50 protein-coding genes and 3 pseudogenes (1 of these 53 running past the window's edge) are annotated in these 57,449 nt (G+C 64.0%); 25 read left to right on the forward strand and 28 right to left on the reverse strand.

Going from position 1 to position 57,449, the window contains the following annotated elements:
- Positions 1–155 precede the first annotated feature (155 nt).
- Both OWC48_RS36635 and mutY read right to left on the reverse strand, forming a co-directional pair.
- Positions 156–578: a PaaI family thioesterase gene (locus OWC48_RS36635; RefSeq protein WP_282524348.1), complete on the reverse strand. Its 423-nt coding sequence runs from the start codon at positions 576–578 to the stop codon at positions 156–158.
- A gap of 52 nt (positions 579–630) precedes the next feature.
- Positions 631–1,770 carry an A/G-specific adenine glycosylase gene (mutY, locus tag OWC48_RS36640; RefSeq protein ID WP_282524349.1) on the reverse strand — a complete coding sequence of 380 codons (1,140 nt, stop codon included), beginning with the start codon at positions 1,768–1,770 and terminating at the stop codon, positions 631–633.
- A 128-nt stretch (positions 1,771–1,898) separates the two neighbouring features.
- On the opposite strand from mutY, the gene OWC48_RS36645 reads away from it, so the two are divergent.
- The 9 genes from OWC48_RS36645 (at position 1,899) to OWC48_RS36685 (ending at position 12,043) form a co-directional block, all read left to right on the forward strand.
- The gene (locus OWC48_RS36645) at positions 1,899–2,390 is read left to right on the forward strand and encodes a DUF721 domain-containing protein (RefSeq protein ID WP_282524350.1); all 492 of its coding nucleotides are present in this window, start codon (positions 1,899–1,901) and stop codon (positions 2,388–2,390) included.
- Positions 2,391–2,529: 139 nt separating this feature from the next.
- Positions 2,530–3,186, forward strand: a complete 657-nt coding sequence (locus OWC48_RS36650; protein WP_282524351.1) for a DsbA family protein — start codon at positions 2,530–2,532, stop codon at positions 3,184–3,186.
- 218 nt (positions 3,187–3,404) lie between these two features.
- Positions 3,405–6,869, forward strand: a complete 3,465-nt coding sequence (gene smc / locus OWC48_RS36655) for a chromosome segregation protein SMC (protein WP_282524352.1) — start codon at positions 3,405–3,407, stop codon at positions 6,867–6,869.
- Between the two features lie 133 nt (positions 6,870–7,002).
- A complete protein-coding gene (locus OWC48_RS36660; RefSeq protein ID WP_282524353.1) occupies positions 7,003–7,980 on the forward strand; it encodes a small ribosomal subunit Rsm22 family protein in 978 nt (325 codons plus the stop codon).
- Positions 7,981–8,116: 136 nt separating this feature from the next.
- A complete protein-coding gene (locus OWC48_RS36665; protein ID WP_282524354.1) occupies positions 8,117–8,677 on the forward strand; it encodes a LemA family protein in 561 nt (186 codons plus the stop codon).
- 32 nt (positions 8,678–8,709) lie between these two features.
- The gene (locus OWC48_RS36670; RefSeq protein WP_282524355.1) at positions 8,710–9,912 is read left to right on the forward strand and encodes a M48 family metalloprotease; all 1,203 of its coding nucleotides are present in this window, start codon (positions 8,710–8,712) and stop codon (positions 9,910–9,912) included.
- A 222-nt stretch (positions 9,913–10,134) separates the two neighbouring features.
- Positions 10,135–10,887, forward strand: a complete 753-nt coding sequence (locus tag OWC48_RS36675; RefSeq protein WP_071916170.1) for a hypothetical protein — start codon at positions 10,135–10,137, stop codon at positions 10,885–10,887.
- A gap of 60 nt (positions 10,888–10,947) precedes the next feature.
- Entirely contained in the window at positions 10,948–11,616 is a 669-nt protein-coding gene (locus OWC48_RS36680) for a hypothetical protein (protein WP_282524356.1), read from the forward strand.
- 94 nt (positions 11,617–11,710) lie between these two features.
- Positions 11,711–12,043 (forward strand): GIY-YIG nuclease family protein, encoded by a 333-nt coding sequence (locus OWC48_RS36685; RefSeq protein ID WP_282524357.1) that lies wholly within the window; start codon positions 11,711–11,713, stop codon positions 12,041–12,043.
- Positions 12,044–12,264: 221 nt separating this feature from the next.
- Here the strand turns inward: OWC48_RS36685 and OWC48_RS36690 are convergent, their stop codons facing one another.
- From OWC48_RS36690 to petA, 7 genes are all read right to left on the reverse strand, one after another.
- The gene (locus OWC48_RS36690; RefSeq protein ID WP_282524358.1) at positions 12,265–12,771 is read right to left on the reverse strand and encodes a GNAT family N-acetyltransferase; all 507 of its coding nucleotides are present in this window, start codon (positions 12,769–12,771) and stop codon (positions 12,265–12,267) included.
- 39 nt (positions 12,772–12,810) lie between these two features.
- On the reverse strand, positions 12,811–13,461 hold the full coding sequence (locus OWC48_RS36695) for a glutathione S-transferase family protein (RefSeq protein WP_282524359.1): 651 nt from the start codon (positions 13,459–13,461) through the stop codon (positions 12,811–12,813).
- 150 nt (positions 13,462–13,611) lie between these two features.
- On the reverse strand, positions 13,612–14,151 hold the full coding sequence (locus tag OWC48_RS36700) for an adenine phosphoribosyltransferase (RefSeq protein WP_014497384.1): 540 nt from the start codon (positions 14,149–14,151) through the stop codon (positions 13,612–13,614).
- Between the two features lie 9 nt (positions 14,152–14,160).
- Positions 14,161–16,326, reverse strand: coding sequence for an anthranilate synthase component I (locus OWC48_RS36705; RefSeq protein WP_282524360.1), 2,166 nt, complete (start codon positions 16,324–16,326; stop codon positions 14,161–14,163).
- Between the two features lie 306 nt (positions 16,327–16,632).
- On the reverse strand, positions 16,633–17,322 hold the full coding sequence (locus tag OWC48_RS36710) for a dienelactone hydrolase family protein (protein ID WP_282524361.1): 690 nt from the start codon (positions 17,320–17,322) through the stop codon (positions 16,633–16,635).
- 144 nt (positions 17,323–17,466) lie between these two features.
- Entirely contained in the window at positions 17,467–19,530 is a 2,064-nt protein-coding gene (gene fbcH, locus OWC48_RS36715) for a cytochrome b/c1 (RefSeq protein WP_282524362.1), read from the reverse strand.
- A gap of 62 nt (positions 19,531–19,592) precedes the next feature.
- Positions 19,593–20,123 (reverse strand): ubiquinol-cytochrome c reductase iron-sulfur subunit, encoded by a 531-nt coding sequence (gene petA / locus OWC48_RS36720; protein ID WP_282524363.1) that lies wholly within the window; start codon positions 20,121–20,123, stop codon positions 19,593–19,595.
- A 278-nt stretch (positions 20,124–20,401) separates the two neighbouring features.
- Here petA and OWC48_RS36725 point away from each other — a divergent pair.
- The 6 genes and pseudogenes from OWC48_RS36725 to OWC48_RS36750 all read left to right on the forward strand — a co-directional run bounded on the left by OWC48_RS36725 (position 20,402) and on the right by OWC48_RS36750 (position 24,180).
- Positions 20,402–20,860: pseudogene (locus OWC48_RS36725) on the forward strand (tRNA (cytidine(34)-2'-O)-methyltransferase).
- Positions 20,861–20,878: 18 nt separating this feature from the next.
- The gene (queE, locus tag OWC48_RS36730; protein ID WP_282524364.1) at positions 20,879–21,514 is read left to right on the forward strand and encodes a 7-carboxy-7-deazaguanine synthase; all 636 of its coding nucleotides are present in this window, start codon (positions 20,879–20,881) and stop codon (positions 21,512–21,514) included.
- A gap of 17 nt (positions 21,515–21,531) precedes the next feature.
- A complete protein-coding gene (locus OWC48_RS36735; RefSeq protein WP_028153666.1) occupies positions 21,532–21,897 on the forward strand; it encodes a 6-carboxytetrahydropterin synthase in 366 nt (121 codons plus the stop codon).
- Between the two features lie 116 nt (positions 21,898–22,013).
- Positions 22,014–22,901: an oxygen-dependent coproporphyrinogen oxidase gene (gene hemF, locus OWC48_RS36740; protein ID WP_282524365.1), complete on the forward strand. Its 888-nt coding sequence runs from the start codon at positions 22,014–22,016 to the stop codon at positions 22,899–22,901.
- On the forward strand, positions 22,892–23,641 hold the full coding sequence (locus tag OWC48_RS36745; protein WP_282524366.1) for an HAD family hydrolase: 750 nt from the start codon (positions 22,892–22,894) through the stop codon (positions 23,639–23,641). The genes hemF and OWC48_RS36745 overlap by 10 nt, the downstream gene beginning before the upstream one ends.
- Positions 23,642–23,973: 332 nt before the next feature.
- Positions 23,974–24,180, forward strand: coding sequence for a YodC family protein (locus OWC48_RS36750; RefSeq protein WP_028153663.1), 207 nt, complete (start codon positions 23,974–23,976; stop codon positions 24,178–24,180).
- 76 nt (positions 24,181–24,256) lie between these two features.
- Here OWC48_RS36750 and OWC48_RS36755 read toward each other — a convergent pair whose 3' ends face one another.
- A complete protein-coding gene (locus tag OWC48_RS36755; RefSeq protein WP_282524367.1) occupies positions 24,257–25,084 on the reverse strand; it encodes an outer membrane protein in 828 nt (275 codons plus the stop codon).
- 407 nt (positions 25,085–25,491) lie between these two features.
- Between OWC48_RS36755 and OWC48_RS36760 the strand changes: the two genes are divergently transcribed.
- Both OWC48_RS36760 and OWC48_RS36765 read left to right on the forward strand, forming a co-directional pair.
- On the forward strand, positions 25,492–25,995 hold the full coding sequence (locus tag OWC48_RS36760) for a hypothetical protein (protein ID WP_282524368.1): 504 nt from the start codon (positions 25,492–25,494) through the stop codon (positions 25,993–25,995).
- A gap of 62 nt (positions 25,996–26,057) precedes the next feature.
- A complete protein-coding gene (locus tag OWC48_RS36765) occupies positions 26,058–26,369 on the forward strand; it encodes a 1-deoxy-D-xylulose-5-phosphate synthase (RefSeq protein ID WP_282524369.1) in 312 nt (103 codons plus the stop codon).
- A 124-nt stretch (positions 26,370–26,493) separates the two neighbouring features.
- Here the strand turns inward: OWC48_RS36765 and OWC48_RS36770 are convergent, their stop codons facing one another.
- From OWC48_RS36770 to OWC48_RS36780, 3 genes are all read right to left on the reverse strand, one after another.
- Positions 26,494–27,075, reverse strand: coding sequence for a TetR/AcrR family transcriptional regulator (locus OWC48_RS36770; RefSeq protein ID WP_282524370.1), 582 nt, complete (start codon positions 27,073–27,075; stop codon positions 26,494–26,496).
- A gap of 146 nt (positions 27,076–27,221) precedes the next feature.
- The gene (locus OWC48_RS36775; protein WP_282524371.1) at positions 27,222–28,688 is read right to left on the reverse strand and encodes an amidase family protein; all 1,467 of its coding nucleotides are present in this window, start codon (positions 28,686–28,688) and stop codon (positions 27,222–27,224) included.
- A 299-nt stretch (positions 28,689–28,987) separates the two neighbouring features.
- Positions 28,988–29,923 (reverse strand): LysR family transcriptional regulator, encoded by a 936-nt coding sequence (locus OWC48_RS36780; RefSeq protein WP_282524463.1) that lies wholly within the window; start codon positions 29,921–29,923, stop codon positions 28,988–28,990.
- A 98-nt stretch (positions 29,924–30,021) separates the two neighbouring features.
- On the opposite strand from OWC48_RS36780, the gene OWC48_RS36785 reads away from it, so the two are divergent.
- A complete protein-coding gene (locus tag OWC48_RS36785) occupies positions 30,022–30,348 on the forward strand; it encodes a hypothetical protein (protein ID WP_028158248.1) in 327 nt (108 codons plus the stop codon).
- A gap of 140 nt (positions 30,349–30,488) precedes the next feature.
- On the opposite strand, the gene OWC48_RS36790 is transcribed toward OWC48_RS36785, so the two are convergent.
- The 3 genes from OWC48_RS36790 to OWC48_RS36800 all read right to left on the reverse strand — a co-directional run bounded on the left by OWC48_RS36790 (position 30,489) and on the right by OWC48_RS36800 (position 32,598).
- On the reverse strand, positions 30,489–31,187 hold the full coding sequence (locus tag OWC48_RS36790) for a YafY family protein (protein WP_085402513.1): 699 nt from the start codon (positions 31,185–31,187) through the stop codon (positions 30,489–30,491).
- Between the two features lie 87 nt (positions 31,188–31,274).
- On the reverse strand, positions 31,275–32,204 hold the full coding sequence (locus tag OWC48_RS36795; RefSeq protein ID WP_282524372.1) for an NAD(P)-dependent alcohol dehydrogenase: 930 nt from the start codon (positions 32,202–32,204) through the stop codon (positions 31,275–31,277).
- A gap of 13 nt (positions 32,205–32,217) precedes the next feature.
- Positions 32,218–32,598, reverse strand: a complete 381-nt coding sequence (locus OWC48_RS36800) for a nuclear transport factor 2 family protein (RefSeq protein WP_282524373.1) — start codon at positions 32,596–32,598, stop codon at positions 32,218–32,220.
- Positions 32,599–32,825: 227 nt separating this feature from the next.
- Between OWC48_RS36800 and OWC48_RS36805 the strand changes: the two genes are divergently transcribed.
- Positions 32,826–33,833, forward strand: a complete 1,008-nt coding sequence (locus tag OWC48_RS36805; RefSeq protein WP_282524374.1) for a bifunctional 2-polyprenyl-6-hydroxyphenol methylase/3-demethylubiquinol 3-O-methyltransferase UbiG — start codon at positions 32,826–32,828, stop codon at positions 33,831–33,833.
- Positions 33,834–33,885: 52 nt separating this feature from the next.
- Here OWC48_RS36805 and OWC48_RS46980 read toward each other — a convergent pair.
- The 10 genes and pseudogenes from OWC48_RS46980 to OWC48_RS36860 all read right to left on the reverse strand — a co-directional run bounded on the left by OWC48_RS46980 (position 33,886) and on the right by OWC48_RS36860 (position 46,043).
- Positions 33,886–36,017 (reverse strand): annotated as a pseudogene (locus OWC48_RS46980) (PQQ-dependent dehydrogenase, methanol/ethanol family).
- A 211-nt stretch (positions 36,018–36,228) separates the two neighbouring features.
- A pseudogene (locus OWC48_RS36820) lies at positions 36,229–36,447 on the reverse strand (sulfite exporter TauE/SafE family protein); the annotation flags it as partial.
- Positions 36,448–36,456: 9 nt separating this feature from the next.
- Complete coding sequence (locus tag OWC48_RS36825) at positions 36,457–39,852, reverse strand: adenylate/guanylate cyclase domain-containing protein (RefSeq protein WP_282524377.1); 3,396 nt, start codon at positions 39,850–39,852, stop codon at positions 36,457–36,459.
- 392 nt (positions 39,853–40,244) lie between these two features.
- Positions 40,245–41,150: a hypothetical protein gene (locus OWC48_RS36830; RefSeq protein WP_282524378.1), complete on the reverse strand. Its 906-nt coding sequence runs from the start codon at positions 41,148–41,150 to the stop codon at positions 40,245–40,247.
- Between the two features lie 109 nt (positions 41,151–41,259).
- Positions 41,260–41,787, reverse strand: coding sequence for a hypothetical protein (locus OWC48_RS36835; RefSeq protein WP_282524379.1), 528 nt, complete (start codon positions 41,785–41,787; stop codon positions 41,260–41,262).
- Between the two features lie 682 nt (positions 41,788–42,469).
- The gene (locus tag OWC48_RS36840; protein ID WP_282524380.1) at positions 42,470–43,240 is read right to left on the reverse strand and encodes a sulfite exporter TauE/SafE family protein; all 771 of its coding nucleotides are present in this window, start codon (positions 43,238–43,240) and stop codon (positions 42,470–42,472) included.
- Complete coding sequence (locus OWC48_RS36845) at positions 43,237–44,493, reverse strand: CCA tRNA nucleotidyltransferase (protein WP_282524381.1); 1,257 nt, start codon at positions 44,491–44,493, stop codon at positions 43,237–43,239. The genes OWC48_RS36840 and OWC48_RS36845 overlap by 4 nt, the downstream gene beginning before the upstream one ends.
- 10 nt (positions 44,494–44,503) lie before the next feature.
- Positions 44,504–44,767, reverse strand: a complete 264-nt coding sequence (locus OWC48_RS36850) for a DUF6111 family protein (RefSeq protein WP_282524382.1) — start codon at positions 44,765–44,767, stop codon at positions 44,504–44,506.
- Entirely contained in the window at positions 44,764–45,435 is a 672-nt protein-coding gene (locus OWC48_RS36855; RefSeq protein ID WP_282524383.1) for a CoA pyrophosphatase, read from the reverse strand. The genes OWC48_RS36850 and OWC48_RS36855 overlap by 4 nt, the downstream gene beginning before the upstream one ends.
- A complete protein-coding gene (locus OWC48_RS36860; protein ID WP_282524384.1) occupies positions 45,432–46,043 on the reverse strand; it encodes a DUF1285 domain-containing protein in 612 nt (203 codons plus the stop codon). The genes OWC48_RS36855 and OWC48_RS36860 overlap by 4 nt, the downstream gene beginning before the upstream one ends.
- A gap of 258 nt (positions 46,044–46,301) precedes the next feature.
- On the opposite strand from OWC48_RS36860, the gene OWC48_RS36865 reads away from it, so the two are divergent.
- The 6 genes from OWC48_RS36865 to OWC48_RS36890 all read left to right on the forward strand — a co-directional run bounded on the left by OWC48_RS36865 (position 46,302) and on the right by OWC48_RS36890 (position 56,468).
- Positions 46,302–47,300 carry a MoxR family ATPase gene (locus tag OWC48_RS36865; RefSeq protein ID WP_038935379.1) on the forward strand — a complete coding sequence of 333 codons (999 nt, stop codon included), beginning with the start codon at positions 46,302–46,304 and terminating at the stop codon, positions 47,298–47,300.
- Entirely contained in the window at positions 47,300–48,244 is a 945-nt protein-coding gene (locus OWC48_RS36870; RefSeq protein ID WP_282524385.1) for a DUF58 domain-containing protein, read from the forward strand. The genes OWC48_RS36865 and OWC48_RS36870 overlap by 1 nt, the downstream gene beginning before the upstream one ends.
- Positions 48,241–51,054 carry a DUF4159 domain-containing protein gene (locus OWC48_RS36875; protein WP_282524386.1) on the forward strand — a complete coding sequence of 938 codons (2,814 nt, stop codon included), beginning with the start codon at positions 48,241–48,243 and terminating at the stop codon, positions 51,052–51,054. The genes OWC48_RS36870 and OWC48_RS36875 overlap by 4 nt, the downstream gene beginning before the upstream one ends.
- Before the next feature lie 7 nt (positions 51,055–51,061).
- Positions 51,062–53,125 (forward strand): hypothetical protein, encoded by a 2,064-nt coding sequence (locus tag OWC48_RS36880; RefSeq protein WP_282524387.1) that lies wholly within the window; start codon positions 51,062–51,064, stop codon positions 53,123–53,125.
- A 403-nt stretch (positions 53,126–53,528) separates the two neighbouring features.
- Positions 53,529–53,933, forward strand: a complete 405-nt coding sequence (locus OWC48_RS36885) for a DUF2946 domain-containing protein (RefSeq protein WP_282524388.1) — start codon at positions 53,529–53,531, stop codon at positions 53,931–53,933.
- A 147-nt stretch (positions 53,934–54,080) separates the two neighbouring features.
- Positions 54,081–56,468, forward strand: coding sequence for a TonB-dependent receptor (locus tag OWC48_RS36890; protein ID WP_282524389.1), 2,388 nt, complete (start codon positions 54,081–54,083; stop codon positions 56,466–56,468).
- 135 nt (positions 56,469–56,603) lie between these two features.
- On the opposite strand, the gene OWC48_RS36895 is transcribed toward OWC48_RS36890, so the two are convergent.
- Together OWC48_RS36895 and OWC48_RS36900 are read right to left on the reverse strand one after the other, a co-directional pair.
- Positions 56,604–57,086: a GNAT family N-acetyltransferase gene (locus OWC48_RS36895; protein WP_282524390.1), complete on the reverse strand. Its 483-nt coding sequence runs from the start codon at positions 57,084–57,086 to the stop codon at positions 56,604–56,606.
- Positions 57,087–57,153: 67 nt separating this feature from the next.
- A protein-coding gene (locus OWC48_RS36900) for a GNAT family N-acetyltransferase (RefSeq protein ID WP_282524391.1) crosses the window boundary here: on the reverse strand, positions 57,154–57,449 show its 3' portion. It continues 223 nt past the right edge of the window; only the last 296 of its 519 coding nucleotides appear in the window; the start codon falls outside the window, past its right edge — the gene reads right to left on this strand; it ends in the stop codon at positions 57,154–57,156.

Consider the following 57,449-nt stretch of genomic DNA (forward strand, 5'->3'; position numbering starts at 1 on the left):
TGGGCCACGATCGCCGCGTGAGCCGCCCGCCGAGGGCGACAACTACAGATCTTGGCAGGAAATTACCGGGACCAAGGCCTTCTCTCCTGACGTCTTCAGCCTCAAGAGCCGATAACGCAACAGGCCCACAAGGGGAGAAGGAAGAAAGAGCGAGTCTATTTCCCCACCACCCTCGCCGCCTCCAGCAGCCGCTCGCTGGCGCTGGCCGTCGCCAGCACCGTGCCGTCTTCGGCCATCAGCTTCGCCTCGACGAACGCAATCGTCTTGCCGAGCTGCGTCACCTTGGCCTCGCCGATGATCGGTCCGGGCCTTGCGGGGCTGAGGAAATTCACGGTCATGCTGATCGTGGTGGTGTAGAGCCGGCCCTCGCTCATCACCAGCACGGCCGGTCCCATGGTGTCGTCGAGCATGGCAGAGAGCATGCCGCCCTGGATGAAGCCCGCCGGATTGCAGAACTCGGGCTTGCCCTCGAAGGCGAGCCTGATCCAGCCCTCCTCCGGACGGGCATCGACCAGGCGCCATCCGAGCAGCTCGGCGCAGGGCGGCCTTGGAAAATTGTCGAGTGCGGTCTTGACCATTGGCAGCCTCCGTATCGGGCGCTGATAGCGTAGCGCTGCTGCCAGCGCACTGTCAGGAGCGCGCGGCCGTTGAAAGATCCAGCGCGTGCGCGATCACCTTGCGCATGACGTTGGGCAGCGCCTCACCGGCGAGGGTCGCGATCGGCACCCAGCGCATGCCTTCGGGCGCGCGCGTGCGCGCTTCGGCCTCCGCCGTGTAGACCACCAGCTCCAGCGGAAAATGCGTGAAGACGTGGGTGACGACGCCCAGCTTGCGCTGCCAGCGCGACAGCCCCTTCAGGTCCGGCGCCTGCTGCTTTGCCGTCGCGTCTTCCTGGCCGGCCAGCCAGTCCGAACCCGGCACCTCGGTCATGCCGCCAAGAAGGCCTTTTTCGGGCCTCGAGCGGACCAGCAGCTCGCCGCCGCGCGTCACGACGAAGGCAGCACCGCGCCGCAGCGTTCCGCTCTTCTTCGGCGCCTTGCGCGGAAACGTTTCCTGCGTCGCTAGCGCACGCGCGGTGCAATCCTCATTGAGCGGACAGAGCGAGCAGGCCGGCTTCTTCGGCGTGCAGATCGAGGCGCCGAGATCCATCAGCGCCTGCGCGCTGTCGCCAGCGCGAGACGTCTCGTCGCCGGCGCGAGAGTCTGCGAGCAGCGTCGCCGCCAGTTGCTGGATCAGCGGCTTGGCCTGCGGCAGTTCCTCCTCGACGGCGAACAGGCGCGACACCACGCGCTCGATGTTGCCGTCAACAGGCATGGTGCGGCGGTCGAACGCGATCGCGGCAATCGCCGCCGCCGTATACGGCCCGATCCCCGGCAGCGCGCGCAGCCCCTCTTCCGTGTCCGGAAACACGCCGCCGTGCTCGCGCGTCACGGCCACCGCGCAGGCATGGAGATTGCGCGCGCGGGAGTAATAGCCGAGGCCAGCCCACATCCGCAGCACGTCATCCTGCGACGCTCGCCCCAGCGCCGTGACATCCGGCCAGCGCGCGACGAACTTTTCGAAATAAGGGCCGACGGCTTTCACGGTGGTCTGCTGGAGCATGATCTCCGACAGCCAGACGCGGTATGGGTCCGAGGTCTCGCCGGGTGCAGCCCGCCAGGGCAGGCGGCGACGGTGGCGATCGTACCATTGGAGGAGCGCGAGCGGGCGCGATGAGGTCCCCGCCTGACCAGGTTCCAATTTCGCCTTTAGTGCCGATTTGGGGCTCATGCTCTCAGTGTAGCGGCAACGCGCCGGCCTCTCCACGTCATGCCCACCCTCATCGCGGGCATCCACGTCTTTCTTCGCGGACCGCTTCCCAATGGTGAGGCCTACCCTCCGAAGTGCTATAAGGGTCCATGTCCAAATTCCCTCCCAAACCCGGTCCCATCAGCGCCAAGCCGCTTTCGCTGCTGCTCAACGACGTCTTTGCCGAGGCCTATGCCAAGCAGGGGTTTGCCGCGCGCGAGCTGGTGACGCGATGGGCGCAGATTGCCGGGCCGGAGATTGCGGCCCATGCCGAGCCTTTGAAGATGCAATGGCCGCGGCCGGTCGAGGGCCAGCCGCAGGAGCCGGCGACCCTGGTGCTGCGGGTCGAGGGGCCGATGGCGCTGGAGATCCAGCACTCCGCCGACGTGATCCTGGAGCGGGTCAATCGCTTCTTCGGCTGGAGCGCGGTCGGCAAGCTCGCCTTCCGCCAGGCCCCCCTGTCGCGCGCCCGGCCGCCGGTCCGGCCCGGTCCGCCGGATCCCAAATCGGTGGCCAAGGTGGCGGAGAGCCTGGGGGACATCGAAGATGAAGAATTGAAGACAGCGCTGGCGCGGCTCGGGGCGGCCATCAAGCGAAATTGAGCCTCATTCCGCCGGTAATCTGGACCCGTCCCTGTCGCTCGCCATTGCCTCAAACTACGTTTCAAGCTAGCGACAGGCCGCCTGAACGGGAACTCAATAGGACCCTTGGGGCGAGACCACATCAATTCGGGAGCCGACCTTGATCATCACCCGCCGCGCCTTCAACACGATGCTGTCGCTGACCGGTCTTGCCGCGTTCGCCGGGCTGTCGCCGCTGCGGTTCATCAACGAGGCCATGGCGCAGTCGGCCGCCGATGTGGCCAAGCCCGTGTCGCTCCCCGACATGGCACTCGGCCCCAAGGACGCCCCCGTCACCATCACCGAATATGCCTCGATGACCTGCCCGCATTGTGCGGCGTTCAACGAGCAGGTGTTCCCCAAGATCAAGTCGGAATACATCGACACCGGCAAGGTGCGTTACATCTTCCGCGAGTTCCCGCTCGACATCAAAGCCGCCGCCGGCTCGATGCTGTCGCGCTGCATCGCCAAGGACGACGCGCCGAAATATTTCGCGGTCACCGACATGCTGTTCCGCCAGCAGAACGACTGGGTGTTGAAGAACACCACGGAGACGCTGACGCGGATCGGCAAGCAGGCCGGCCTCACCCAGCAGCAGGTCGAGGCCTGCCTGAAGGACCAGGCGCTGCTCGACAAGATCGCCGCCGACCAGAAATACGCCAGCGACGTTCTGAAGGTGGATTCGACGCCGACCTTCTTCATCAACGGCGAGAAGATCAAGGGCGAAGCCTCGTTCGATGAATTCGCCAAGAAGATCAATCCGCTGCTGAAGAGCTGATTTTCCCCGCTCAACGCCTGATTCGCATCTCAAAAGCCGTATCTTTCCCGGCATAAATCCCTTGGGAAAAGCGGCTTTCGCCGGTTGCCCTCGCGGCGCACCGCGGCCATTGTCCGACCGCATGAGGCGCCTCGCGCGACTCACCCAGAGAGTGACATTGCCTTCCATGGTATTGTCCCGGCAGGGGGATTCGCGCCTGCCAACAGAGATGCGTGCTTATGAAAATCACCCGCCTGCGCCTTCACGGCTTCAAGTCCTTCGTTGAGGCCACGGACTTCGTCATCGAGCCCGGCCTGACCGGCGTGGTCGGCCCCAACGGCTGCGGCAAGTCGAATCTCGTCGAGGCGCTGCGCTGGGCGATGGGCGAAACCTCGTACAAGTCGCTGCGCGCGGCCGACATGGACGCGGTGATCTTCGCCGGCTCCGGCAACCGTCCTGCGCGCAACCACGCCGAAGTGACGATGACGATCGACAACACCGATCGCACCGCGCCGGCGGCGATGAACGACAGCCAGCTGCTCGAAATCTCCCGCCGCATCGAGCGCGAGGCGGGCTCGGTCTATCGCATCAACGGCCGCGACGTGCGTGCGCGCGACGTGCAGATCCTGTTCGCCGACGCTGCCACCGGAGCGCGTTCGCCCGCCCTCGTCCACCAGGGCAAGATCGGCGAGATCATCCAGGCCAAGCCCGAGCAGCGCCGCCGCGTGCTGGAAGATGCTGCCGGCGTCGCCGGCCTGCACGCCCGCCGCCACGAGGCCGAGTTGCGGCTGAAGGCCGCCGAAACCAACCTCACCCGCGTCGAGGACGTGATCGGCCAGCTCGCCGGCCAGATGGAAGGCCTGAAGAAGCAGGCCCGTCAGGCCGTGCGCTATCGCGAGGTCGCGGCCAAGGTCCGCAAGGCGGAAGCGACGCTGTTCCACCTGCGCTGGATCGGCGCGCATGCCGACGTCAACGAATCCGGCCAGACCCATGATCTCGCGGTTCGCGAGATGGCCGAGCGCACCCAGCATCAGGCCGAAGCCGCCCGCATCCAGGCGATCCGCGCCGCCGAAATGCCGGCGCTGCGCGATGCCGAAGCGCGCGCCGCGGCCGGGCTGCAGCGCCTGACCAATGCGCGCGAGCTGCTCGACCGCGAGGAAGAGCGCGCCAAGGAGCGCGTCGCCGAGCTCGAGCGGCGCCTCGCCCAGTTCGAGGGCGACATCTCGCGCGCCCAGCAGCAGACCATGGACGCCGACGTCGCGCTCCAGCGGCTCGACACCGAAGATTCCGAGCTGAAGGAAGAGATCAAGTCGCGGGTCGAGAAGCGCTCCGGCGTCGACGAGCGCGTCGGCGAAGCCGAGGCGGTGCTGACTGAAACCGAGCACCAGTTCGCCGAGCTCACCACGGCGCTCGCCGACCTCACCGCCAAGCGCAACCAACTCGAAGCCAATGTCCGCACCCATCGCGACAAGCTCGCCCGCCTCGACCAGGAGATTTCGAATGTCGCGGCCGAGGAGCAGAAGCTTGCCGACGAGACCGGCGGCTTCGGCGATCTCGACGAGCTGACCGCAACGGTCGAGAACGCGGAGCAGACCCTTGCTGCTTCGGAAGCCGCGGCCCAGGCGAGCGAAGCCGCGCATGTTGCCGCGCGCCAGACGCTGGAATCCTCGCGCTCGCCGCTCGTCGAAGCCGACAAGCGCGTGCAGCGGCTCGATACCGAAGCGCGCACGATCTCCAAGATCGTCAACGGCGAGACCAAGAATCTGTGGCCGCCGATCATCGACGGCATCACCGTCGACAAGGGCTTTGAGAAGGCGATCGGCGCAGCGCTCGGCGACGATCTCGATGCGCCGGTCGATCCGTCCGCGCCGATGCGCTGGACCAATGCCGGCGTCACCGACGGCGATCCGGAGCTGCCCGAGGGCGTCGTACCGCTCGCGAGCCACGTTCAGGCGCCCGCCGAGCTGGCGCGCCGCCTGGCGCAGATCGGCGTGGTGCCGCGCGAGCGCGGCGCCGAGCTGGTCTCGCAGCTCAAGACCGGCCAGCGGCTGGTCTCGCCCGAAGGCGACGTCTGGCGCTGGGACGGCTTTGTCGCCGCGGCCCACGCCCCGACCGGCGCGGCGCGGCGCCTCGCCGAGCGCGCCCGCCTCGTCGACATCGAGAACGAGCTGGAGCAGGCCCGCATCGACGCGCAGATCAAGCGTCAGGCGCTAGAGAATGCCGAGTCCGAGCTGCAGATGGCCGCCAGCACCGAGGGTGCGAGCCGCGAGGCCTGGCGCGCCGCCCAGCGCGAGGTGAACGTCGCGCGTGAGCGCCATGCCACCGCCGAGCGCGAGATCAGCCGCCGCGCCGCGCGCAAGGCGACGCTGTCGGAAGCCCATAGCCGTATCGCCGCCGACCGCGCCGAGGCCGAGGCCGCGTACGAATATGCCGAAGCCGGCATCACCGAGCTGCCGTCGAGCGAGGACACCGAGACCCGTCTCGCCGCCGTCCGCAGCGACATCGAGGGCCATCGCCGCATGGCCGCCCAGGTCCGCGCCGAGGCGCAGGCGCTGGCGCGCGAGGCGGAACTCGCCGACCGCCGTGTGCAGGCGATCTTGGCCGAGCGCACCGAGTGGCAGAACCGCAAGGAGAGCGCGGCCTCTCACATCGACACCATCCAGACCCGCATCACCGAGGTCTCGATCGAGCGCAGCGATCTCGAAAACGCGCCCGCCGTGTTCGCCGAGAAGCGCAGCGCGCTGATCACGGAGATCGAATACGCGGAAAACGACCGCCGCATGGCCGCCGACGCGCTCGCCTCGGCCGAGACCGCGATGGCCGAAACCGATCGCGTCGCGAAATTGACCCTCGAGGCGCTCTCCAGCTCCCGCGAGGCCACCGCGCGCGCCGAGGAACGCATGGAAGGCGCACGGCGCCGGCTCGAGGACATCGAGCGCGAGATCCGCGACATGCTGGAGGTCGAGCCGCAGGCCGTTGCCGGCCTCGCCGAGATTGAGCCCGGCGCCGAGTTGCCGCCGCTGCACGACATCGAGGAAGACCTCGAAAAGATGCGCCGCGACCGCGAGCGCCTGGGTGCGGTGAACCTGCGCGCCGAGGAAGAGCTGCGCGAGGTCGAGACCCAGCACACCGGCCTCGTCACCGAGCGCGATGACCTCGTCGAAGCCATCAAGCGGCTGCGCCAGGGCATCCAGAGCCTCAACAAGGAAGCGCGCGAGCGGCTCCTGACCTCGTTCGAGGTCGTCAACAACCACTTCAAGCGCCTGTTCGTCGAGCTGTTCGGCGGCGGCGAGGCCGCGCTGCATCTGATCGAGAGCGACGACCCGCTCGAAGCCGGTCTCGAGATCATCGCAAAGCCGCCAGGCAAGAAGCCGCAGACGCTGTCGCTGCTCTCGGGCGGCGAGCAGGCGCTGACCGCGATGGCGCTGATCTTCGCGGTGTTCCTCACCAACCCCTCGCCGATCTGCGTGCTGGACGAAGTCGACGCACCGCTCGACGACCACAACGTCGAGCGCTACTGCAACCTGCTGCACGAGATGACCGGCTCGACCGACACCCGCTTCATCATCATCACGCACAATCCGATCACGATGGCGCGGATGAACCGGCTGTTCGGCGTCACCATGGCCGAACGCGGCGTCTCGCAACTGGTGTCGGTGAGCCTGTCAGAGGCGGTGGACATCCTCGACCAGAACGTGGCGTGATATCTCTGGCGTCATTCCGGGGCTCGCGAAGCGAGAACCCGGAATCTCGCGCCACAATCTCGAACTTCTCTGATGCGCAATTGCGCATCAGAGTTCACGACTTCGTCGCGCCCCGGAATGACGGTGGGCAAAGATGATCTCACCCACCCTCCCCGCCGAACTGAAAGCCGCCCTCGACGGCAAGCTTCAGGGCTTCTCCCGCACCGACGCCGCACAGCGCTCGCAAAAAATCTCGACCACCTATCGCGCTGGGGGCACCTCCGGCACCATCAAGTCCGACGCCGATGCACTCGCCTACGCGCTGGCACGGATGCCGGCGACCTATGCGGCCGTGGCCGCCAGCCTGAATGCGCTGACCGAGATGGCGCCGGACCTCGCCCCGGAAACCCTGCTAGACGTTGGCGCGGGCCCGGGCACCGCGAGCTGGGCCGCTGCTGAGGCCTTTCCGTCGCTGCAGGATTTTACCCTGCTCGACGCCAACGCCACGCTCAGCCGTCTCGCGCTCGAGCTGGCGCGCGACAGCACGCGTCTCGCTGATTGCCGCTATCTGCCGGGCGATGCCGGCACCAACCTCGTCGAGGCCTCGCAAGCCGATCTCGTCGTCGCGAGCTACGTCATCGGCGAGCTCAGCGAGACCGATCAGCGCAAGCTGGCGGAAACGATGTGGGCGAAAGCGCGCCACGCGCTGGTCGTGATCGAGCCCGGCACACCGGCCGGCTACGCGCGCATCCTCGCGCTGCGCCAGCAGCTGATCGCGCTCGGCGCCTATGTCGCCGCGCCCTGCCCGCACGAGAAGCCCTGCCCGCTCGTCGCGCCCGACTGGTGCCATTTCAGTCAGCGCCTCCCGCGCTCGCAAGCGCACCGCCAGATCAAGGGCGCCGACGTGCCGTTCGAGGACGAGCGCTTCATCTACATCGCCCTGACCCGGACGGCGCCCACAACACGTGCCGCGCGCCTGCTGGCGCCGCCGGATGTCGGCAAGGCCGAGATCACCGCAAAGCTCTGCACGGAGGGCGGCCTCGCCATCACCAAGGTCCCGCGGCGCGACAAGGCCGCCTATGCAAGCGCCCGGCGCTGGCGCTGGGGCGACGCGGTCATTGCCGAAAGTTAACTTCGTCGGACGCTTTTGCCTTGAACTCGGATGGTTCCCCATTCGACCAAGTCTTACCTTCCTCTGCGCCGGGCTCTCGTCCTGCGCCAATTTGGTCTAGGCTGCGCCCGCCTTCTTCCCCCTTCAGGAGTTCTCCATGTCGACCGGCTGGATCGTTCTCGGCGTCATCGTCGTCCTCGTGTTCCTGGCGTTCAGCGCCTACAACCGGCTGGTGGCGCTGAGCCAGCGCGTCGGCCAGGCCTTTGCCGACATCGACGTGCAGCTCAAGCAGCGCCACGACCTGATCCCGAACCTGGTCGAGACGGTGAAGGGCTATGCCTCGCATGAGCGCGGCACGCTCGACGACGTCATCAAGGCGCGCAACTCGGCGATGTCGGCGCAGGGGCCGGCGCAGGTATCCGCCGCCGAGAACCAGCTCTCCGGCGCGCTCGGCCGGCTGATCGCCCTGTCGGAGGCCTATCCGGACCTCAAGGCCAACGCCAACTTCCAGCAGCTCGCCAGTGAGCTCTCCGACCTCGAGAACAAGATCGCGGCGAGCCGCCGCTTCTTCAACAACGCGGTCCAGGAGTACAACACCGGCATCCAGCAGATGCCCGCCGCCCTGTTCGCCGGCATGTTCGGCTTCACCAAGAAGGACTTCTTCGATCTCGGCGCCAGCCGCACCGAGGTCGAGGCCGCTCCGCAGGTGAAGTTCTGAGTTGAGCCGATAGGCCGGCAGGGCATCGCGTCATGGCCGCGTATGGTCTCTACACGCACATCGCCTCGAACAAGTTTCGTTCGATGCTGCTGCTCGCCGGCCTGTTCATGCTGGTCTACGTGCTGGTCTATTCCGGCGCGCTGGTCGCCGAAGTCGTCATCAACAGCAATGGCACTGTCGCCTACTATCTGAACCGCGCTTTCCACGACCTCATCGTCGCCGCGCCGTTCGCGACGATCGCGGCGGCGGTCTGGATCGTCATCGCCTATTTCTTCCACCAGTCGATGATCGATGCCGTGACCGGCGGCCACGACGTCACCCGGCAGGAAGAGCCGCGGCTCTACAATCTGCTCGAAAACCTCTGCATCTCGCGCGGCATCACGATGCCGAAGCTGAAGATCATGGAGAGCCCGGCGCTGAACGCGTTCGCGACCGGCCTCAATCCGCGGCAATATTCGATCACCGTGACCACGGGTCTCCTCAATGCGCTTGATGACAAGGAGATCGAGGCGGTGCTGGGCCACGAGCTGACCCACATCAAGAACGGCGACGTGCAGCTGATGGTGGTCGCCGTCATCATCGCCGGCGTGGTCGGCTTCTTCGGCGAATTGTTCTTCCGCCTGTTCACGAGCTTCAACTGGAGCTCCGGCTCCGGCGGCTCGTGGTCGTCGGGCTCGTCCTCATCGTCGCGATCGTCCTCGTCATCGAGCGACAGCAAGAGCTCCGGCGGCGGCGCGGTGATCGTGATCATCATCGCGGTCGTGCTGATCGTGGTGGCGTGGCTGTTGTCGCAGGTGGTGAAGCTCGCGCTGTCGCGTTCGCGCGAATATCTCGCCGACGCAGGCTCGGTCGAGCTGACGAAGAATCCGGACGCCATGATCTCGGCGCTGCGCAAGATCGAGAACCGCGGCGAGCTGCTGGGCGCGACCTCGGCGGTGATGGAGCTCTGCGTCGACAATCCGCGCGAGGGCTTTGCCGATTTGTTCGCGACCCATCCCTCGGTGCAGTCCCGGGTCGACGCGCTGGTCAAGTTCGCCGGCGGCCATGATCCCGGCCCGCTGCCGCCGCCCGACGAGGCGGACGAGCCTGAGGCACAGGTGGAGCGGCAGGACGGCCCGCCGCCGTTGCGCCAGGGGCCTTGGGACGATGCAGGCGGCTCGTCCGGTCCGCCGCCCGTACCCGCACCCTCCGGAACTGCAGCCGGCAATCCGATGGGTCCTTGGGGCCATCGTTAAACGGCGGGATTTTAAAAGGGCGGGATTTTAAGCGACTTGCGAAGAGCTGCGTTGCGATTGGGAAAAACCTCGGAAATTGCCACAACCATAGGCCGAGGATTTGAATTCTCCCTTGTTTCTGCCATGTTCGCGCCCAACAGCAGACTTGGGACATCCTTGGGACATCGATTTGGGGCCCGACCGATTGCAAGGCGCAATCGGAGGGCGCGTTAGGGGACAGAAATGGCAAAGCCGGCAGTGGTTGTGGTGGGCGCGGACAAGGGCGGGGTGGGCAAGACCACGGTGTCGCGCACCCTGCTCGATTATTTTTCCGCCAACAACGTACCGACGCGCGCTTTCGACACGGAGTCGCCGCGCGGAACCCTGAAGCGCTTCCACCCCGAGATCACCGAGATCGTCGACATGATGACGACCTCGGACCAGATGAAGATCTTCGACACGCTCAACGCGGCGAGCCCGTCGGTGACCGTGATCGACGTCCGCGCCGGCCTGCTCTCGCCGGCGCTGGCCTCGCTGCGCGACATCGGCTTCCTCGACGCCGCCAAGGCCGGCCAGATCACCTTCGCGGTGTTCCACATCCTGGGCCCCTCGATCGCGTCGCTCGACGAAATCGCCGAGACCGCGGGCTTCATGGGCGGCGCAAAATATTTCCTGGTGAAGAACTTCATCAACGACACCCAGTTCTTCCAGTGGGACCAGGCGACCTACAATTCCTACTTCCACCGCATCAAGGACGCGACCGAGCTGACCATCCCCAAGCTCAACGAAATGGCCTATGAGCAGGTCGAGGTGTCCTCCGTCCCGTTCCTGAAATTCGTCGCCAACAAGGGCATCAACGACGAGGCCGCGAACTATTCCTTCGTGCTGCGCGGCTATGTCCGGCACTGGCTGGCGAATGTCTGGAGCGAGTTCGACCGGATCCGGCTGACCGACATCGTCGGATCGAAACCCGCCACCCGCCACAGCGAAAAATAGTTGCAGAGCCCGGGCGGATACGGCTGGATTGGGCGGTGAGTTCGCCTGATATAGCTGCCGATGCCCGTGACGCCCCTTTACATCATCTGCTCGCCCCGCCCGCAGGTCGGCAAGACGCTGCTGGCGCGGCTGTTGAGCGAATTTTTGCTGCTCAAGAACGGCGACGTCGCGGCCTTCGACGTCAACCTGAAGGAACCGTCGCTGCTCGACTATCTGCCGAAGGTCACCGAAACGGCTGACGTGATCGACACCTACGGCAAGATGCAGCTGATGGACCGCGTCATCGTCGATGACGGGCTGGCCAAGGTGATCGACCTCGGCTTCCACGCCTTCGACGAGTTCTTCAAGATGACCGACGAGATCGGCCTGTTGAAGGAGGCAGCACGCCGGCATGTCGCACCACAGATCCTGTTCGTGGCCGATACCGATCGCGTCTCGGCCCGCGCCCATGAGATGCTGCGCGGGCAGATCCCCCGGGTGAACCTGATCACGGTGGACAATGAGCACGTCGTGCGCGGCGAGCTGCCGGCCGCGATGGCGACCGGGCGGCTGTTCCGCCTGCCCGCGCTGCCCGGCTTCCTCAAGACCTATATCGACCGGCTGAACTTCTCCTTCACCGGCTATCTGCGTCAGGAGAAGGACGCCTCCACCGAGCTGCACCAGTGGACCCGGCGGAACTACCTCGCCTTCCGCGAGCTCGAGCTCAGCCTGATCCTGCAACGGTCCTGAGGCGATAATTTTACCCGGGCAATATTGACTGCGAGCCGGACCGGGCCTATTGAGAGGCGGACATCGGTATCCCTCGCAGCAAGGTCCCACCCCCGTGAGCATCGACCGGAAGGCAGCCGTCGCCGCCTACAAGGAGCGCAAGACCATTGCGGGCATCTACGTCGTCCGCTGTGCGGCATCGGGCGAGGCCTGGGTCGGCCAGGCGCCGAACCTGCAGACCATCCAGAACCGCATCTGGTTCTCGCTGCGCCAGGGCAGCCACACCTGCCCTACCCTCCAGGCCGCCTGGAACGCGCATGGCGAGGCTGGCCTGACGTTCGGTGAATGCGAGCGGCTGGAACATGAGGAAACGGACTACGTCAGGAACGCGCTCCTGAAGGAGCGCATGCTGCATTGGCGGTCCGCATTGAAGGCCGAGGCGATCTAGGCAGTGTACCCATAAATTCGTCGGCATGACGCGACGATAAGCCATGTCCGCTTTGCCCTGAGGTCGCGCGCCGGCGCAATCTGTCGCGAAGGAGGCATGGCGGTAGTAGGTCTCTCGTTTCAACTCGCTGCATGCGAGATGCGACGCCAGGAAAGCCTTCTTCGGGCACGTAGCGCGCTCACATGATGGGAGGGATCGGCGATCAGAACGATATTGGTCTTTCATATGCGGAGGACGTAGTACCGTGAATAAGTTTCACCACCCGGGTCCCAAGGGGCCGTGGGTTGGAAGCCCATCCTTTCGTACAGACGATGCGAGTCCGTCAGCGAGTTGTTGCTGGACAAGCGTATGCGATCGTATCCCGCGCTGCGGGCAAAGCTAATAAGTCCATCTCCGATAGCCCGTGCGATTCCGCGACCACGGTAGATTGGGGCGACAAACATGCGAACCATTTCGCACTCTCGATCATCGAAACATTTGATCGCACCGGTGCCGATGATTGCGCTTTCGGCGACCGCACACAAAAAGAGAGCCCGATCGACGTACACGGTTTCCGCGTTGTCGACGTCCGACAAACGCGAATAGATGAAGTCCCGTACAAAGGAGTCCGGGTGGCCATCAAAATGCTCATGCCAAGCGGCCTCGATGAGCCGCCGAGCCCCTGGCGCGTCGCCAAGTCGGAATGGCCGAATTGTCCAATTGGGTTCCAGCCGCGTGAGGATCGCCATGGGCATCGCCTCCCTTGACCATAGTCCCTCACGTGCAAATCAAAAATCAAGCCGGCCGTAGAGTTCGTCGAATGGTACGCACACATGCTCACGGTAGGCGGACCTCGATTGCAGCCGCTCATACCAGCGCTCAACGTTCGGCAAGTTCGGACGCGGAAGGTCAAGATTAAGGTAGCGATAAAGGTGGGTCCCTATCGGAATATCGGCAAGTGATAGGCGGTCTCCCAGCATGAAAGACCGGCCGTTCAACTGATGGTCGATATGTTTCAGACAACGGCTGGTTTGTTCCAGAGCTTTGTCGACCGCAGCCAAATTGCGCTGTGCTTCGGGCGTCCTGTACCAGCCCCAAAATACGCCAATCATGAATGCTGGCTGCAACGCGGTTTGCGACCAGTCCATCCATTGATCTGCCGTCGCCCGCTCAGCCGGATTCGTCTTCCAGAACGAAGTTTCGGAAGAGTATTTGGCCGCAAGATACCTTAAGATGGCGTGCGACTCCCAGACCATGACGCCAGCGTCATCAATCACTGGAACACGGCCATGCGGGTTCATGGCCAGGAATTCTGCCGTATCCAGCCCCCCGAACGAGCCTCCCAGTTCGACATGCTTGTGCACGATGCCGAGCTCACCGATCAGCCACATCACCTTCTGTAAGTTGAACGACGATTTGCGGCCGTAGACGGTGAGCATTTGGCGTAGACCTCAATTGGGGTATTCTGGGATATTCTCTTTCTACCTAAAGTAGCAGTAAGCAAAAATGAAGTGACGGCACAAGCTGCAATAGCTCCTTTGTCACTGCCGTCCGGCTGGCGCTATCCTGATCATCTACGCCAAAGCGACTCAATGCCCTTCGAACGTCATCAGCGTGCGCACCGGCACGTCCATTGCGCGCAGTTTGGCGGCACCGCCGAGATCGGGCAGATCGACGATGAAGCAGGCGGCGACCACATTGGCGCCGATCTGGCGCAGCAGCTTCACCGCGCCCTCCGCAGTGCCGCCGGTGGCGATGAGATCGTCGACCAGGATCACGCGCTCGCCGGGCCGGATCGCGTCGACATGCATCTCCATCTCGTCGATGCCATATTCGAGAGAGTAAGCGATGCGCACGGTGGTGTGCGGCAGCTTGCCCTTCTTGCGGATCGGCACGAAGCCGGCGGAGAGCTGGTGCGCCACCGCGCCGCCGATGATGAAGCCGCGCGCTTCCATGCCGGCGACCTTGTCGATCTTGTTGCCGGCCCAGGGATTGACCAGTTCGTCGACCGCGCGGCGGAACGCGCGCGCATCCGCGAGCAAGGTCGTGATGTCGCGGAACAGGATCCCCGGCTTGGGATAGTCGGGGATGGTGCGGACGCTCGCCTTCAGATCGTGGTCAAAGGTCATTGGTGCCTCTCAATCAACGCGCGCATCCAGCCGGAACGCATTCTCGACAATCCTCAGGCCCACCTCACCGCTGAGCGACATCAGCGATTCCGGGTGGAATTGCACGCCGGCAACCGGCAGCGTCTTGTGCTCGAGCGCCATGGCGACGCCGTCCTCGGTGCTGGCGGTGACGTCAAGCACCTCGGGCATGCTGTCGCGCTCGACATAGAGCGAGTGATAGCGGCCGATGACGATCTCGTTCGGTAGATTGCGCATCAGGCGCCCGCCGCGCACCTGCACCCGTGAGGGCCGGCCGTGCGCGGGATGCGTGAGCTGACCGAGCTCGCCACCGAAATATTCGCCGATCGCCTGCACGCCGAGACAGACGCCGAACACCGGCAGCTTCTTCTCCAGCGCCGCATCGATGGTCTTCTTGATCCCGAAATCTTCGGGCCTGCCTGGTCCGGGCGACAGCACGAGCAAATCCCACCTCTTCCGCTTGAGCATGTCGAGCGCATGCACATGGCGGACCACGGTGACGTCGGCGCCGACCTGGCGGAAATAATCGGCCAGCATGTGCACGAAGCTGTCGTCGTGATCGATCAGCAGCACCTGCTTGCCCGAGCCGGTCGCATCGGGCGCGAAGGCCGACAGCGGCTTTGGCGGATCGCCGCGCAGCGCCTGGAACAGGGCTGCGGCCTTCACCTGGCACTCGCGGTCTTCGGCCGCGGGATCGGAATCGAACAGGCAGGTGGCGCCGACACGCACCTCGGCGAGACCATCCTTCATGCGGATGGTGCGGATGGTGAGGCCCGTGTTGATGCTGCCGTCGAAATTCACCGCGCCGATCGCACCGGCATACCAGCGCCGCGGCGAGCGTTCGTGATCCTCGACGAACTGCATCGCCCAGAGTTTTGGCGCGCCGGTCACCGTCACCGCCCAGGCATGGGTGAGGAAGGCATCGAGTGCGTCGAAGCCGGGACGCAGCATACCCTCGACGTGATCGACGGTGTGGAACAGTTTTGAGTAGGTCTCGATCTGCCGCCGCGCCAAGACCTTGATCGTGCCGGGCACGCAAACGCGCGCCTTGTCGTTGCGGTCGACGTCGGTGCACATGTTGAGCTCGAACTCGTCCTTCTCCGAATTCAGGAGCTGGCGGATCTGCTCGGCATCGCCGATCGCATCGGTGCCGCGCGCGATCGTGCCCGAGATCGGGCAGGTCTCGACGCGGCGCCCGTCCGAGCGCACGAACATTTCCGGCGAGGCGGAGACGAGGAACTCGCCCTCGCCGAGATTCATCAGGGCGCCGTAGGGCGACGGGTTGATGACGCAGAGGCGCTGGAACACTTCCGCCGGCGAGCGATCGCAGGGCTCTGCGAACAGCTGTCCCGGCACCGCCTCGAACAGATCGCCGCGCGCGAAAGCCGCGCGCGCGGTTTCGACGGTGGCCTGATATTCGCCGGGAGCGTGATCGGCAAAACCCTGACGCGGTGTCTTGAGGTACGGGCTCTCGACGGTCTCACGCGGCAGGCCTTCGGTAGACTTGCCCTTCCACGCAAAATCGTAACTCAGCACCACGCCGCGGCCGGTCGCGCGGTCGTAGGCGAGCAGGCGATCGGGGACATAGAGCACGATGTCGCGCTGATCATTTTCGCGTGCGCGCTTCTGCACGAGGTCCTCGATCTGAAACACGAGGTCGTAGGCGAAGGCGCCGAACAGGCCGAGCAGCCCGTCATCGTTGGCGGAGAAGGCGGCGACGAGATCGCGTACCAGCGACATCACGCTGGCGCGCCGCGTGCGCTGGTCTTCCTCGACCGGCGCATCGCCGCGGATGATGTGGCCGGCAAGCCGCGTGGCGCTCTTCTCGGAGATCACGACACAGGGCTCGCGCAGCACGTCTGCGAGGAAGGCGATCAGCACCTGGCCGCGTTCATTGAGCGCTTCCAGCTTGAAATTGACGCCAGTGGTCTCGAGCTTGAGCGGCGGGTCGGAGAAGCCGAGGTCAAAGCTCTCGTAGCGGCCGGGCACGGTCGTGCCCGAGGACAGAACCACGCCGCGGCGGCGGTCGAGCAGGTTGATGAGATCGTCGAGCCTGTTGGCGCCGCCGGTGAACTGCTCCGCCACACGCGTGATCGCGAGACCACCGCGGGTCACGTACTCACTTCGGGCCGGGAGGGCAAAGACTGTCCTGTTCATGTCGTCCTCTTACGAAACTTGCCGAGGGAACGCCACACAGGACAAACGATCAGGCCGCCGCACTGCGTGGCGACCTTCGACGATTTTGAGAAATGAAATCGCACCGGCCACCTCTTTAGGAGGTGCGCCACCAAAGACGGGCTGGGCGGACGGCGGTGCTCATGGGGCCGATACTCACCATGGCGCGGGGACGGCGTCAAGGGTGGCCCCGGCGCCGTAGCCCGGATGGAGCGTAGCGCAATCCGGGGTTCGGCCACGTTGAGACGGCCCCGGATTACGCTTCGCTCCATCCGGGCTACGGGTTGGTTAAGCTGCGCTGTTGCCGCCCAGATGATTTGCGAAGAACTTGATCGCCCTGCCCCAGGCGAGCTCGGCGGCTTCGCGGTCGTGCACGGCCTGGCGCTGCTCGTTGACGAAGGCGTGTTCGGCGTCATAGCGGAACAGCTCCAGCGACTTGCCGGCGGCCTTCATGCCGTTTTCAAAGGCATCGACCAGTTGCGGCGTGCACCAGTCGTCCTTGTTGGCGAAATGGGCCTGGAGTGGGATCTTCACGTCGGCGGGCTTGGCCGCCTGCTCCGGCGGGATGCCGTAGAATACGACGCCGGCCGCAAGCTCCGGAATCTTGGTCGCCCCGATGATGGTGACGGCGCCGCCGAGGCAGAACCCTGTTAGCCCGACCTTGGCGCCGTTGCGCGACAGGTATTGCGTGGCGCCGCGCACGGTCTGCGTGGTGGCGTCCATGAAGTCGAGCGAGTTCATCTCCTTACCGGCGGCGTCCATGTCGTGATACGGCACCACCTTGCCCTTGTAGAGATCGGGCGCCAGTGTATCGAAGCCGGCGAGCGCAAAGCGGTCGCACAGGCCCTTGATCTGGTCCGACAGGCCCCACCATTCCTGGATCACGACCACGCCCGGCGCGTTGCCGCGCGCGGCGTTGGCGAGATAGCCCGAGGCGTCCTTGCCGTCCGGGCGCTTGAAGGTGATGGCGGTTCCCATGGTGTCCTCCGATGAGTTTCTGGGGGAGCGGTTGGCGGTATTTTGGCGTTTGAGCGAGCGATAGGCAATCGCGCCAATCAACACACGCTCGTGTCCAACAAAAAAGCCCCCTTGCGGGGGCTCTTCATTTTCGTCTCGATCCACTCAGTGGGAGTCGGACCAGACCTTCTTCTTGGTGAAGTACATCAGGCCCGCGAAGATGATCAGGAACACGAACACCTGGAAGCCGAGGCGCTTGCGCGCTTCCATGTGGGGTTCGGCGGTCCACATCAGGAACGTGGTGACGTCCTTGGAATATTGCGCGACCGTGGTCGGCGAGCCGTCGTCATAGGTCACCTGGCCGTCGCTGAGCGGCTTCGGCATCTTGATGGCGTGGCCCGGGAAGTATTTGTTGAAGTAGGAGCCTTCCGGGATGGTCACGCCCTCAGGCACCTTGTCCTCAAAGCCCTGGAGCACCGCCGCGACATAGTCCGGGCCCTGCTCCTGGTACTGGGTGAAGAAGTCGAAGATGAACCAGGGGAAGCCGCGGCCGTAGGAGCGCGCCTTGGTGATCAGCGACAAATCGGGCGGCGCCGCACCGCCGTTCGCCGCGCGGGCCGCCTGCTCGTTCGGGAATGGCGAGGGGAAATAGTCTGCCGGCCGGCCCGGGCGCTCGAACATGTCACCCGCATCGTTCGGGCCGTCCTTGACCTTGTAGTCGGAGGCAAACGCCGCCGCCTGCGCCACCGAATAGCCGGGGCCGCCGGCTTCCGCGAGGTTGCGGAACGCGATGTAGGACAGGCCGTGGCAGCTCGAGCAGACCTCCTTGTAGACCTTCAGGCCGCGCTGGAGCGCGCCGCGGTCGTACTTACCGAAAGGGCCGGAGAACGACCATTTGTTGCCCGGCGGCCTGTCGCTGCCTTCGGAGGCGCGAGCGTCCTGAAGGCTGCCGAGGAACAGCGCGCCGGCGGCAACGAGCGCGATGGCGACCGAGGCCACCGCCTTGCCGCCCTTGGCCAGGATCGCCTCCGAGATCGAGTTCGGCACCGGCCGCGGCGTCTCGATGCGCGAGAGCAGCGGCAGCACGATCAGGAAGTAGGCGAAATAGCAGACCGTCAGGACCCGGCCGGCAATCACGTAGATGCCTTCCGGCGGCTGCGCGCCGAGATAGCCGAGCAGGATGCAGACCGCGACGAAGATCCAGAAGAACTGCTTGGCCAGCGGCCGGTACTTCGACGACCTGGTCTTGGCGGCATCGAGCCAGGGCAGGAAGCACAGGATGATGATCGCCGAGAACATCCCGATCACGCCTGCGAGCTTGTTCGGGATCGAACGCAGGATCGCGTAGAACGGCAGGTAATACCATTCCGGCACGATGTGCGGCGGCGTCACGCCCGGGTTCGCCGGAATGTAGTTGTCGGCGTCGCCGAGATAGTTCGGCATGTAGAAGATGAACCAGGCGTAGAGCAGCAGGAAGCAGGCGACACCGAACCCGTCCTTGATGGTCGCGTGCGGCGTGAACGGCACCGTATCCTTTTCCGTCTTCGGCTCGACACCGTCAGGATTGTTCTGGCCGGCGACGTGCAGCGCCCAGACGTGGAGCACGACGACGCCAGCGATCAGGAACGGCAGCAGATAGTGCAGCGAGAAGAAGCGGTTCAGCGTCGGGTTGCCGACCGAATAGCCGCCCCACAACAGCGTCACGATGCTCTCGCCGACATAGGGAATGGCGGAGAACAGGTTGGTGATGACGGTGGCGCCCCAGAAGCTCATCTGGCCCCACGGCAGCACGTAGCCCATGAAGCCCGTCGCCATCATCAGGAGGTAGATGATGACGCCGAGGATCCACAGCACCTCGCGCGGCTCCTTGTAAGAGCCGTAATAGAGGCCGCGCAGCATGTGGACGTAGACCGCGAAGAAGAACATCGACGCGCCACAGGCATGCATGTTGCGCAGCAGCCAGCCGTAATTGACGTCACGGACGATTAGCTCGACCGACTTGAAGGCGAGATCGGCGTGCGGCGTGTAGTGCATCGCCAGGACCACGCCGGTCAGGATCTGCATCCCCAGCATGAAGGAGAGGATGGCGCCGAAGGTCCACCAATAGTTCAGGTTGCGCGGGGTGGGATAGACGACGAAGGAGGAATGGACGAGACCGATGATCGGCAGACGTCGCTCGATCCATTGCAGGGCCGGATTGCTCGGCTGGTAGTCGGATGGTCCGCTCATGATGCGATCCTGAGGAAATAGTACGACGAGACGGCGCGAAGCTTCGGGCGAAGGCCCGAAGCTCAGCCGATCTGGATTTTGGTGTCGGAAACGAATTGGTACGGCGGCACCGGCAGGTTCGCGGGCGCGGGCCCCTGGCGGATGCGGCCGGACGAATCGTACTGCGAACCATGGCAGGGGCAGAAGAACCCGTCGTAATTGCCCTCATGAGCGATCGGGATGCAGCCGAGATGGGTGCAGATGCCGATCACGACCAGCCACTGCTCATGGCCCGGCTTGACCCGGGCCTCGTCGGACTGCGGATCGGGCAGGCTCGCCACGTTGACGGCGCGTGCCTCGTCGATCTGCTTCTTGGTGCGGTGGCTGATATAGATCGGCTTGCCGCGCCAGAACACCTTGATGTCCTGTCCCTCGGCGACCGGGGTGAGGTCGACCTCGATCGGCGCACCGGCGGCGATGGTCGACGCATCGGGATTCATTTGAGAGATGAAGGGCCAGAGCGCAGCTGCGCCCCCTACTGCTGCAGCTGCCCCCGTTGCAACGAATAAGAAATCACGGCGTGTCGGATGGTCCGCCGAAGACGCTGTCGTCACGATTCCAACCCTTTCTTCTTATGCTGCCGACGGAACCGTTCCGGGAGCCCCCGAGGTCCCCAAAACAGTGTGCCGGCGCCCGCGGCCCCCCGCGGCGGCAGAACTTCACTTGTCCCCACCGAAACAAGGCGAAAACAGCAGTCCAGAATCGTTCTATTGGCACCCTTGCCGGGCGAGCGCAAGCCCGCTAACGGCGTGGGGGCGTGCAATGCACGAATTCCGCGGCCGGCGATGTTTTATTGAGACATTTCCGGCCCGCACCGACCCCGATACAGCCCATGCAGATCGCGCTTTTCCAACCCGACATCGCCCAGAACACCGGCACGATTCTCAGGCTCTGCGCCTGCCTGGGCATGGCGGCCCACATCATCGAGCCGGCAGGCTTCCCGTTCTCCGACCGCTTGTTCCGCCGGGCGGGAATGGACTACCTCGATCATGTCAGCGTGACCCGCCACGACTCCTGGTCGAAATTCGAGGACTAGCGTGCGACACAGGGCTACCGCCTGCTGCTGTTCACCACCAAGGCCGCCACCGATTACCGCGATTTTCATTACCAGACGTCGGACATCCTGCTATTCGGGCGCGAGAGCGCCGGCGTCACCGACGCGGTGGTCGAGGCTGCGGATGCGCGGCTGGTGATCCCCATCACGGCGGGGCTGCGGTCGCTTAATGTCGCCATGACCGCGGCGATGGCCGCAGGCAAGGCACTGCGGCAGCTCCGGAACCCGCAAGTTTGAGATGTTGAGGAGAGACCATTGAGTTACGCGGTCAAGGAAATCTTCCTGACCCTGCAAGGCGAAGGCGCCCATGCCGGGCGCGCGTCCGTGTTCTGCCGTTTTGCCGGCTGCAACCTCTGGAGCGGCCGCGAGGCCGACCGCGAGGAAGCAACCTGCAAATTCTGCGACACCGACTTCGTCGGCACCGACGGCACGCTCGGCGGCCGCTATGCCTCGGCCGCGGAACTCGCCGACACCATCGCCGCGCAATGGACGGCAACCACCGACAACAACCGCTACGTGGTGCTCACCGGCGGCGAGCCGCTGCTCCAGGTCGATGCCGCGCTGATCGACGCCCTCCACGCACGCGGCTTCGAGATCGGCGTCGAGACCAACGGCACGATTGCGGCGCCTGAGGGGCTCGACTGGATCTGCGTCAGCCCCAAGGGCGGCAGCGAGCTCGTCCAGTGCCGCGGCCATGAGCTGAAGCTGGTCTATCCGCAGGCCCTCGCCGCCCCCGAGACCTTCGAGAGCCTCGCCTTCGAACGCTTCTCGCTGCAGCCGATGGACGGACCCGAGGTTGCCCAAAACACCGTGCGTGCGATCGACTATTGCCTGCGCCATCCGCAATGGCGGCTGAGCGTGCAGACGCATAAATCGCTCGGCATCAGATAGGATTGGTTTTCGAACAGATGTGGGAATTGACGAAATCGTTCCGCTTCGAGGCGGCGCACTCATTGTCGGGAACGACCTTTGGCGCCGCGAGCGAGGAGATCCACGGCCACTCCTTCCGCGCCGAGGTGACGTTGCGCGGCACGCCCGATCCTGCGACCGGCATGGTGGTCGATCTCGGCCTGGTCCAGCGCGCCATCGAGGACGTGCGGCTCACGCTGGACCACAAATACCTCAACAAGATCGAGGCGCTGGGCACACCGACGCTGGAGAACCTCTCGCGCTTCGTCTGGGAGCGGCTCCAGCATATCGGCAAGCTCACCCGCGTCAGCATCCACCGCGACAGTTGCAACGAGAGCTGCACCTATTACGGTCCGCAGGGGTGAAATTCGTAGGGTGGGCAAAGCGCAGCGTGCCCACCATCGAGCTCTACGATGAAGATTGGTGGGCACGGCGCCAGGGCGCCTTTGCCCACCCTACGAGACCGGTTTTGGAATTGGATATGGACGCTTCAACAATCGAAGACCGCAAGAGCCGCGCCCGCGCCTGGTTCGAACGCTTGCGCGACGACATCTGCGAAAACTTCGAGCGGCTCGAGGACGACGCGCCGGAAAGCCTTTATCCGGGCGAGGCCGGGCGCTTCAAACGCACGCCCTGGCAGCGCACCGATCATACCGGCGCGCCCGGCGGCGGCGGCGTGATGTCGATGATGTCCGGCCGCCTGTTCGAGAAGGTCGGTGTGCATTGCTCGACGGTGCACGGCGAATTCGCGCCCGAGTTTCGCGCCCAGATCCCGGGCGCGGCAGAGGACCCCAAGTTCTGGGCCTCCGGCATCTCGCTGATCGCGCATCTGCGCAATCCACACGTCCCCGCCGTGCACATGAACACCCGCTTCGTCGTCACCACAAAAGCCTGGTTCGGCGGCGGCGCCGATCTCACCCCGGTGCTCGACCGCCGGCGCACGCAGGACGATGCCGACGCGCTCGCCTTCCACGCCGCAATGAAGGAGGCCTGCACCGGCCCGAACGGCGTTGCCGACTACGACAAGTACAAGAAATGGTGCGACGAGTATTTCTACCTGCCACACCGCAAAGAGGCCCGCGGCATCGGCGGCATCTTCTACGACTGGCACGACAGCGGCGACTGGGACGCCGACCTCGCCTTCACCCAGGACGTCGGCCGTGCCTTCCAGAAGATCTACCCTGACATCGTCAGGCGCAATTTCGCGAGCGCCTGGACCGCTGAGGATCGCGAGGAGCAATTGATCCGGCGTGGACGCTATGTCGAGTTCAACCTGCTCTACGACCGCGGCACCATCTTCGGGCTCAAGACCGGCGGCAACGTGGACTCGATCCTGTCGTCGCTGCCGCCGGAGGTGAAATGGCCATGAGCACCACGATGCCTCCGCTGCCGCGCGCCATGCTGATCGACATGGACGACACCATCCTGTCGGCCTACGGCCGGCCCGAAATCGCCTGGAATACGATCGCGGAAGAATTTGCCGACGAGCTCGCGCCGCTGCCGCCGCAGCAGGTCGCGACCGCAGTTTTGGCCTTCGCACGAAACTTCTGGGCGAATGCGGAAGCCGCGTGGCGGATGAAGCTTGGCGAGGCACGGCGGCTCACGGTGCGGGGCGGCTTTGCCGCGCTCGCCGCCGACGGCCACCGCGCCCTCTCCGACGATCTCGCCGATCGCCTCGCCAACCGCTTCACGACCTATCGCGAAGAAGCGATCTTCGTGTTCCCCGGTGCGCATGATGCTATCGACGCGTTCAAGGCACGCGGCGTCAAGCTCGCGCTGGTCACCAACGGCGCCGCCGACATGCAGCGCGCCAAGGTCGAGCGCTTCGAGCTGACCCATCGCTTCGATCACATCCAGATCGAGGGCGAGCACGGCTTCGGCAAGCCCGAGGAGCGCGCCTATCTGCACGCGATGGAGGCGCTGGGCGTCACCGCGAAAGACACCTGGATGATCGGCGACAATCTGGAATGGGAGGTCGTGACGCCGCAGCGCCTCGGCATCTATTCGATCTGGATCGACGTGCATGGCGACGGCCTGCCCGAAGGCTCGGCCGTCAAGCCCGACCGCATCATCCGCTCGCTGACCGAACTCGTGCCGGACCCGACCTAGCCAAGGCGCGCAACCAAAAACATCGAAAACAACCCCATGCACAGTAGCCGGCTGCTGCAATTTCAACAGCTTGCCGCAAACGCAATGCATTGCTGATTTTACGAAATCATTTGACGCGTCGGGCAAAACAGGCGCATGATGCCATCATCGCCGCGCCCGGGACGGAAGAGCCCCTGGTGACCTCGGGCGATCCCCCACTCGAACCTCTGCCATCGACCTTTCGGCAGTCTGTGCAAGCCGCAGCGAATTCACGGGTCCCATAGCCCGTGATCGGCCTGTCATGACGGCTTGCTAGCCTCCCCTCTCGTCGATCAACCCCGAAAGGACCATCCATGGAACTGAAAACCGGCGACGTCGTGATGCTGAAATCCGGCGGCCAGCCGCTGACCGTCGCAGAGGTGAAAGGCGACGACATCCTCTGCCTCTGGATGGGCTCGGAAGGCGATCTGTTCCGCGAGACGCTGCCGCTGGCCGCGCTCGACCGCCTGGAAGTGGAAGACCACGACGAGGATGAGGACGAAGACGAGGATGACGAATAGGCACGCCTAAGCGACCTGCGATCGCGAGAAAGGGAGACCTGAAGCCTCCCTTTCTTCGCGTCTTCAGATCCGCTGATCAGAAGCGATAGTTCACACCAACGCGGGCGATGTCGAAGCTCGGCTTGATATCGACGTGAGTCGCGATGACGCCCGTCAACCCGGCCGGCGATTGAAGCGAGCCGGTCAAGTTGTAGCCTTTCGTGCCGAAACCCATGTGCAGATACTCGCCCTTGACCGACCACCCTGTCCCCAGAGCATATTCGAAACCGCCGCCAACCGCGTAGCCGATCAGGACGGCGCTGTCAGAAGCGCTCATGGAGCCCAGCGGTCCCAAGGTTGGCGGGAAGAGGGCAGTGACGATACTGCCCGTAGCGTTCGCACTAACCTTGGTATCGGCCAACGCAATACCGCCGGTCGCGTAGAGCAACGCCGGCCCAAACGCATAACCCACTCGGCCACGGAAGGTCGCATACCAATCGGTGCTGACGGAAGTACTGCCGCTGAAATTGCCGCCGATGGAGACGGGAACACCAATAGCCGAGTTGCCGGTGCTGGCCTTTGAATTGAGATACTGCCAATCAGCCTCGATGCCGAGCACCGTCTGCTCAATCTGCCAGTTGTAGCCGCCCTGGACACCGGCGGTGACCCCATTACCGTTGCCGGATACGGGGTTGAAGCCATAGATGCCCGAACCGCCATTCGAGTTCACGATTGTCCCGGTGGCGTTCGACGCACCGTAGCTGCCCCAGCCATAACCAACGTTGCCGCCGATATAGAATCCCGTCCAGTTGCCCACCTGAGCGGGAGCCTTCGACGACATACGGACCGGCGCCAGATCCGCAGCCTGGGCCGTGATCGGGCCGAGAGCGACTGTCGACAGCAATACAAGCGAAAACTTCCTCATTTCAACACCCCCCCTTATTGAGCCGCACTGGCGGCCTGCCAATCATCATGAAGCAAAACCAACGCAGCCTCAAAGCGCGATTGAATGCGCGAATCAGATCGCCCAATCGTTGCGCTCGGAGCCGGCGACTCCCTTCGCTGCTCGGGGCGGACAATGCGACGCCGTGTCTGCTCTGTTTGGTGAAGCGGACCTCGAGGGACTGCCTCTCGCTGGTCGGCTATGGGTCAAAGTGGTCTATCGGCTTATCGCGCGGAAATGTCCGCTGAGGGCCACGAGCGGGCACCGGGGCGACGGCACGCGGCGTTGGCAATCGGGATAAACTTGCCTTTCACCATGGCTAGCGACCACTGTGGCGCCGACGTATCTCCCTGCTAGAAACTAATACCCACACAATCGGAGCGAGAGCAATGAGGGCGATGGTTTCGGCGATGGTCTTTGCCACGATCTCTTCATATGACGCCGCCCATGCCGATTCCAGCACGGCCTCTGCGGCCCGTGCTCCTCAGAGCGCTAAGATGCTGGATAACATCTTGCAACAGCCTCGTACTTCTAAGAGTGATGAAGTTTTCCGGAAGAGCGCGCCGCCACCGGGGACGGTGCGGTTGAGCAATAGGGCTTTAGCGGTTGTAAAATCCTTCATGCACGGGGTGCGCCGTGCGATGCCCGAAGGCGATCAGATCGCGTGGATTGGTTGGGTAAAAGATCAGGCGGTTAAAGGGCCGAACGACACCAATTGGACAAGTCATGGCGCGGGCTGGGTCCTTGGTGCGTACCCACGGGCTCAAGTACCACCCGACATCATCGACACGGTTCGTGGTGTAGAAATTGTGTTCACGACCAACGATGATCCATCATCACTGACGGGAAAGACCATCGACGTAGCCAATCATAAGTTCTTTGTGCACGACTAATTCGAAGCAGAAGGCCCTATCTAACCGCCATAAAACGGATCTTGGCCATCTCGAGTTTAAGCATGCCGAAAACGCGTATCATGTATATCGAGAATAAATCCGCGTCGCTGAACGGACCGGCGCGGATTGGTCGCGTCTCGTTCTCGAAAACGGGCAAATCTATCAGCTATGGAGGGCGCACTTTCCAAAGCCTGAAAGGTAGTGGCTTCAAGGCAAACCACTACGACGTTGAGACGCGAGAAAGATTTTGGATTTCGGGTCCGCGAAAAGATGGCAAGGATCGCCTCTATGCTGACAGCTCCGCGGCTGTCGAAATCGACCCGGACGTTGCGGAGGAATACTGGCGCGATATCAGGGAAGCGCGCTCCGAATGAGTTCCGCGAACGGCACGGTCCGGCGTCGCGCGCAATCAGCAGTCGTCTTTGGGGGCACAAGCGGTCTGACCTCGGATTTTTGCGGATAACGATCTCCAGGCTGAGCCTCTCCCGGCTTCCTAATCTAGGGAGAGGGAGCCCGTGCCAAGTGCAAGGCGGCCTCAACGCCGCCTTCCAGGATCTGCTCCGCCTGCGCAGCGTTGGGCACGGCCCGCGCGAACTGAAGGGTGCCCACCATGAGGCCGAAGATGGCGGTCGCGCGGCGGCGGCTCGCTGATGCATCTGCGTCAGGAAGCAGTACGGCTAATGTCGCAACGTAGCCTCGCAGCCCTTTCTCGTAATCTCTCCTGGTGGACAGGGGCTGTCGGGCGATTTCGGGGAGCAACGCCGCCGAGGGGCATCCGCCCGTCGGGTCTTCGAGGTGAGCGCGGTTCAGGTATCTCCGGATCGCGCCCTCAAGGTCCAGGCCTCTCCGCTGATCCTCATCGAGGCGATGTTGCTGGTCGTCGAGCGCGCTCGCCAGCGCCTCGCGAACGAGCGCGTCTTTGGATTCGAAGTGCGGAGAGAATGCGCCTTTGGTCAGGCCGGCCTCGTCCATGATCCCGGCGATCCCGGCGGCGGAGATGCCGTTCCGGCGCATGCACTTCGACGCCACATCGATGATGTGCCGTCGCGTCGCCGCCTTATGACCTTTCTCGAAGCGCATCTTCTCTCCTCTCCACAAATATCCCGCGGCCCTTACGCTGCGGCCGCTTCCAGCAAAGCTTGGAGGTCGCGATCAAGTTGCTGGGCCACTGGATCGACATTATCGCTGCCAAGCCGACTGAAAACGGATGCTGGTCGATCACGACGTTAGATCGCACTCGACTCTGCGCCCAAGATGCCTTCGATGCCGCGGGCAAGGTTTAGAAGCCGCCGGTCGCTCCCTAAGGGGGCATCCAGCTCAAGCCCAATCGGCAGCCCCGCGCGAGACAAGCCAACAGGAAGGCTGACACCGGGCAACCCCACGCTGCTTGCCGACACGGTGTGGTTCGCCAAAGCGAGGTAGCTAACTTCCTGTCCCGCGATATGGACGGTCGCCTGCTCCTCGATCAAAGGCGCCGTGCAGGGCGTGGTCGGTTGCAGAATGACCAGCGCCCCATGAGAGACGAACGCCGTGTTGAGCCGGCGCTGGATTTCCGGCCGGCTCACGTCGAGCGCAGTCTGATAGGCCTCTGCCGAGGTAGCACCTGCACCACCCGGCAGTACGATGTGCGCCCACGCCTGCCGAAGTTGGGGCTTAAGGCCCTCGTAAATGGCCTCGAACGTGGTCGGAATGTCATGGCGGTGAAGAAATTCCGAAATTTCGCCCATCGTCTCATGAGCGAAGATGCCCCATGTTGCGGTTTGGACAAGGGAATTGAAATCGTCGCCAAGATCTACTTCAACGATCTCGGCGCCGGCGTCCTGCAAGCGCCGAACCACCTCGCGGAAGCGGGTCTCGACTTCCGAGTCCACCAGATCCAGGAACTGTCGCGGCGCGAAGGCCAGCCGGGCACCCTTCAGGCCGTAGCCGCCGTTGGATAACTCCGCAGCCTGTTCACCGGTCACGACCTGATCCACCAAAATGCAGTCCTCGACGTTTCGGGCGAACACGCCCGTCGTATCGAGCGTATGGGAGATCGGCGCAACGCCGTCGCGTGGCCAACGTCCAGTGGTTGGCTTGAAGCCCACGACCCCACAGAACGATGCGGGGACCCGGATGGACCCAACGGTGTCACCGCCCAAGGACGCGGGAACGATGCCGGCGGCCACGGATGCGGCGGAGCCGCTCGAGGAGCCGCCCGACACGCGATCTCGTGCGTGCGGATTCTTCACCTGGCCGTAACGTGCGTTGTGACCGGTCAAGCCGTACGACATCTCGACGAGGTTATTCTTGCCGAAGACCAAAGCGCCCGCCCCCTTGATGGCCCGGACGGCGTCGGCATCTTCGCGCGGCACGAAGTGAGCGAGACCTTCGACGCCCAGGCTGGTAGGTAGCCCTTTCGTCAAATAACTGTCCTTCACCCCAAGCGGCACGCCAAGGAGCGGGGCCGCCGATCCGGCCGCACGCGATTTGTCTGCGGCCCTTGCGGCCGCCAGCACCCCAGCCTCGTCGATGGTGATGAAGGCGTTCAGCTCGGCAAGCGCTCGGGCGCGCTGTAAAAGCGCCGCGGTGTAGGCCTCCGAGGTAATGTCGCCGTTGCGAACCGCTGCTGCAGCGGTTGCGAGCCCAAGCGAGTCGACATCTGTGGTTTGTCGCGATGCGATGTGGCGTGAGGCCGTGGTCGTGTCGTCCATGAAATCCTCGCTGGGAGCTGTTTGGCGGCACCCGGCCGCCGCCCAACAGCGGCTCAGCTTGATGCCATTACGGTCATAATATTAAATTACGATCGTAATTCAATAGAAATGGCGGCTTCGCTGGGGACACATGAGCGTGAGGTGCCGATGGATTGCGGGCAATGATTGGTTTCAACGGCGATTTCTGCTTTGGGTCACAAGCCGGCATCGACCCAGAGCGCTGGAACGTCTGCTAAGGGGCTAAAAGGCGACATGCGGCCTGTGGAGTCGGCACCGCTCCTCGCCGGGTGGCGGCCAGCTCAAAGCTCGGAGACCAATTCCACCAGGATATGACGCAGCCACGCATGAGATGGATCGTGATCGTAGGAAGCGTGCCAGAGCAGTGAAACAGCTACGTCCTGCAAATCCACCGGAGGCTGGCTCAGGCTAAGCTTGAGTTCTGTGGCGAACAACCGAGCCAGCCGCGCGTGCATTGTCACGACGACAGGTGCGCGTGCCACCAAGGCAGGGACAGTGAGGAAGCGAGGCGTGGTCAGGACAACCGTCCGCCGCAATCCTAGTTTCTCAAGGGCGTCGTCTACCACGCCGCGCACAGTCCGGCCCGGCCGCAGGCTCGTGAGAACATGAGGTAACCGCACATAATCTTCGAGCGAGATTTTGGCGTCGGTGATGCCCGTTATCTCCGCGTTGAACATGCACAGATAGCTCTCGTTGAACAGCAGACGCCGCTTGTGGTGGATCTGGCCCTGAGGAAAGACGTCATAGCCAATAGCGAGGTCCAGTTCGTCGGCATCGAGATCATCCAGAAGTCTCGACGAGTCGATGTTGTAGAGGCGCAGATGGACGCCAGGCGCAACCTTGCGCAGGCGTGCGAGGAGAGCGGGAAGGACCAGGATTTCCATGCTGTCCGGGAGTCCGAACCTGAAGGTCCGCTCTGCCGTCGCTGGATCGAATGCGTCGTCGCGTGAGACAATCGTTTGGATTTGAGACAGCGTAGCCCGCACCGGCTCTACCAGCATCACTGCACGAGGAGTGAGGCGCAAGCCGTCGGGCCCGCGCGTCAGAAGCTCGTCGCCGAACAGGTCACGCAGGCGGGCGAGGTTGTGGCTCATCGCCGACTGACCAATGCCTACACGGCCCGCAGCTCGCGTGACGCTACGTTCGCGAAGCAAGGCATCGAGGTGAACCAGTAGGTTTAGGTCGAGATGGCTTAGATTGACGGCATCGATACCCATCATCGATCCAATCTGTTTGATCAATGAACATAGGCCGTCCATCTTATGTGGCAAGGGAACGGAGGGCATGGCCCACCGCCCAGCTAAAGGAGATCAACATGTCAATCCGCAGTAGCCTTTTAGCCGCCACACTAGCCTTAGCCGCTTTTGGAACCGCTCATGCAGATAGCCTCAGGCCAATTCAGGCAAAGAGCATCGATCTCGGCGGGGTGTCCGGCGTCGCCTACTACACCGTTGAGCGCGATGGGTTCCATGTCGTGACGACCCTTGCTCAGGGCGAGACGGGAACGCCAATCCGCGTGGTCTCTGTTCTTGCGCCAGGCCAAAGCGTTGTTCTCTCAACGTCCCAGCAGCCACGTGCGCTTGAAATCAGCCGGGCGGGCAACGAAGTGTTGGTCCGCAAGGCGGCGCCCGTCACAAATTAAGGTTCGAGCCTAGCGGGCGCGGTAATTTTCGGCGCCCGCTCTAACCCCGGAAGGCGTCAGGCGGCCCCTCATGCCGGCGATGGTGAAGCGCACCAGCAGGTGATAGCTCGCCAGCATCGGCGTCGGACCCGGTGGCGAGATCAGCCGAGAGTCTTGCGACGTTCCGCGTCGACTTGAGCTCGCCATTGCTTGACGAGATCGCGTCGGCGACCGGGATAGCGTTCCGTCCTGAGCTTGATCTTTTCTATCCGATCCGCCCGGAATGAGCGGAAGTCCTTTCTCATTTCGCACCAGCCGGCAATGATGCGCCGGGAATCGAAAAAGCCGACGCCAATTGGCCAGATGATCCGCGTGGTCTTCGCGCCTTGCGGGTCGCGATACACAATGGAAAGCTTGTGTTGGTCGCGCATCGCTTGCCGCACGACGCGAAGGTCGACGGCTTCGGGCTGCTTCGGCCTGCGCCCCACATGAAAGGCACTGTCGTCCAGCTTGTGTTGCAGCTCCGAGGGGAGGACCGCGCCAATTTTAGCGAGCGCGTCACGCGCCGCCAGCGCGAACTCGTCATCGGTCTGGCGAGATACCCATTGGGCGCCCAGCGCCAAGGCCTGGATTTCCTGTTCCGAGAACATCAGGGGAGGAAGGAGGAAGCCGGGTTGCAAGACATAGCCAAAGCCAGGCTCACCGTCGATTTGTGCGCCCAAGCCCTGCAAGTCGGCGATGTCGCGATAAATCGTTCGCAACGACACGCCCGCCTCAGCCGCAAGGTCGTTGCCCGACACCGGGGTGCGGTGCCGCCGCAAGATCTGCATAAGGTCGAATAATCGTTGGCTCTTCGACATAGACCAAGTCTAGCACGAATCCTGCCAAAAAATGGCAGTAGGCATCGCGGGCGACGGGCGGCGGGGCTTTACTGGCCCGGACGGCATTTACATCGCTACCAGAGCCTTTCCGGCAAGCTTGCGCCCGGCTTCAAGCGCCGCGATGAGCGGGATCGCATCGTTCAGACGCACGGTCTCAGCAACTGGCAAGCGCAGCTTTCCATTCGCCGAAGCGACGGCAAGGCCGTCAAGGATATCAGCCCGCGCGGTGCAGACGATCGGCTTGAGTTTCCGGTTGAAGATCGCACGGATGAACTTGATTGGCGCTGGATTGATATCGAGATACACGCCGCCTTCGCGAAGCAGGCCAACCCCGGCAGCAACCGCCATCGTTCCCGCCGTGTCATACACTACGTCGAAGCGTTCACGGATCTTCGACAGATCGGTGGCCCGATAATCGAAGAGAGGCTGGACGTCCAAGTCACGGGCTCGCTGCATCGCCTGCGCACTGCATGTCCCCGCGACGGTCGCCCCGAACACCTTTGCGAGCTGCACCGTGGCCTCGCCGACAGCACCGGTGCAGCCGTTGACGAACACCTGGCTGCCGGATTTCAGGCCAGCCTTGTCCACGAGGCCGTTCCATGCGGTGACCCCCGGCGTAGCCAGGCAAGCCGCGTCCTCGAACGAGACCGAATCCGGCCTCCTGGCGACGAAGGCTTGGGGGGCTATGACGGCTTCGCCAAGCGCGCCGCCATGCTTTATCTGCGCCATGCCGAACACGGGATCGCCAATTTTGAAGCGCGTGACGCCAGCGCCGACAGCGGTCACGATGCCGGAAAAATCGCTGCCCATGGCGCGCGGAAATTTCTTCCCCGTCACCATTTTGAGATAGCCATTGCGCACCTTCCAATCGATGGGATTGATGGCGGCGAACTTGACCTTGACCGCGACTTCGCCGGTCCCCGGAGCCTTCAGCTCGAAGGCTTCGAGCTTCATCGTTTCGGGACCGCCGTAACTGTCATATTGAATCCGTTTCATGGTCGATCGCGCCTTAGTGCGGTTGGACGGTCGCCGTGTAGGCGGCGAACGGAGCCGCGTCGTAGATCACTTCGGTCGATGCGATCTTGCCGTTCTTCACCTTGAGGAGCTCCGCGACGACGGCGTTGGCAACCGGATGGGTGTCCGCGCTGTAAACGACGACAGCCTGCTCATCGTCGCCGTAGGCGACGAGAACCGTGACCTTCTTGATCATGCGGGCGAAACCCTCGTGGAATTCGCGAAACTTCTGCACGCCGGCGATCCGCCCGCGCGGCGACGTGCAAACAACGTCGTCCGCCGACACGGAAGTAATCGTATCCACGCTCCTGCTGGCGATGGCCTCGATGTAGGTCTTGGCGATCTGCAGCGCTTGGCCGTTGCTTTGGGTTTTCATCGTCTTCCTTTCAGTGAAAAATGCCCTGAAAGAAGACCTAGCGCAGGCCGGTGACAGATTCTGGCAGTAGGAAATCGGCGCGGCTATAGGCGCCTTCGCGCCGCGACCGGCCTGCCTCCCCTGTCCACTGCCCCGGACCTCGCGCTCCGCCAACCTTCATTTGAATGATGACGAGACAATTGGTCGCAACCACTTTCCACCGAAAGACCTGAATGAGGTCGGGAGAGATGAGCACCTGTCCAGCATGCGGCAGTGGATCAACTGCCAAATTATTCGAAGTGACCGCAGATCAAGCCTCTCGATCCTTCGTCAGTCCGCGCCAATATCCGGATCGCTCTCGAAAGTTAATAAGCCACCTGTCGCTGCTCTGGGGCCGCGACAGCTGCGATATCCGCAAATGCGCCGATTGCGGATTCGGATTTGCAGATCCGTTCGTCGCGGGCGGCGCCGAGTTTTATAACCTGGCCGCGCCGCATCCCTCCTATCCAACCATGAAATGGGAGTATGCGAGGACGATCGAAGCGCTGAGCGGCCTCGGCACTGCCGGAAAAACGGCGATCGATGTCGGGGCCGGGTTTGGCTATTTTCTCGATCACATCAAGGACAAACTCTTTCACGCGTCCGACATTTACGCTGTCGACTACAACGAAGCAGCGCAACAGGCATTGCAATCGAAAGGCTACAAGACCTTTTCGGTCGACCTTCGAGAGGATGGCTTCAGCCCGATGAAGGAGGCCTTCGACATCATCTTCATGTTTCAGGTGTTCGAGCACATGGACCGGGTGGATGACGTCTTCGCGCGGTTGAAATACCTTCTCAAGGCGCAAGGCTCTGTCTTCATCGCCGTGCCGAATGATATCCGAACACGATACATGGAGTGCCACGGATCGCTCATCGACATGCCGCCGAACCACATTGGCCGCTGGACGAAGGACGCGTTTGATGCGGTATGTCGACGACACGGCCTGCAATTGAGCATTTGCGAGCGGGAGCCATTCAATCTCCTGAAGTTCCTCAGGGAAGACATCGTAGACAGCTTTTTGCGCAGGGCAGAGAAACCGGGCAGCGTCAGTGAGTTCGTGCGCGGCCTGCCGCGAAGCAAAGCGCAGCGGATTGGGCAGGCTGTGATCGCACTTGCGCTTTCGCCATTACGCTTGCCGGCATGGGCCTACGCGGCCAGGAACTCCTCGACGCTCGGCAGTGCGCTCTGGGTGAAGATCGACAAAAGCGCGTGACGGGCGACCCCGGTCGAACGGGCCGCTCGCCGCCGCAGCGCCTGCTGGCTCATCACCTGCTCTTCGGTCTGATGGCGTCAACAGTTCCCTGTATGAAGGCCTGGAGTTTCCCGACGTCCCCTTCCGTCAACTTGCCGCTGAAGTCAGGCATGCCGTGGTCGCGGAATGGACCGTGGAAGAGGATATGCCTCAGATTGGTAATCTCTTCGGCGCTGACGTAGCCGAGATTGATGATGTTGCCGCCACGGCCGACGCCAGGCACGCCGTGGCAGGCTATGCAGGCCGCCGCGACATAGATCTCCCCGCCTTCCCTGATATCCCTCGGATCGTACTTCACACCCTGCAGCAGACCTTCGGTCCGATACTTGACGAAGTCCGGCAGCTTCGCCGTGCCGCCGAGTGCGTATGTGTAGATCGTTCCCGGATTCTGGTACTCGGTCGCGCGGTGCGTCAGGCCGTAGGAGCCGCCCCAGCCGACCGCAATCGAGATGTATTGCCTGTCGTCGACCACGTAGGTTGCGGCGGCCGCCACCGCGCCGGAGCCGGTTGGTCTTTCCCACAGCTTGGTTCCGTTTGCCGCGTCATAAGCGACGAAGCGGCCATCCGCCGTGCCCTGGAAAACCAGATTGCCGGCGGTGGTCAGCGTCCCGCCGTTCCACGGCGACACGTGCTCGACGCGCCAGACTTCCTTTTGATGCACCGGATCCCAGGCGAGCAGACGTCCGAATGGGGCCGACTTCGGAGGGTTGAAAACGAAACCGATATTCCCGCCCAGCAAGCCGCCGAGCTTGCCCGGCGCAGCAGCATTCTGCACGAACGACTTTTCCGGCGACAGATTGACCGGGATGTGCTGCGCTGGAAGGTAGACGAGGCCGGTCAGCGGATTGAACGACATCGGCTGCCAATTGTGAGCCCCGTCCGGTCCCGGAATCGACTCGTATTGATCTGCGTCGCGCGCGGCCGGCAGCTCAACAGGCCGTCCGCTGGAATCGTATCCCGTCGCCCAATTCACATCGACAAAATTCTTCGCCGAGATGAACTTGCCGTTGGTGCGATCGATGACGAAGAAGAAGCCGTTTTTCGGCGCGTGCAGGATCACCTTGCGCGCCACATCGTCGATCTTGATGTCGGCCAGGATCATCGGCTGGGTTGACGTGTAGTCCCAATTGTATCGCCGGGCGTCTCCTGATAGTGCCAGACATACCGGCCCGTGTCGGCGTTGAGCGCGACGATCGAGCCCAGATAGAGATTGTCGCCTCCCGACGGGCTGCGAAGCTTGCGATTCCAGGGGCCGCCGTTTCCGGTGCCGACATAAACCATGTTCAGATCGGGATCGAACGTGATCGAGTCCCACGGCGCACCACCGCCACCGTTGACCCAATATTTGCCTGAGGGATCCCAGGTCTTCGCCGCGGCTTCCATCGAGGCGTCTTCAAATGGCTTCGACGGATCGCCGGGCACGGTGAACCAACGCCAGAGTTGCTTGCCCGTCTCGCTATCGTACGCCGTGACATAGCCGCGCACACCATACTCGGCACCGCTCTGACCGATCACGACCTTGCCGTTGAAGACACGCGGCGCGCCGGTGATCGTGTAGGAATGCTCATGATCGATCAGCGTGTCCGTTTCCCAGATCTTGGCCCCGGTCGCGGCATCGAGCGCGATCAGGCGCCCGTCATAGGCGGCGACGAAGACCTTGCCCTTGTAGAGCGCGAGGCCACGGCTGACGGAGTCGCAGCAGCCCCTGTAGCCCTTCGACCGGTCAACGCCTGGATCGAACGACCAGATTTTTTTGCCGGTCCGCGCGTCAATGGCATGGACAACGTTCCAGGGTGCCGGCTGATACAGGATGCCGTCGACGACGAGCGGGGTTGCCTCGATCCCGCGCGATGATTCAAGATTGTAACTCCAGACGAGCCCGAGATCCCTGACGTTGTCAGTGTTGATCTGGTTGAGCTTGCTGAACCGCGTTTCGGCGTAGTCGAGGCCGACGGTCGGCCAATCCCTGGATGTTTTCGTATTTGCTTTGATGAAGTCGCTGTCGACTCTCGAGATATCCGCCTTGATGCGGTCCTGCTTCGCGTCGGTCCCGGTCTGCGCCCATGCACTGGAAGGGAGGGAAAGACCCAGGAGAGCAGGAATGAGAACAAGAGCGACACTGATCTCACGGAAGGCAATCTGAATCCCGGACCGATCGCTCGACGTTTTTTCAGGCCAATGGCACTCTGCGTTGGGGCACTCTGCGCTGGATCGTTCCATGCCTCACCTTCCTCCGTGCATGTCGAGACCACGATGCGTGCGCATGCCTGCGCCCGCTTCCGTTGATATGAAGCCTCCAACCTGCCTCGACGGTGCTACCGAAGCATTTCAGTCCTGACATGCCCGATTGCAGTTGTAAGAAAGCGTCCACGACCGTCATCGGCGAAATGCCGTAGGCGCCGAGCGCGGTCGTCGGCGCCGCACGGACGAGCACGATCAGCGCACGGCGGCAGTCGGCATAGCGCAGATAGGCAATGGCGCGGTTGAGATTGGTGAAGATCGCGGAGATCGCGATGATCGGCACGGGCTGGGCGCCGACCAGCGGCACCAGCACCAGCGGCATCAGGGCGCCGGTCGCGCGGGATCAGTCCAGGGCACTTTGAACGTCGCGCGCCCGTCTGAGGTCAGCCGTTTCGGCTCCTTCGTCGAACCAACGGAGGATTGGTTCTAACAGAGCGCGCGCCTCGTCAGGCCTTCCCTGCGTCCGCCAGAGCTCTGCGAGGCTTGTGACGGCGCGTAGTTCCAAGGATCTGGCGCTTTGACCACGCGCCACCTCGATAGATTTCTTGAGATGAAGTTCAGCCTCTCTTGTCCTCGATGGGTCGCATACGAGAAGAAGCTGCGCGTTCTGCCGATGCAACTCTGATTCCCATGACCTGCCTGTCATGTCACCCATATCGGCCAGGGTTCCTTCGACAATCGATAGCGCGCTTTGGATGTCGCCCGCCTTGGCGTGCAGGTCCGCCAGCCAGCTGGTCATCATCGGAAGCATGAAGCCGACACCCTTCCGTCGCGCTTCGCCGAGTCCCAATGCCATGTCTTCCTGGGCCTCTCCGAGCCGGCCTAGTTCGCCGGCTGCTCGGCCTCGAGAAATTCTCGACAAGATTGCGTATAGCGAAAACCGCTGCTCCTGCGACATTTGAAAGCTTTTCTCGGCGCTTTCGAAGGCGCGGCCGGCCTCGCCGCGCAGCAGGTGCACGACAGACGTCATGTAATGCGCGAACGCTACGGTGTAGGGGTGGTCGAGGTTTTGCCCCAAAGCAAGCGCTTCCGAAACGCGGGAAAGGGCTTGATCCGGATAGCCCAGAAACCACGAGTCCCAGGACAGCAGCAGAAGTGAAGCCGCTTGGGGTTCCACCATGTAAAGATTGGATAGGGGCTGTTTTCCTTTGCCAACCGAGAGCTTGATCGATTCCTTGAAATGGTCCGCTGACGATTGGAAGCTTCCCATCGTCAATAACGTACTGCCCATCACTCTATGAGCCACCATCAGCGGCACGGGTTGGGACAATGCCCGGGACCGTGACAGGAACTCGCCGGCCAGGCGGAGCGCATCGTCATTCTTTCCACCCATCCAGAGGTGCCCCCACAACCCAAACAGGGCCTGGAAATACTCAGGGATATCGCCCAGCTGCAGGCATAAGGCATGAGCTCGCGAAAACGCTTCGCGGGTTTCCGCGGAGGCATACCCCTGAACGGCGATAAGCGGTATTCCCAACGCCAATTGGATGTCGATCTCCTGTTTGATCCGCTCAGGCGTTTCCGGCAAGGCGTCCAGAAGCTGAAGGGCCTTTCGAAAGCTGGCAATCGCTTCGACGTTGGCGGAATGCGCGAGCGAGCGCTGCCCGGACTCGAACCAGCAACGAATGGCCGATTGGTGATTGCCTGCCTCTTGATGGTGATAGGCCAGGACCTGGGGTTGATTTTCGGCGAGCTCCGAAAAATCATGCTGCAAGACTGCCGCGATGTCCGCGTGTATCTGCTGCCTCTTGCTCCGAAGCAAGGAGTCATAGATCGCGTCGCACAACAGCGCATGCTTGAAGGCGAAACGAAGGGAAGGCGAAATGCCGACTCGATAGATGATGTCCGCCTGTTCGAGCAACGAGAGGGCCGACAGCATGTCGTCATCGCCCATTCGTGATGCGGCCGACAAGAGATCATAGGAGAACTCGCGCCCAATCACGGCCGCAATCTGTACAAGTCTGCGGCTCGGCGCAACGCGGTCCAGCCGCTCCATCAATGCATCACTCAGCGTGTCCGGAACCCTGAGTGACGCCAGCTGTGGTGCGCGCTCGAAACCGCCTCGGGTTCGTGAGGGCGCGCTCATCATGCTGCTCGTCAGTTCTTCGACGAAAAGTGGCACGCCGTCGGCCTTTGCAATAATTCGGTCGAGCACCGGTTCGGGTATGCTTCCTCCCTTCAAGATGTCCCGGATCATCGCCTTGACTTCGGTGAGCGACAATCGCGTGAGCGAGTGCATGGTGGCGTTCGCACGCGTTATCCAATTGGGACGAAACTCGGGTCGGCACGACACGATCAGCAGGACGCGGGCGTGATCGATGCCGCTAATGATCGATTCAATCAGCTCAAGTGACGATGGATCCAGCCAGTGCGCATCCTCGAGGATGCAGAGCGTGGGGCGCTGGACAGAAAACGCCAGGATGATGTCGACAAGCGTGCTTATCGTCCTGTTCTTTATTTGCTGCGGCGTTAGACCGGATAGTTCCAGGTTATTCTCCAAAGGGATTGATAACAGCTTGGCAATGAGCAAGACCGGCTCTTTGGAGTGATTGATTGATCGCGGAAGGTAATTTGTAAGTTTGACAAGCTTGTCTGTCTCGGCGCCGCGAGCTGTTAATTGGGCCGCTTGTTCGATCTGACTGATCACCGGATAGAATGCGCTTTGACTATGGTAGGGCGAGGACTGATGGTGCAACAGAACGTGTGGCTCCTGCTGAACATGCGATATCAATTCGTGGAGGAGCCTTGATTTGCCGACCCCGGGAATACCCGAGAGCAATATGACCTGGCCCTCGCCTTCTTTGACCTTCCGCCATCTATCGAGCAGCAAGCTCAGTTCGGTTGAACGTCCAATGAGCGGGGTAAGAGAGCCCGTATGCGCAGCGTCGAAGCGGCTGGCGGAATGTTTGGCGGAGAGCACGCGATACACGTGAAGCGGCTCACTCAGGCCCTTGATTTCATAGAGCCCGACGTCCTGAAAATCAAACGCTGCCCATACCAGACGCTTCGTCGATTCCGAGATGAGCACCGTATTGGGAGCGGCAAGGGTCTGTAGACGTGCGGCGATATTGGGCGTCTCCCCCACTGCGTCCATCGACCACGTACCACTATCTCCAATCTCACCGACAATGACCGGGCCTGAGCAAACACCCACGCGACAATTCAGGGCGACCGGCCCTGAAATCTTCGTAATTCCGAACGCAATTTCCAGACTGGCGTGAACAGCGCGAACGGCGTCATCCTCGTGTGCGTAAGGCCAGCCGAAAAATGCCATCACGCCATCGCCGAAATAGCGGGCGACCTCGCCGCCATAGCGTGCGATTGCGGCGCTGCACTGTACCCGATACACGTCAATGAGCTTTTGGAGATCCTCTGGATCCAACTTCTCCGATAGCTGCGTAGAGCCTACCAGGTCACAGAACATCACCGTGATCTGGCGAAACTCGGCTTCGCGATGTTTGTCAGGAGGATGTTTGTCAGAAGAGGGTGACACCACGGCGGCGCTTGCAACCGCCGTCGGCGTGCCGGCGGGCTGGCGCGCGGCTGTCAATGCCTTGATGGCCGTCAGCAGCTTCTTGCGGTGACCTAGAGACGATACTCCCAGCTTTTCGAGATCATCCTCCGTCAAATCCGGCAGGACCGAGAAGTCGATGTGGTTTTCAGCGAAGGTTTTGGCGTAATGGCCTAGACCGTGGCTCCCCAGCCACTCAGCCAAGTCGGTGATCGTTGTCCTCGTCATTGCAGAGGTCCTCGCCTACTGCCGTGGTCCATCAGGGAGCTGAGCCTCGGACCTCCATGCGCGGCCTTCGTCACCTGAACATAGGAAACCTTCTCCGGCGGACGACATCATTTTCCGCACGCGACACTAAATGAGCGAGCGTTATATCAGCGTTAAACGAGCGTTAGATGAGCGCTCATTCAACTCCGAAATTTTCCCTATTCGGTGTCGAGGCGCAACCGCAGCTCGGCGCGAGGACGCCATACGCCGGTGCCATACCCCGCTACCCGCGGCGCAGTCGCGCGCCCTGATGGCTTGAAGCGCAATCGTCCTGTCACCCTATCGGGGACCGGGCCTCCATTCTCGTCCGTCTCGCCAAGCCGGACCGGCGATGGACGATCGCGCTGTTCCGCTCACGCTGCGGGCCGTCGAGCACCCCGCTTTTCACCCTTCAAGGGATGTGAGCGGCGACAACAGGGGAGCGCCTCTCCAAGCGCCTGCTCAAGCTCTTCGAGCATCTCCGCATCGGATTTGAGAAGCTCGTGATTATATCCCTTCGCCAGAATCACTGCCGATTCATACGTCTCCTGAACCACCCTGATACGATCATTCGCGGGAAGGGAGGCTACGAATTTGATGGTTTCTTCGACGTGATTGGCCTCGCTTCCGAGGGAGCTGTGACTTCTGAGGAAGCGGGTCGCATCAGTGTCACCCGGACAGATCGCCTGCACCTTCTCTATATCGCTCTGCTGCTTCAGCGCCGCGATGCGCTCCAGGCAGTACGAATAGCCGATGCAGCCGATTGGATAGTCCTGGACGCAAAGTTCGTCGAAGCGCTTGCAGAGCGGCTTGATGCCCTCTGGAATGAAGTTGGCGACGAGGCGCTCGCCGGGCGCACCCAGCGCACGCAGGTCCTTCAGCGCGAGCCGGTCGTGACCGGTTTCCTCGCGTGCACGCTCTTCCAAATAGTCTGCAACCTCGGGCCTCCCCAGCTCGTTGAAGCGCCGGGCGGCGCGCCGGAGGTTTCGAGGCGTATCGACTGAGGTGTGATACGCGCCCACCAATGCCACGATATAGCCGACGAGCGTCGGCTCAGGGCGCGCGAGGTTCTTTTCGATTCTGGTAAATCCGAGATTGATCGCGCCGTCGAGCAGCCCGATCGTGCTGCCCGCTGAGCCCACACCTGTCATCGGTGCAGAGAAGGGATCCATGTTTTCCACCGTACCGCCAGGGGCATGAAACCAAACCTCTCCCGACTCGCGAGCGATGATCGAAGTATCGCACGCGACGTTGACCCACTCCGTGACCTGCAGTGTCATTCGAACCTCCACTTTCGCGTGAACGCCCGTTTGTTTTCACTGGGATGCGACAAAAATTCGCGCCCCAGCCAGAGACACTCTGTCGCATCCGAGACGGATTGCGATACCGCTAGATTCCGTTCGGCGTGATGGCCATCAGCAACTTGGCCGTCTCGAGCAGAGGCTGCCCAAGAGTCGGACGTGTGGGTCTCGGCAGCACCAGAACGACCCCGACGGTTCTTTCGAGCCCTGCGTCTGCCAAACTGAACCCAGCATCGAACTCGTCTTCCGTGATGACGATGGGTTTCTCCAAATAGATGCCCCGAGCCGCAAGGGCTGCTTTTGCTGCAGTCGAGCGCGCCAGGTACTGCGCCATGGATATCGTACCCGTACTGGGTGTGATCAGGGGATTGTTGGCGGGACCTGTCCATATATCGACGATCCACTGTGCGAGGACGTCACTTTGGTACGAGAAATCAGCTACCTTATCTTCCAAATCGTCCTTCGCAGTGCCCATCTCGTCCGCGAAAATTCCGCGTTTTTGCTTCTTATTTGGTCCTGCCGCGTGCGCCGCTACGGGAAGCATTGCGCCGCCGGCGGCTCCTGCAAGGAACCAACGCCGATTGAAATTCGGTTGTGGCTTGATGTGCGAGGCCATAATCAATCCCTCCCTGCTGAAATCAGTTCGGTGTCTTACTGCCGCACTCGTACTCTAGTTGTAAGTTTTCTTCCTGACAAGGCTGCTGCTCCACTGCCCAATTCAACCCGCACAGACGATGGTTTATTTGAGCGAACAATTGTGAGTACGTCCTATCGACTTTGCCGCATCAAAGCCTCCATGCCGACGCTCACGGCGCGCCGCTGTTTCGAGGCATGATGAAGATCACGCGCATTGCCGCATGCTGCCAGTGGCAAGCTCCTACGAGTACACGTAAGGCGATTGAAGATTATACCGCCTCTGGTCTGGATGGTTTGCATCATTGCGACTGCGGCACAGCATCAACATCCCTGGGTCACACGGTCGGTACTGAGGACTTCTGCGGCTATTCGCGTCAGTCATGATGTAGCGAGCATGCCGGCACATGATCCGCAGGCTTGTTGCGACCAATTCGACGCCAAGTGTGATTGGGCCATTGTCCTGCATTTGCAAATGTCAGCACCGTTGACCTGCCTTGGAAAAGGCACCACATCCGCGCCGCAGGTGAGAGAGAGCTACGGGGTCATAAGCCGCCGATGACGGCTAAGCCGGGCGACTTCCGGTTTGTGCTCGGAAGCCGACGTCCATGAGCACGAGGTTCGATTCACGGTCTAGCCGCGAACGCCAATTGGACCGGAGCCATCTATGCGATCAGCGACCTTGCCGCCGCCGAGATCATCACCAGCCCGCCGGTGATGACAGCGACATCGAGGATCGCCGTGTGGATGTGCACCGGCATCCGCTCGACGAAGGCTTTTGCCAGAAACGCGCCGGGGATGGCGATCGCGCCGATCAGCAGCGCGAAGGCGAGCACTTGCGCATTGACGGCGCCGGCAAGGCCGAACACCGAGATCTTGATGAGACCGGTGCCGAGCGAGATCATCGCATCGGTCGCGATCACGGCGGCGCCTTCGAGGCCCGCGGCCATCAGCGGCGAGAGCAGGATCACGCCGGAGCCCGAGGTGCCGCCGACCAGCACGCCATAGCCGACCGAGCCGGCGGCAAGGCCGGTGTCGCCGATCCTGACCTGGCGGCGGCGGAGCACGCGGCGCAGCGGCACGCTCAGGATCAGCATGGAGCCGATCACGAGTGCTGCGCCCGCATTGGTCAGCCGCGTGTAGCCGTAGGCGCCGAGCGCGGTCGTCAGCGCCGCACAGGCCAGCACGATCAGCGCGCGGCGGCGATCGGCATAGCGCAGATAGGCGAGCGCGCGGCTCGAATTGGTGAAGATCGCGGAGATCGCGATGATCGGCACCACGGGCTCGGCGCCGACCAGCGGCACCAGCACGAGCGGCATCAGGGCGCCGGTGCCGTAGCCGGCGAGACCACCGATGATCGAAGCAAACAACGCCATCAACGCGACCAGCAGGAGCTGAAGGACCGAGATGTCGGCGAAGCCTGAGACGATGTTCAATTTCTCTCGTCGCGGCTGACGCGTGCCGCTGCTTGATCGGCGATGGAAGCGAGCGCGGCTTCCTCTAGGGGAAAATCCGCCGCAAGCCAAGCGTCCTCGGCAAGCGTCAGCACATGCCCGAGCGCGGGTCCTTCCGCCATGCCCCGCGCAATGAAGTCGGCGGCGCGAAGCGGAAATTTCGGCGCAGTCCAGCGCTGCGGCAACTCGGCGAGCGCACGCCAGCGCGACGATCCGACGTCGCCGCCGTCCCGCGCCCAGCCGAGCAACACGCGATCGTGATAGCGCTCCGCGCCGAGCCGGTAGAGCAACCGCCGCGCATTGGCCTCGTCCTTGGTGGCGAAGCGCCACCAGCGGTGCCCCATCGAATCCAGCGCCTTGCTTTCCGCATTGGAGAGCCTCAGGCGCGTGGCGACGCGCTTGGCATCTTCGGTCACGGCGACCGTCAGCGCGGCGAGCCGCCGCGTGCTGCTTGCCGGCAAGCCAAGCTCGCCCTCGATCGCGATCATGGCCGACAGCGGCCCGGTATAGACGACGCCTCCGCTCAGCGCTTGCAGCAACCCGCCATCCGCCATCGCGCGCGCGGCATCGGAGGCACCGTGAGCGACCAGCAGCTTCAGCATCTCCAAGCGCACCCGCTCGGCCGACAGGCTCGCAAGCCCCGCACGTCCCCGGATGCAGGCGAGATAGCCGTCGCGGTCGGGCTCGCCGGCCCCGAAGGCGGCGTGGATGCGGAAGAAGCGCAGGATGCGTAAATAGTCCTCGGCGATGCGCTGGTCGGGATCACCGATGAAGCGCACGCGCCGCGCGGCCGCATCCGCGATCCCGCCGACATGGTCGTAGACGACACCTCGCACATCGGCCGACAGTCCGTTCATGGTGAAGTCGCGGCGCTCGGCGTCCTTCACCCAGTCGCGGCCGAACGCGACCCTGGCCTTGCGGCCGAAGGTTTCGGTGTCCTCGCGCAACGTCGTGACCTCGTAAGGGTGTCCGTCGATGACGAGCGTGATGGTGCCGTGGTCGATGCCGGTCGGCACGCTCTTGATGCCGGCAGCCTTGGCGCGGCGGATCACCTCGTCGGGCAACGCGGTGGTTGCGATGTCGATGTCGCCAGGCACGAGACCGAGCAACGCATTGCGCACGGCGCCGCCGACCACGCGCGCTTCCTCGCCGTCGGCGTTGAGCAGTGCCAGGACGCGCGCCGTCCCGCCGGAGGTCAGCCAGGGCGCATTGGCGAGTAACGGCTCTGCGCTCATGGTCCAGCCCCTATTTTTCCACGCCCGGCACGAGCCTGCCGTTCTCGACATGGGCGGGTACGTAGGTCGAATCCGGTGCGGCGCCGGAGAAATGCGCGAAGCCGATCAGCCCCGCGATGACTAGCACGAGCGCGGCCAGGACCAGGCGCGCGACGACGGTGACCGGCCAGGATGATCGCGCGAACAGGCCGGAGCGGGTGGCGGCCAGGAACAGCGCATAGACGGCAAAAGGGATGAGGAAGATTCCGATCTCGGTCAGAGCCGGCCGGATCATGATGAGTAGATCCGCTCATACAGCACACGCAGCATTCCGGCCGTCGCACCCCAGATGTAGCGTTCCGCGAACGGCATCGCGTAATAAAACCGCTCCATGCCGCGGAATTCCTTGCTGTGCACCTGGTGGTTCACCGGGTTCATCAGGAAGGATAGCGGTACCTCGAAGGCATCATCAACCTCGGAATGGTTGATGGTGAGCTCGAAGCCGGGCCGCACCTTGGCGACCGTCGGCAGGATGCGGAAGCCGAAAGCGGTGCCGTAGAGATCGAGGTAGCCGATCGGCTCGACGAAGTCTCTGGACAGGCCGACCTCCTCCTCGGCCTCGCGCAAAGCCGCATCGAGCGGCGAGGCGTCGGTCGCGTCGATCTTGCCGCCGGGGAAAGCGATCTGGCCGGCATGGTCGTTGAGATGCGCCGAGCGCTGCGTCAGCAGGATGGTCGGCTCGGGACGGTCGACCACGGCGATCAGGACCGCAGCCGGCCGCACCGGCTGCTCGCGCGCGACGATCTCGAGCATCTTGTCGGTGCCGGGATCGCCCGAGGCGGGGATGATGTTCGGATCGTAGAGGCCGGGCGGCACCTCGAAGCCGAGCCTCGCCGTGGATCGGGCGAAGAAATCGGCCGCGCCGATCACGACCGGACCGCTCTTCAGGATAGGCTTGTTCAAAGTGCGGCCCTCACCTGCTCCGCGTCGGCCATGGCGAAGAATTCGCCGGCCGACTCGACGCCGAACATCGGCTGGCCATCGACCATCCGCTCCTCACCCATGTCAACCAGATCGTAATAGAGCGCCCGGGTGACCTTGGCCCAGAGATCGGCGCGGACATGCAAGTATGGCGTCAGCCCGCCCTCCCTGGCCTGCTCGAAGCGCAGCCGGTGCGCGGCATCGCAGGTGACCCAGTCGTCGACATTGGTGCGGAAGCGGAGCACGCGATGGTTGTCCTCGCCGTCCTTCTGCATCTCGACCGCCATGAACGGCGCGTCGTCGACGCGAATGCCGACTTTCTCCACAGGCGTGACGAGAAAATGCTTGTCGCCTTCGCGCTTCAGGACCGTCGAGAACAGGCGAACCAGCGCAGGGCGGCCGATCGGCGTACCCATGTAGAACCAAGTACCGTCGGAAGCGATTCGGATGTCGAGATCGCCGCAAAACGGCGGATTCCAAAGATGCACCGGCGGCAGGCCCTTCGTGGCGCCGTCGGCATTGGCAGCACTTTTGGCGGCGGCAGTCAGCCCCTCAAGACCTCGATCGGCGCTCTGCCCTTGGTTCGCCATGGTTTGCCCTGACTTTGTCCGTTGGCACGATTGGTGCAGGTTTTACGTTGTACCCGGGTGCGCGGTTCCACACCGGATTAGCCCGGTGTGGAGGTCGCCACTTCGTGATGCCCTACATATCCCTAAGCCGATAAGGTGGGGATAGGTTAATTCAACGAATACATGGCCTTCCTGCAAGTCTAGCATAGGGCCCATGTGCGACTTGTGATGATCTGACGACGCAAGCGGGCCGCGTGGCGGACTTTAAGGAGCTGACGGATGGCGGAAAGTGTCGAGAAACTGGAAGACGGAATCGTCCGTTCGGCCGAGCAGGTGTCGAGCCAGATTCGCGCGGCGAAAGACGCAATCGCGTCCGTCATCTTCGGCCAGGATCGGGTGATCGAGAACACGCTCGTCACCATCCTCTCCGGCGGTCATGCGCTGCTAATCGGCGTGCCCGGCCTCGCCAAGACCAAGCTGGTCGAGACGCTCGGCGTCACGCTGGGTCTCGATGCCAAGCGCATCCAGTTCACGCCCGATTTGATGCCGTCGGACATTCTCGGCGCCGAAGTGCTCGATGAGAGCACCGCCGGCAAGCGTTCCTTCCGCTTCATCTCCGGTCCCGTGTTCGCGCAGCTGCTGATGGCCGACGAGATCAACCGCGCCAGCCCGCGCACGCAGTCGGCGCTGCTCCAGGCGATGCAGGAGCAGCACATCACCGTCGCCGGCGCGCGGCACGACCTGCCGAAGCCGTTCCACGTGCTCGCCACGCAAAACCCGCTGGAGCAGGAAGGCACCTATCCGCTGCCGGAAGCCCAGCTCGACCGCTTCCTGATGGAGATCGACGTCGACTATCCCGATCGCGACGCCGAGCGCCGCATCCTGTTCGAGACCACGGGTGCCGAGGAGACGCTGGCGAGGGGATCGATGAACGCAGATGCGCTGATCACCGCGCAGCGGCTGATCCGCCGTCTGCCGGTCGGCGATTCCGTGGTGGAGGCGATCCTGTCGCTGGTCCGTTCGGCTCGCCCGGGCGAGGAGAGCGGCGAGACCGGCAAGTTCATCGCCTGGGGTCCCGGCCCGCGCGCCAGCCAATCCTTGATGCTCGCCGTGCGCGCACGCGCACTGATCGACGGACGCCTGGCGCCCTCGATCGACGACGTGCTCGACCTCGCCGAGCCCATATTGAAGCACCGCATGGCGCTGACGTTCCAGGCGCGCGCCGAAGGCCGCACGATTCCGGACGTGATCAAACAATTGAAGGCTCGGATCGGTTGATGGTCGCAGACAACGGGCACACGGCGAAGGAGATCATCGCGATCCGACGTGCCGATGGCGAAAGCCGTACGCTCGCCGCTTCGCTGCCACGCCTGGTGCTCGAAGCCCGCCGTATCGCCGCCAACGTCATCCACGGCCTGCACGGAAGGCGCCGCGCCGGCTCCGGCGAAAACTTCTGGCAATACCGCCGCTTCGTCTCCGGCGAGCCGGCGCAGAACGTCGACTGGCGCCGTTCGGCGCGCGACGACCATCTCTATGTGCGCGAGCTTGAATGGGAAGCCTCGCACACGGTCTGGATCTGGCCCGACCGGTCGCCCTCGATGGCCTTCGCCTCCAAGACCGCGCGCGAATCCAAGCTCGAGCGGACGCTGATCGTTGCCTTCGCGCTGGCCGAGCTGCTGGTCTCGGGCGGCGAACGCGTCGGCATTCCCGGACTGATGGCGCCGACCGCGAGCCGCAGCGTCATCGACAAGATGGCGCAGGCGATGCTGCATGACGATGCGGACCGGCTGAGCCTGCCGCCGTCCTTCGTGCCTTCCGCGCTCGCCGAGATCATCGTGCTGTCGGATTTCTGGTCGCCGATCGCGGAGATCAAATCCACGCTCGCGGGCCTGTCCGGCTCCGGCGCGCATGGCACGATGGTGCAGGTGGTCGATCCCGCCGAAGAGTCGTTCCCTTATTCCGGCCGCATCGAGTTCGTCGAGCCCGAGGGCTTCGGCGTGATCACGGCGGGCCGCGCCGAGACCTGGGCGCAGGACTACACCGCGCGGCTCGCGCTGCACCGCGACCAGATCCGCGCCGAGACCAGCAGGCTCGACTGGCTGTTCACCACCCATACGACCGACCGCTCCGCCGCCGAGCTCTTGCTGTTCCTGCATGCAGGCATGCAGGTGAGCAAGTCGGGCAACCGCACCACGACGATCAAGGTGGGGCCGGCCGCATGATGGGATTGCCGCTCGCCTTCACCGAACCGCTGCTCCTGATCGGCCTCGTCAGTCTGCCCGTGCTGTGGTGGCTGCTGCGCGTGATACCGCCGCGGCCGCGCCGCATCGAGTTTCCACCGACGCGCCTGCTGTTCGACATCGCACCTCGCGAAGAGACGCCCTCGCGGACGCCGTGGTGGCTGACCGCGCTGCGGCTCCTGGCTGCGGCCCTCGTCATTTTCGCCGCCGCCGGCCCGATCTGGAATCCGCAAACAGGCGCCGCCGGCAGCAAGGCGCCGCTGATGATCATGTTCGACGACGGCTGGAGCGCCGCATCGCACTGGGATGTCAGGGTCAGGGCCGCCGACGAGCTGATCGCCAATGCCGACAACGACCGCCGCGCGATCGCGCTGGTGCCGCTGTCAGAGCCCAATCGCGACATCACCCTAATGCCTGCGGGTGCGGCGCGCGTCGCACTGCGCCAGCTCGCGCCAAAGCCCTACTCGATCGATCGCGTTGAAACCCTGACCGCCATCGACCGTTTCCTGAAGGCGACCGGCGACTGCGAGATCGCCTGGCTGTCGGATGGCGTCGATACCGGCCGCGGCGAGGACTTCGTGCAGGGCCTTGGCAAGACCATCGGAGATCGCAGCCTGACGGTGTTCGAAGGCGGCACGTCCTCCCCGCTGGCGCTCGTCGCCGCCGAGAACGCCGCCGCCAAGATGACGGTGAAGGTGCTGCGCACCGACAGCGGTATCGCCGTCGGCACCGTGCGCGCGCTGGACCAGAAGTCCTCGCCGATCGGCGAAGCGCGTTATTCGTTCGGCCCGCAGGACAAGGAGACCGAAGCCTCGTTCGACCTGCCGGTCGAGCTGCGCAACGACATTACGCGGCTCGATATATCGGGCGAGCGTTCGGCCGGCGCGGTGCAACTGCTCGACAAGCGGTGGCGCCGCCGCGCCATCGGCATCGTCACCGGCACGACCAGCGAGACCGCGCAGCCGCTGCTGGCGCCGACCTTCTACCTGACCCGTGCGCTGGCGCCGTTCGCCGACGTGCGGCTCGCCGACCGGGGCTCGCCGCAGCAGGGCATCACGCAATTCCTCGACCAGAAGCTGCCGATGATCATCCTCGCCGATGTCGGCACCGTCGCCCCTGAAATCCGCGAGCGTCTCAACGCCTGGATCGACCAGGGCGGCGTGCTGGTGCGTTTCGCCGGTCCAAGGCTGGCCCAGGCCGAGGACGATCTCGTGCCGGTCAAGCTGCGCAAGGGCGGCCGCACGCTCGGCGGCAGCCTGACCTGGGAGAAGCCGCAGCATCTCGCCGGCTTCGCCGCCGACGGCCCGTTTGCCGGCGTCGCAGTCCCCAAGGACGTCACCGTGAACCGCCAGGTCCTGGCCGAGCCCGACGCGGTGCTCGCCACCAAGAGCTGGGCCTCGCTGGAAGACGGCACGCCGCTCGTCACCGGCGAGCATCGCGGCAAGGGCCTGGTCAGCCTGTTCCACGTCAGCGCCGACATGCGCTGGTCCGACCTGCCGATGTCGGGCACCTTCGTCGAAATGCTGCGCCGGGTCGTCGACATGTCCGGCTACACCGCCAAGCCAGGGCCCGGGGTCGCGGGCGAGGCGAGCACCGAGACGGTGGCGCCGCTGCACATCCTCGACGGCTTCGGCGCGTTCGGGCCGCCGCCGGCCACCGCGAAGCCGCTGCCCGCGGATTATCGCGACCGCGCCACGCCTGATCATCCGCCCGGCTTCTATGGTCCGGCAGAAGGACCGCTCGCCGTGAACACGCTCGCAGCTTCCGACCGCATCGCCGCGCTGAACACCGCAGGCCTGCGCGCCCGGCACGCGACCTACACCAATGCCGAGCCGCGCGACCTGCGCGGCTGGCTGCTGTCGACGGCGCTCGCGCTGTTCCTGATCGACGCCATCATCGTCGCGGTGCTCGGCGGCGGAATCGCCGCGCTGCTGCGCCGGCGCGCCGCGACAGCCATGATCGTCTTCGGGCTGGCGCTTGCAGGCCTGGTGTCGCTTGCGCCCGCGCCGTCGCACGCCGATGGCGCCTCCGACGAGTTCGCCATGAAGGCGGTGTCGCAAACCCGCCTCGCCTATGTCGTGACAGGCAATGCCGACGTCGATTCCATCGTCAAGGCCGGCATGTCCGGTCTGACGCAATTCCTGGCGCAGCGCACCGCGCTGGAGGCCGGCGATCCCGTCGGCATCGATCCCGGACGCGACGAGCTCGCCTTCTTCCCGCTGATCTACTGGCCGATCGTGCCGGGCGCGCCCAAGCCGCCGCAGGATGCCATCAACAAGATCGACGCCTACATGAAGCAGGGCGGCACCGTGCTGTTCGACACCCGCGACGCGATCGAAGCGCCGCCCGGCGAGAACGGCGCCGCACAGACCCCGGGCATGCAGACGCTGCGCGAGATCCTGTCGTCGCTCGACGTGCCCGAGCTCGAGCCGGTGCCGCGCGAGCACGTGCTGACCAAGACTTTTTATCTGTTGCGCGACTTCCCGGGCCGTTTCAGCACCGGCCAGACCTGGGTCGAGGCCTTGCCGCGCGATGAGGACGACGACAGCGCGCAGCGGCCGGCCCGCGGCGGCGACGGCGTCTCGCCGATCATCATCACCTCGAACGATCTGGCCGGCGCCTGGGCGCAGCGGCTCGACGGTCAGTTCATGCTGCCGATGTCCGGCGGCGACGCCCGCCAGCGCGAATTCGCCTACCGCGCCGGCGCCAACATCGTGATGTACACCCTGACCGGCAACTACAAGGCCGACCAGGTGCACGCACCGGCCCTGATCGAACGTCTGGGGCAATAGGATCGACATGAATTACGGCATAGCGTTCACGCCGCTTGTTCCCGCGATCGTCCTGTGGCTCGCGCTCGCCGCGATCGTCGTGGTTGCGCTCGTGCTGCTGCTGGCGCGCGCGCGGGGCGCTGCCGTGCGCGTGGCCGCGCTGGCGCTGTTCCTGCTGGCGCTCGCCAATCCCTCCTTTACCCGCGAGGACCGCGATCCGCTCACCTCGGTCGCCGCCATAGTCGTCGACAAGAGCCCGAGCCAGAATTTCGGCAACCGCAATCGCGAGGCCGCGCAGGCGCAGGAAGCGCTGGTCGACAGCCTGAAGAAGATCAAGGGCCTCGAGGTCCGCGTCGTCGACGCCGGACAGGCCGATGGCGAGACCGACGGCACAAAACTGTTCGGGGCGCTGGCCACCGCGCTGTCGGACGTGCCGGTCGACCGCGTCGCCGGCGCGTTCCTGATCACCGACGGCCGGGTCCACGACATCCCGGCCAACACCGCCGGGCTCGGCTTCCAGGCACCGGTGCACGCGCTGATCACCGGGCAGAAGGACGAGCGCGACCGCCGCATCGCGATCACGGCGGCGCCGCGCTTCGGCATCGTCGGGCAGACCCAGACCATCACCTACCGCCTCGACGACCAGGGCGTCACCGGCGAGCGCGCCAAGGTCACGATCCGCAGGGACGGCGAGGTCCTGAGCGAGCGCACGCTGGGAAGCGGCCAGAGCGCAAGCGTCGACGTCGACATCAAGCACGCCGGCCCAAACATCGTCGAGATCGAGGCCTCGCCGCTCGCCAATGAGCTGACGCCGGTGAACAACCGCGCGGTCGTCGCCATCGACGGCGTGCGCGACAAGCTGCGCGTGCTGCTGGTCTCGGGCGAGCCGCATTCCGGCGAGCGCACCTGGCGCAACCTGCTGAAGTCCGACGCCAGCGTCGACCTCGTGCACTTCACCATTCTGCGTCCGCCGGAGAAGCAGGACGGCACGCCGATCAACGAGCTGTCGCTGATCGCGTTTCCGACCCGCGAGCTGTTCCAGCAGAAGATCAACGAATTCCAGCTGATCATCTTCGACCGCTACGCCCGCCAAGGCGTGCTGCCGATCGCCTATTTCGACAACATCGCGCGCTATGTCCGCGCGGGCGGCGCGGTGCTGGTCTCGGCCGGCCCTGATTATGCCTCCAACACCAGCATCTGGCGCACGCCACTGGATTCAGTGCTGCCGGCAGAACCCGTCGGCGTGACCGAAAAGCCGTTCTATGCGCATCTGTCGGAGATCGGCAAACGCCACCCGGTCACGCGCGGCCTCGAAGGCTCGGCCTCCGAGCCGCCGCGCTGGAGCCGGTTCTTCCGCACCGTCGACACCCGCAACGCGGTCAACCCGCCGGTGATGACGGGCGTCGACGGCAAGCCGCTCCTGTTCCTGTCGCGCTTCGGCGAGGGCCGCGTCGCGCTCTTGCTCTCCGACCACATCTGGCTGTGGGCGCGCGGCTATGAAGGCGGCGGTCCGCATCTCGATCTCTTGCGGCGGATGTCGCACTGGCTGATGAAGCAGCCGGACCTCGATGAGGAGGCGCTGCGCCTCCAGGTGCAGGGCAAGGATCTCGTCGTGGTGCGCCAGACCATGTCGGACAGCGTCCAGCCGGTCAGCGTGACCTCGCCGTCGGGCGTGTCGCAGGACCTGACGCTCAGCCCTGCCGATCCCGGCGAGTGGCGCGCCAGCCTGCCGGCCAGCGAGCTCGGCCTGTGGCAGGCGACCGACGGCACGCTGAAGGCGCTGATCAATGTCGGCCCGACCAATCCGAAGGAGTTCTCGGAAGTCACCTCCACGACTGAAACCTTGAAGCCGCTGACGCAGGCGACCGGCGGCAACGCCGTGCGCGTGGTCGACGGCACCAGCGTCGAGCTGCCGCGCATCGTACCGGTGCGCTCGGCGAGCGTCTTCGCAGGCGATGGCTGGATGGGCGTGCGGATGCGCGACGCCAGCGTCGTGAAGGGCGTCGGCGTGCTGCCGATCTTCGCCGGCCTGATCGGCCTGCTGCTGCTGCTCGGCGCGTTTGCCGCCACCTGGGTCCGCGAAGGGCGCTGATCTCCTGAAGCGGGATGGATGAGACTCGCCTAGCGCCGCGACGGCGGTGCGTTCCCTCCCCCCTCGCGGGGGAGGGCTAGGGAGAGGGGTGGCCCAGCAATAGGTGTCATCAGTTGTTAGCGATGCATCGAGCGCGGGTAGGCGACGGAAAGAGTCCCCGTCTGGCCCCCCCCTCCCTGCCCCTCCCCCGCAAGGGGGGAGGGAACGGAGAGAGCACCGCTGTTGGCCCAACTCGATTCGAATTCAACCCATCGCGCTAGTTGCCCGAACGACACATCGATTCGGCTGCCAGCGCGCATTGGTCCGCTCGCTGTTGACATCCGCTGATCTAAGCTGCGATGTTACATTATAACATCGCGAGATCAGGGGGATTGATCCCTGCGATGTGGGGTGGCTTTTCCAGATGAAGTGGTTCCGGTCGAATATCAGGCACGGCGCCCGGCTCGCGTTGTTCGCGATGCTGGTGCAGTTCGGGCTGACGTTCGGCCACAGCCATTGGTTCGCCCAGGCCGCTCCCTTCGCCCAGTCCTCGCTCCAGCAGACCGACGGCAGCAAGAGCATCGCTTCAATCGACCGCGCCGCGGTCGAGAGGCAATCGCCCGCCGGCCCCGACCGGGAGCAGCCGGGCGAGGACAATTGCGCGATCTGCGCCCTGGTCGCGATGGCGGGCACCGTCATGTTCGCGGCGCCGCCTCTCTTGCTGCTGCCGCAGGCGATCGACCTGCTCTACCGCACCCTAGACGCCGAATTCATCCATCTGAACTCGGCCGGCACGGCGTTTCAGCCGCGCGCCCCTCCCGCGTCCTGACTTCCAACAGCGCTTGATCACACCCGGCTCGCCGCTTTCAGGCGAACGCACGGGAGCAGTTGAAGTCGAATTCCGTCGCGCTGCGACGGCAGGCCGCCTCCGATCAGCACCAAATCTCGCGGACGGCGCCTGACTGGAATCAGGACCATGTCATTTGAATTGCGACGCGCGCAGCGTCTCGGTGGAGCAAGCCTGCTCCTGCTCGGCGCCGCCGCCACATCGGCGCTCGCCCAACAGCCGGTACAACAGCCTGCGCAAGATAAATCATCGACCGAGCTCCCCTCCGTCACCGTGACGGCGCCGAGCCCGATCGTGCGCAGGGTGGTGCCGACCCGCAGCCCGGTCCATGTCGCGCGCACCGGACGGTCGCGCAGCCAGCAACGCACGGCCGAAGCAACGCCGGCAGCGCCAGCGACGGCCGCCACGCCCCAGCAGGGCGTGCTGCCAATCGTCACCAACCAGTTCGCCACCGTCACGGTGGTGCCGAACGAGGAGATCCGCCGCGAGGGCGGCGGCCAGCTCGGCGATCTGCTGTTCTCCAAGCCCGGCATTACCGGCTCGAGCTTTGCGCCCGGCGCCTCCAGCCGGCCGATCATCCGGGGCCTCGACGTCAACCGCGTCGGCATCGTCGAGAACGGCACCAATGCGAACGGCGCCTCCGATCTCGGCGAGGATCATTTCGTCCCGATCGATACGCTCGCGACCAATCAGGTCGAAGTGGTGCGCGGGCCGGCCGCCTTGCGCTATGGATCGACCTCGATCGGCGGCGTCGTCAGCGCCACCAACAACCGGATTCCGGATGCGCTGCCGAGCTGCGGCACTCAGCCGTTCCAAAGCTATGGCATGCCGGTCAAGGCGCCGCTCGCGAGCGCCGCAACCTCGCCCTGCGTCACCGCCGAAACGCGCAGCGCGTTCAGCTCGGTCGATCGCGGCGTCGAGAGCGGCGTGCTGCTCGACACCGGCGCGGGCAACTTCGCCTTCCATGCCGACGTCTACGGCCGCAACACGACGGATTACGGCATCCCGAGCTACCCCTATTTGACCGACCAGACCCGGACCATCACAAACGGGCGCCAGCCCAATTCGGCGTCGCGCACGGACGGCGCCTCGATCGGCGGCTCCTACTTCTTCCAGGGCGGCTATATCGGCGCGTCGATCACGCAGAACGACTCGCTCTACCATATCCCCGGCATCGACGGCGCCGACCACAACACACGGATCGACGGTCATCAGACCAAGATCAACGTCAAGGGCGAGTACCATCCCGACGCTGCAGCGATCGACGCCATCCGCTTCTGGGCCGGCGCGACCGACTATCGGCACAACGAGATCGGCCTTGCCGATCCCGCCAATCCCAACACTGACGGCGTAAGGCAGACCTTCACCAACAAGGAGCAGGAGATCCGCACCGAGGTGCAGCTGATGCCGTTCAACGCGCGCTTCGCCGAAGTGACGACCGCGCTGGGCTTTCAGGTCGGCCATCAGGAATTGACCGCGCCGAGCCCTGACAATCCCGGCACGCTGTTCAACGGCCTGTGGGACCCCAACAACAACACCCGCGTTGCCGCTTACGCCTTCAACGAGTTCAAGTTCACGGAAGCAACGCGAGCGCAGATCGCCGGCCGCATCGAGCATGTCGAGCTGCACGGCACGACGCCGAACTTCCCGGCGGATTATCTACCCGACGGCACGCCGCAGGTGGGCATCGCACGCAATCCGTCCTTCACGCCGAAGAGCGGCAGCATCGGCCTGTTGCAGGACCTGCCGGGGGGTATGGTCGGCAGCATCACCGCGCAATATGTCGAGCGCGCGCCCAAGGCCGCGGAACTGTTCTCGCGCGGCGCGCATGATGCGACCGCGACGTTCGACATCGGCAATCCGAACCTCGCCATCGAGACCGCGAAGTCGGTCGAGGTCGGCGTCCGCAAGGCGACGGGGCCGTTCCGCTTCGAGGCGACCGTCTACTACACGCATTTCGACAATTTCATCTTTCGCCGCCTCACCGGCGTGATGTGCGACGACAATTTCGCGTCCTGCGGCACGCCGGGCGCCGAGCTGAACCAGGCGGTGTATTCGCAGGCCAACGCCAACTTCCGCGGCGGCGAATTCCAGTCGCAGCTCGACGTCGGTGCATTCCAGGGCGGCATCTGGGGCATCGAGAACCAGTTCGACGTGGTGCGCGCCACCTTCACCGACGGCACCAACGTGCCGCGCATTCCGCCGCTGCGGATAGGCGGCGGCGTGTTCTGGCGCGACGACAACTGGCTGATGCGCGTCAACCTGTTGCACGCCTTCGCGCAGAACAATGTCGCCGTGATCGCGGAGACGCCGACGGCGGGCTACAATTTGCTGAAGGCCGAGGTCAGCTACAAGACCAAGCTCGATCCGCGTCTGTTCGGCGCGCGCGAGATGACGGCCGGCATCGTCGGCAACAATCTCCTCAACGAAAGCATCCGCAACTCGGTGTCCTACACCAAGGACGAGGTTCTGATGCCCGGCATCGGCGTGCGGGCGTTCGCCAACTTCAAGTTCTAGCCTTGCGGCAGCCGGGGCCCACGGGCCCCGGCACACGCGCGTTGAGTGAACCGTAGCCCGGATGGAGCGGAGCGAAATCCGGGGTTTCTCACCTGACGGAAAGACCTTCCCGGATTGCGCTCCGCTCCATCCGGGCTACGGGCTGCGCGTCAGCCGCTTCTCGAAGCGCCATTGATCGACGGGGAACGGCCCGTTCGAGGTCTCCGACATCATCACGAAGGTGCCGGCGTTGCGCCAACCGCTCTTCTCGTAGAACCGCGCAGCGCGCGCGTTGCCGACGGCGCAGGCCAGCCACGCCAGCTCCACGCCGCGCGCGGCAAGGCGGGCCTCTGCGTCGGAGATCAGCGCCGCTGCGACGCCCGCGCCGTGCGCCTTCGGCGATACGAAGAGCTGATACAATTCGTCAGCCCTGAGGGCGCAGAGGCCGAGCGGGGCGCCGGCCGGGCCGACGACGCGGATATCGGGAAGCATGACCGCGAGCCGATGGCGAAAACTCGAGAGCGTGCGGAGGCGGACCAGCTCCGACGGCGCAAGCGAGGCATGCGAGCCATGCCAGGCATCGTGCCACAGCTGAGCGAGATGATCGACTTCACCGGCATCAGCGGGCCGCACCTGCATTGTCGAGACTCCGCAAAAGGTATCGTACCCCGGATGGAGCGCAGCGCAACCCGGGCTGCGAACGACCCTACCCCGCCCGCGCCTTGCTCCAGTCGGGCGTGACCTGCCCCGACACGCCCTCGAAAGCGCCGTCGACGAGCTCGAACACCAGGACGCGCGCGGCGTCGACCGGGCCGGGCATGGTGACGCGGCCCTTGGCTACCTGCTTGAAGCCGACGCGGCTGTAATAGGGCTCGTCGCCGACCAGCAGCACGATGGCGTGACCTTTCTCCTTGGCGTCCTTCAGCGCGCGCTCGATCAGGAGACGGCCGATGCCGCGGTCGCGGAACGGCGGCTCGACGGTGAGCGGCCCGAGCAGCAGGG

It is taken from the genome of Bradyrhizobium sp. Arg816 (genome assembly GCF_029989365.1).
Lineage (GTDB): Bacteria > Pseudomonadota > Alphaproteobacteria > Rhizobiales > Xanthobacteraceae > Bradyrhizobium.

Coding starts and splice junctions, on each gene's coding strand:
- OWC48_RS36830 (WP_282524378.1), bottom strand. CDS start 41,150: ATGACACTGCAGGTCACGGAGTGGGTCAACGTCGCGTGCGATACTTCG.
- OWC48_RS36880 (WP_282524387.1), top strand. CDS start 51,062: ATGAATTACGGCATAGCGTTCACGCCGCTTGTTCCCGCGATCGTCCTG.
- hemF (WP_282524365.1), top strand. CDS start 22,014: ATGGACGCTTCAACAATCGAAGACCGCAAGAGCCGCGCCCGCGCCTGG.
- OWC48_RS36825 (WP_282524377.1), bottom strand. CDS start 39,852: ATGACGAGGACAACGATCACCGACTTGGCTGAGTGGCTGGGGAGCCAC.
- OWC48_RS36750 (WP_028153663.1), top strand. CDS start 23,974: ATGGAACTGAAAACCGGCGACGTCGTGATGCTGAAATCCGGCGGCCAG.
- OWC48_RS36805 (WP_282524374.1), top strand. CDS start 32,826: ATGAGCACCTGTCCAGCATGCGGCAGTGGATCAACTGCCAAATTATTC.
- OWC48_RS36670 (WP_282524355.1), top strand. CDS start 8,710: ATGGCCGCGTATGGTCTCTACACGCACATCGCCTCGAACAAGTTTCGT.
- OWC48_RS36705 (WP_282524360.1), bottom strand. CDS start 16,326: ATGAACAGGACAGTCTTTGCCCTCCCGGCCCGAAGTGAGTACGTGACC.
- OWC48_RS36865 (WP_038935379.1), top strand. CDS start 46,302: ATGGCGGAAAGTGTCGAGAAACTGGAAGACGGAATCGTCCGTTCGGCC.
- OWC48_RS36765 (WP_282524369.1), top strand. CDS start 26,058: ATGCCGAAAACGCGTATCATGTATATCGAGAATAAATCCGCGTCGCTG.
- OWC48_RS36660 (WP_282524353.1), top strand. CDS start 7,003: ATGATCTCACCCACCCTCCCCGCCGAACTGAAAGCCGCCCTCGACGGC.
- OWC48_RS36690 (WP_282524358.1), bottom strand. CDS start 12,771: ATGGCGATCCTCACGCGGCTGGAACCCAATTGGACAATTCGGCCATTC.
- OWC48_RS36755 (WP_282524367.1), bottom strand. CDS start 25,084: ATGAGGAAGTTTTCGCTTGTATTGCTGTCGACAGTCGCTCTCGGCCCG.
- OWC48_RS36775 (WP_282524371.1), bottom strand. CDS start 28,688: ATGGACGACACGACCACGGCCTCACGCCACATCGCATCGCGACAAACC.
- OWC48_RS36735 (WP_028153666.1), top strand. CDS start 21,532: ATGTGGGAATTGACGAAATCGTTCCGCTTCGAGGCGGCGCACTCATTG.
- OWC48_RS36635 (WP_282524348.1), bottom strand. CDS start 578: ATGGTCAAGACCGCACTCGACAATTTTCCAAGGCCGCCCTGCGCCGAG.
- mutY (WP_282524349.1), bottom strand. CDS start 1,770: ATGAGCCCCAAATCGGCACTAAAGGCGAAATTGGAACCTGGTCAGGCG.
- OWC48_RS36895 (WP_282524390.1), bottom strand. CDS start 57,086: ATGCAGGTGCGGCCCGCTGATGCCGGTGAAGTCGATCATCTCGCTCAG.
- OWC48_RS36870 (WP_282524385.1), top strand. CDS start 47,300: ATGGTCGCAGACAACGGGCACACGGCGAAGGAGATCATCGCGATCCGA.
- OWC48_RS36745 (WP_282524366.1), top strand. CDS start 22,892: ATGGCCATGAGCACCACGATGCCTCCGCTGCCGCGCGCCATGCTGATC.
- OWC48_RS36835 (WP_282524379.1), bottom strand. CDS start 41,787: ATGGCCTCGCACATCAAGCCACAACCGAATTTCAATCGGCGTTGGTTC.
- OWC48_RS36890 (WP_282524389.1), top strand. CDS start 54,081: ATGTCATTTGAATTGCGACGCGCGCAGCGTCTCGGTGGAGCAAGCCTG.
- OWC48_RS36770 (WP_282524370.1), bottom strand. CDS start 27,075: ATGCGCTTCGAGAAAGGTCATAAGGCGGCGACGCGACGGCACATCATC.
- fbcH (WP_282524362.1), bottom strand. CDS start 19,530: ATGAGCGGACCATCCGACTACCAGCCGAGCAATCCGGCCCTGCAATGG.
- OWC48_RS36680 (WP_282524356.1), top strand. CDS start 10,948: ATGCCCGTGACGCCCCTTTACATCATCTGCTCGCCCCGCCCGCAGGTC.
- OWC48_RS36645 (WP_282524350.1), top strand. CDS start 1,899: ATGTCCAAATTCCCTCCCAAACCCGGTCCCATCAGCGCCAAGCCGCTT.
- OWC48_RS36875 (WP_282524386.1), top strand. CDS start 48,241: ATGATGGGATTGCCGCTCGCCTTCACCGAACCGCTGCTCCTGATCGGC.
- OWC48_RS36700 (WP_014497384.1), bottom strand. CDS start 14,151: ATGACCTTTGACCACGATCTGAAGGCGAGCGTCCGCACCATCCCCGAC.
- OWC48_RS36860 (WP_282524384.1), bottom strand. CDS start 46,043: ATGGCGAACCAAGGGCAGAGCGCCGATCGAGGTCTTGAGGGGCTGACT.
- OWC48_RS36800 (WP_282524373.1), bottom strand. CDS start 32,598: ATGAAAACCCAAAGCAACGGCCAAGCGCTGCAGATCGCCAAGACCTAC.
- OWC48_RS36795 (WP_282524372.1), bottom strand. CDS start 32,204: ATGAAACGGATTCAATATGACAGTTACGGCGGTCCCGAAACGATGAAG.
- OWC48_RS36850 (WP_282524382.1), bottom strand. CDS start 44,767: ATGATCCGGCCGGCTCTGACCGAGATCGGAATCTTCCTCATCCCTTTT.
- OWC48_RS36790 (WP_085402513.1), bottom strand. CDS start 31,187: ATGTCGAAGAGCCAACGATTATTCGACCTTATGCAGATCTTGCGGCGG.
- OWC48_RS36785 (WP_028158248.1), top strand. CDS start 30,022: ATGTCAATCCGCAGTAGCCTTTTAGCCGCCACACTAGCCTTAGCCGCT.
- OWC48_RS36695 (WP_282524359.1), bottom strand. CDS start 13,461: ATGCTCACCGTCTACGGCCGCAAATCGTCGTTCAACTTACAGAAGGTG.
- OWC48_RS36665 (WP_282524354.1), top strand. CDS start 8,117: ATGTCGACCGGCTGGATCGTTCTCGGCGTCATCGTCGTCCTCGTGTTC.
- smc (WP_282524352.1), top strand. CDS start 3,405: ATGAAAATCACCCGCCTGCGCCTTCACGGCTTCAAGTCCTTCGTTGAG.
- OWC48_RS36780 (WP_282524463.1), bottom strand. CDS start 29,923: ATGGGTATCGATGCCGTCAATCTAAGCCATCTCGACCTAAACCTACTG.
- OWC48_RS36845 (WP_282524381.1), bottom strand. CDS start 44,493: ATGAGCGCAGAGCCGTTACTCGCCAATGCGCCCTGGCTGACCTCCGGC.
- OWC48_RS36760 (WP_282524368.1), top strand. CDS start 25,492: ATGAGGGCGATGGTTTCGGCGATGGTCTTTGCCACGATCTCTTCATAT.
- OWC48_RS36710 (WP_282524361.1), bottom strand. CDS start 17,322: ATGGGAACCGCCATCACCTTCAAGCGCCCGGACGGCAAGGACGCCTCG.
- OWC48_RS36675 (WP_071916170.1), top strand. CDS start 10,135: ATGGCAAAGCCGGCAGTGGTTGTGGTGGGCGCGGACAAGGGCGGGGTG.
- OWC48_RS36885 (WP_282524388.1), top strand. CDS start 53,529: ATGAAGTGGTTCCGGTCGAATATCAGGCACGGCGCCCGGCTCGCGTTG.